This window comes from Actinotalea endophytica (assembly GCF_025717005.1).
Taxonomy (GTDB): Bacteria; Actinomycetota; Actinomycetes; order Actinomycetales; family Cellulomonadaceae; genus Actinotalea.
The window spans coordinates 56,661-113,660 of the sequence record NZ_JAOVZU010000003.1 but is presented as its reverse complement, the minus strand read 5'-3'; the positions used below and the strand labels follow the sequence as shown (position 1 = coordinate 113,660).

Here is a 57,000-nt window from a genome sequence, read left to right as displayed (position 1 = left end):
GTGCGCCGTCGACCATCACCGGGCCGGCGAAGTGGAGGCGGATCCGGCGGGCTGCCTCGATCGCGACGTGTGCGGTCGCGTCGGGCATGAGCACGGCGAACTCGTCGCCGCCGGTGCGCGCCACGACGTCGGTGAGCCGCACGCTCGCAGAGATGCGACGTGCGGCCTCGGCGAGCAGGACGTCGCCGGCGTGGTGCCCGCGCGTGTCGTTCACCTGCTTGAAGCCGTCGAGGTCGAGCACGAGCACCGCGTGCGGGTGGTCCGAGTCGCCGCCCAGCACGCGCGCGGCGCGCTCGGTGAGCTCACGCCGGTTGGGGAGCCCGGTGAGGTCGTCCGTTCGTGCTTGCGCCCGCAGGCGTGGCACCGCGAGCAGCCCGCGGAAGGCGAGCTGTGTCCGGGCGGCGGCACCGAGGGTCGTGGTGGCGGCGAGTGCCGCGGTGAGCGGGCCGATCGGCCCCGTCGTGCTGCTGACCACGACCGTGAGCACGGCCAGCGCGGCGATGCCTCCGGACAGCGCGGCGCTGCGTGCCGCGCGCCGGGACTCACCGCCGTCGGCATGCCGGTCCCGGGGCACAGGCGGTGGGGCGCCGGCAGCGAGGACGACCCACTGGGCGACGGCCATCATGCCGAGTGCCCAGCCGAGCAACAGCCAGGAGGCGATCGGCGTGGAGGCCGTCACCAGGACGTAGGCGATGTCGCTCACCGCGTAGAGCGAGAGCCCTGCCGCGAGCCAACCCCAGCCGCGCAGGGCGCCGGGCGTGATGGTGATCAGGCCGAGCACGGCTGCCAGCAGGGCGAGGTCGGCGAACGGGTAGGCGAGCGTCGCCAGCAGCGCGACGGTCAGGCCGTGCGCGGCCTCGAGCTCGGTCGCCAGTCGAAGCGAGAGGACGGTGGCGATCGCGAGCACCGTGATCGCGGCGTCGAGCACCACGACGAAACCCATCCGGGGGAGGCGCGGTCGCAGGTGCAGCACCAGGCCGACGGCCATCAGGACGTAGAACGCCACGAACGCGGGCTCCCCGGGGGTCGGGAACGGGAGCACACCGCGGCTCACGTAGGTGGCGCCGTTGAGCACCAGCCCGGCTGCGAAGAACGTGAGGCCGGCCGCCACCACCCGCAGGCCGCGTGACCTCGGGGCTCGCCAGGTGCCGAACCACGCGACGGCGGGCGGCAGCCACGCCATCGACAGCCCGAGCGCCGTCACCGCCGGGCTCGGCACGGTCCCCGACGCGACGAGCAGTACCACGTACCCGGCCGCGACCACCCACGCGAGCCCGGCGACGCGGCGCCGACCCACCTCGCTCACGCATGCCCCCTTGCTGCGCCCCTGACCGACCTGGTCACATCTTCGTCGCCCACGGCCCGATCGGACCAGGGGTGCGCCGAACGAGCGTGTGCACCGCTACGGTTGGCCGCGGTGCCGCGAGACGTCTTGTGCGCGACGGCCGCCGATCGGGTCGCGCCGGCCCGTGTCGGGACCGGAACCGGGTCGTGCGCCGGGTCGTCGCGCGGACGGTGCCACGGGCCAGTAGCTCAGCCGGTTAGAGCAGCGGACTCATAATCCGTCGGTCGCGGGTTCGAGCCCCGCCTGGCCCACCGTGATGACCCGACCTGACGTCCTTGGCGGTCGGGCTCCCAGCAGCGACTGCAGCCCGTCGTGCAGCCCGCCGACTGCGCAGCACGCGCCGACGCCCGCCCGCGCAGCGGCGGACGGGCGTCGGGTCGCTCCTGGTCCGGGCTCACACGGCCATGTAGGCGAGCCAGCGGTACTCGTCGGAGGAGACGATGCCGGCGATGATCTGCTCGTCGCGGGCGCCCTGCTGGATCTGGGTGACCCAGAAGGTGCGGCCGGTCGGGTCGATGTGGCGGCCGAGCAGGTCGACGTAGTAGCCGTCGACGACGTCGGTCAGGTGCTCGGTGGAGTACAGGAAGCCGAGTGCGACGCTCTGGCGGGTACGTCCGCCGTTGATCTCGCCGACCCAGTAGGCGACCTCGGAGGATCCGGCGGAGCGGCCGAGCACGGTGCGGTACAGCAGGCGGACCCAGCCGGCGTCGGTGCCGCCGCCGCGGGCGTAGAACTCGTCGGAGGCGATGAACCCGGACTGCATCTGCTCGATGTGCCAGCCGTTGCGCATCTTGTCCAGCCAGAACGCCTGGCCCGAAGCGTCGGCAGACCGGCCGAGGTAGCGCCGGTAGGACGCCTGGATCAGCCGGGACCGGTACTCGTCGGAGTAGGTGATGCCGTTGGCGACCTCACCGTAGGGCGTGCCGGTCTGCAGCTTCGTGGTCCAGGTCGCAAGGCCCGTCGAGTCGGGAGAGCGGTGGAACAGGTCGTGGTAGACCGCCTTGATGTAGGCGTGGATCGCGATCAGCGGCTCCGGGACGTTCGCGATCGCGGGCAGCACGATGACCGAGTCGGCGCAGTCCCCGTAGAGCTCGTCGGCGAGGGCGTCGTACTCGTCCCAGTCCATCGTCAGGTTCCACCGGTACTTCACGCTGACCCACTCGGACACGTACCGGCACGTGGCATCCGCGCTGGGCGGCATCCACTCGGCCGGGTCCTTCTCGCCCTTGGATGCGCTCAGGTCGTCGGTGATGGCCACCAGGCTCGCCGGCCAGGCCAGGTCGTTGGCGAACGCCTCGCGCTGGGCCGCGCTCCACGCCCAGGCCCCGGAGTCCCATGCCTCAGCCGGCGGGACCATGTGGTTGATGTCGACGTCGGAGGCGAGGGTCCAGCTGGCGCCGTCGTAGTAGGAGTACCAGGAGCCGGTCTTCACCGGGCACCCGCCCGATGTCGCCCCCATGGACTCGGCGAGCAGGACCTCGGCGCGTGTGTCGCATCCGTCGCGGTCGGCATCGATCCAGTAGTTGAAGGACGACCGGCTGTACGTCGAGGTGTTCTCGTCATCGATCCACAACGCCTCGAGCATGTCTTGCGCGTAGACGTACACCACGCCCTCGGCGGTGGTGGTCGTGGCCGTCACCGGCTCGGGGGCCGGGTCGGGGGCCGGCTCCGCGGCCTGCGCGGGCATGGCGGTGGCGGCGAGAAGCCCGCCGACCAGGAACGGGATCACCCATCGATGCGGACGCACGGTGTTCCTCTCAGGTAGTGGTGTGCGCTCCGGAGTGTGCCCGAACCAAGGTGTCCGTTGTGCGAGTTCTGTGCAGTGGCTTTGCGTATTCATCCATTCGGGTTCACACCCGCTTGACCGCTGTCCGCGGTACCCGGCTCGGCGGGCCGATGGCGCGACAGATCGCCCTCCCGGGGGTGGCGCCGGCAGCCCTCCCGCCGACGCCGGCCGGAGACGGCCGAGCCGTCACGCGGACGGCAGCAGCCCCTGGATGTCGTCGGCCATCCGCTCGGGGACGGTGGTCGGCGGGTAGCGCTTGACGGTCGAGCCGTCGGGCGAGACGAGGAACTTGGTGAAGTTCCACTTGACCCGCGTGCCCAGCGCCCCGCCCGCACGGTCCTTGACGAACCGGAACACCGGGTGGGTCCCAGGGCCGTTGACCTCGACCTTGGTGGACAGCGGGAACGTCACGCCGTGGTTGACGCGGCAGAACTCGTCGATCTGCTCGTCGTCACCCGGTTCCTGGCCGCCGAACTGGTCGCACGGGAAGCCGAGGACGACGAGTCCCTGCTCGGCGAACCGCTCGTGCAGCTCCTGCAGGCCGTCGTACTGCGGCGTGAAACCGCACCTGCTCGCCGTGTTGACCACGAGCACGGGGCGCCCGGCGTACTGCGCGAGGTCGACCTCCTGGCCGTGGTTGTCGGTGAACGTCAGGTCGAAGAGCGTCGCGGCCTGCGCTGCGGGCTGTGGCATCTGGGTCCTCCCCCTGGGGCGATGGCCCGCCGGCTGCGTGGGCGGCTCACGGGCGCTTTATCACGAGTACACGATAAGATCGTGCACGATGCAAATTCAGACCTATGCTGAGGCCGTGCCCGCCCCCGACGTCCCCGTGCAGCTCCAGCTGGACAACCAGCTGTGCTTCGCGCTGTACCGGGCGAGCCGTGCCGTGATCCGCTCCTACGGGCCGGTTCTCGACGAGCTGGGCATCACCTACGTCCAGTACCTGGCGCTCCTGGTCCTCTGGCAGGACGCGCCCTTGGCGGTGGGTGCCGTCGGCGCCCGCCTGCACCTGGAGACCAGCACGTTGACGCCGCTGCTCAAGCGCATGGAGGAGAGCGGTCTGGTGACCCGAACCCGCGATCCCCAGGACGAGCGACGCGTGCTGATCGACCTGACGCCGCAGGGGTGGGCCATGCAGGACCAGGCCCGAGGCGTTCCGGAGCAGGTGTACTCGTGCTTCGGGCTGGCGCCCGACGAAGCCCGGCGCCTGCACCTGACCCTCACCGAGCTCGCCGACACGCTCGAGGGCGTGACGGGGGCGGAGGATCGGCCGTCAGCTCGCTAGCCGACGTGCGACCGGCAAGCGCGAGCGGGTCGTCAGCCAGCCGAGCGCCATCGCGGCCATGGGCAGCGCCACCGTGGTGATGACGACCGCCGGCCAGGGGACGACCGCGCGCAGGCCCCAGCTCTGGTAGGTGGCGCCCTGCATGGTCACCAGGGCTTCGCCGATCGCGACCCCGGCGATGACGCCCAGCCAGCCGCCCAGCACGGCGATCACCCCGGCCTGCCCCGCGGCGAAGCGGCGACGGACCCGCGGCGCGGCGCCCAGGGCGGCGAGCGTGGCGAGGTCCGGCACCGAGTCGGCGCCGGCGAGCGCGACGGCGATCCCGGTCGCCACGATCCCCGCGATCACGGCTGCGGCCACCAGCGCGATCAGGGTTACGTTCGCGTCGACGCCGACGGGGTGGCCGGGCTCGACGCTCACCGAGAACAGGTCATCGACGGCCGCGTTGGCGGTCGCGATCTCGGCGTCGGTCGGCATCCGGGTGGTCGTCGCCAGCAGGCCGGCGACCTGCGAGGTCAGGTCGAGCCGGTCGGCGGCGGCGGGCGGGAGCACGAGGTCGTACTGCCACCCCGGCAGCGTCACCGCCGTCGCCGGCAGCTCGGCCGTGGCCAGCGTGCTGCCGTCCGACTCCGTCCCGCGGTAGTCGACGACCTCGACGTGTGCGGTGCCGTCCGCGAAGACCTGGGTCGGGGCGGTCACGACCCTTCCCTCGGCCAGGGCTTCGGCCGCCTGCTGGGCGCCGGGAAGTCCGGTCGCGCGGAGCACCGAGCCGTCGTCGACGAGCACCGCGCTCCCGAGGGCGCCCGACCACGGTGCCGCCGCCGACGTCGTCTGGAGGGCGTCGCAGCGGGGGTCGTCGGCGGCGTCCCGCAGCTGCGCGGCACTGGGCGGGCCGTTGTCCCACAAGGTGCACTGCTGCTCGGGAGGGGTCAGGGCCTGGATCAGGATCGTCCACGCGTCGCCGGCGGTCGGCACGGCCACGTGCACCACCTCGACGTCGGTGATGGGCAGGGTCGACCGCAACGCGTCGCCGGCCGCGTCCGCCGCGTCGGCCAGCTCGCCCGCCTCGAGGTTCGCCGTCGCTGCGGGGTCGTCCACCGAGACGAGCACGGTGCCCGCTGCAGCGACCGGCGCGTACGTCGACGCCGTGTAGGCGGCGGTGGACGCGCTGTAGACCGCCCCGGCCAGCGCACCGGCCGTCGCGGCGAGCACGGCAGCGACCGCCGGCGCGGTGCGCGAGCGATGCCGGGCCGCGTCACGCAGCGCGAGTCGGCCGCCCAGGCCCAGGTACGGCGCGAGGCGGGCGGTCAGGCTGACGAGTCCACCCGACGCGGCGACCATGCCCACCGTGAGGACCGCCACCCCCGCGAGGAGCACGCGCGGGCTCGCGATCGAGGCGCCCACCGCGCAGGCCGCTGCACCGGCACCGACCCCCAGCGCACCGACCACCGGCACGCCACGACGCGGAGCGGCCTCCGCGCGGCGGCCGCCGAGGGCAGCGAGCACATCCACCCGAGACGCCCGACGGGACGGCAGCCAGGCGGCGAGCGTCGTCACCGCGAGACCGAAGGCCGCGAAGCCTGCGAGCAGTCGGCCGTCCGCCTGCAGGTTGGGCAACGCGTACGGGTGGCCCGCACGGTGCACCGCCCAGACGATCGTCGCGCCGACCGCGCCTCCGGCGGCGACGCCGACCACGGCGGCGACCGCCCCGGTCAGCACGCCGACCCACAGCACCGAGGCGCGAAGCGTGGACCGCTCCGCTCCGACTGCGGCGAGCATCGCCAGCTGGCGCTGCGAGCGCCGCGCCGCCACGGCGAACGCCGGCCCGATCAGCAGCACGGCCTCGAGCACGATGAGTGCTCCCAGGGCGACCGCCATCATGACGGTCTGCGAGTCGTACGTCGGGGGCAGGTCCGCCGAGTAGAGCGGCATCTGCGAGTGCGGGGGCGGATCGGCGATCACGGCCCGGCTCGTGACGCTCGACCCGAGGTCGTTGATCGCCAGCACGTCGTCCCAGGTGACCGGCCCGGGGCCGGTGACGTACCAGGCCACCGTGGTGCCCGCGCCGTAGGGGTCGGACAAGTCCACGGCGCGCTCGGGTACCGGGACGGTCCCGGGCCCGACGACGACGTCCATGATCAGGAACGTCGGCGGGCGCTCCGCCATGATCCCCGTGACGGTCGCCTCGCCCGGATCGAGCCCGGCCGGTGTGACGGTGACGTGATCGCCGATCGTCACGCCGAGGGTGTCGGCGTCGTGTTGCGACAAGGCGACCTCGCCCGCTCGGGCCGGCAGCGTGCCCGCCGCCAGCGGGACCAGGTCGGCCGGGAGCCCGGCGCCGGGCATCGTGACCTCGACGGTCGACGGCAGGCGGCGGGACCCGGTGGCCAGGGTGGCCCCGGTCTCCACGACCCGCACCAGCGCGTCGTCGCCCGGCAGGATGTCGGCGAGCGACGCCTCGACGTCCGTCAGCGTGGCGTCGGCCGAGTCGCCCGACGCGGCGCCGGTGCGTCCGGCGACGTTCTGCAGGAACGTCCCGCTCGTCGGCGAGGAGATCCTCGCCTGTGCCTCGTCGCCGAGCGTCCAGCGACCCCAGGTGGCGTCCGTCGGGCCGCCCGAGAGGATCACCACCGAGGCGGCGGCGGCGAGGAACACGGGGAGCCCGACCATCGCCGTCACCAGGACGGTGCGGCCCCGGTTGCGTCGCGCGTCGCGCCGCGCGATCCGGGCCGCCACCCGCCAGCGCGAGAGCGCCCCGATCACCGATCGCCCCGGTGCCGACCACCACCGGCCAGCAGCGACTCCGGGCCCGACGCGCCGCCGGTGGTGTCCACCACCATGCCGTCGCGCAGGAAGACCGTCCGGTCCGCCCACGCGGCGAACCGCGGCTCGTGGGTCACCAGGAGACCGCCGGCCCCGCGGTCGACGCGGGCGCGGAGCACGCGCATCACGTCCTCGCCGGCCGCCGAGTCGAGCGCCCCGGTCGGTTCGTCCGCGAGCACCATCCGACGCGGGCCGACCAGCGCCCGGGCGATGGCGATCCGCTGCTGCTGGCCCCCGGACAGCTCGTCCGGGAACCGGTCGGCCAGGTCCTCGATGCCGATCTCGGCCATCGCGACCAGGGCCTCCTCGCGGGCCGGGCGGGTACCGACCCCGTCCAGCTCACGAGGCAGCGAGACGTTCTCCGCCGCGGTGAGCGCCGGGATCAGGTTGAAGTCCTGGAACACGTACCCGACGCTGCGCCGGCGCACCCGGGCGCGGGCGCGCGGGTCCATCGCGGACAGCTCCGCCCCCGCAAGGGTCACCGTGCCCTGGGTGGGGGTGTCGAGGCCGCCGGCGAGGTTCAGCAGGGTCGACTTGCCCGAGCCGGACGGTCCCATCACGGCGACGAGCTCACCGAGGCGGACCTCGAGGTCCACCCCGCGCAGGGCGTGCACCGCGGTGGCGCCCTCGCCGTGCGTCCGGTGCGCCATCTTCATGCTCAGCACCACCGGCCCGACCAGGCCGGGGGAGTCCGGCGCGGCGATCATCGTCGGCGCCCCCCGGGGGGGGGGGCCCCCGACCGCCGCCGGGCGCGGCCGCCCCCCGCCCCCCCCGCCGCCGGGTCGTCCGTGGGCCGGGGGGACGGCCGTGGGTGCAGGGAGGCGCGCGCGACGCGTGCCTCGACGTGGTCGAGCCAGCGCACCTCGGCCTCGGCGTCGAACACCAGATGGTCGAGCACCAGGGACCAGGCCAGGTCGGCACCCAGGTCGTCGGTCTGCGGCTGGGCCGCCTTGAGCCGGGTGAAGTCGTGCAGGGCACGCATCGACTCGGTGCGCTGGGCCTGCACGACGTCGCGCACGTCCACGCCCGGAGCCGTCACCGCGAGCGCGAGCTTGATGGCCAGCTCGTCGCGCGCCGGGGCCCCTCGCTCGACGGGTGTCGACCACCAGACCGTCGCCTGCGCACGCCCGGCGTCGGTGAGCGTGAAGCGCTCGACGTCGGCGCGGTCGTCGGACCGTTCGCCGGGCGCCGGCAGCACCAGGCCGTCGCGCACCAGGCGCTGGACGGTGGTGTAGATCTGCCCGATGTTGACCGGCCAGGTGCCGCCGGTGCGCCGCTCGAACTCGACCTTCAGCTGGTAGCCGTGCATGTCCTGCTCGGCGAGCAGCGCGATGATTCCGTGCCGGATCGACACCCGACGCTCCCAACCTTTACCCGGTAAGTACGCGGCGAGGATACTCAGTAGGTACCCGGCGTCAAGGAGCACTGCGCCGGACGGGTGCCGCTGTCGGCGCGGCCGGTCCGAGATGGCGCCGTCGGCGTGGCACGCTCGAGAGGCCGCCGTCGGCGCGGCCGGCTCGAGCGGGTGCCGACTGGTGGCGCCGAGCCACGGCGCCGGTTCCGGATCGACCCCCGGACATGGCGCGAGGCCGCGCTCGCAGGGGGACGGAGCGGGCCTCGCGAGAACGAACGTACTGCGCCGTGCGGGGCTGCGGGGCCCGCCGCGCCGATTTCACCCGCTCGTGCCCGCCGCGACTCGCGTGGGTGGCACGGGACATGATGAGACGAGCGATCGAGGGGGAGACCTCCATGAGCCAGGACGGACCCGAGCGCACGCCGGTGACCTACGACCACTGTGCCCACGTCGGCGGGCCCTTCTACCACGGCACCCGGTTCGCGCTGGGGACCGGCGCCGAGCTCGTCGCCGGCCGCGGGTCGAACTTCCAGCAGGGCAGGGTGTCGAACAACATCTACTTCACCGCGCTGGTGGAGACGGCCGCGTGGGGCGCCGAGCTGGCCACGGCGCTCGCCGGCAGTGACGGGCGCGGCCACATCTACGTCGTCGAGCCGACCGGTCCGTTCGAGGACGACCCGAACGTCACCGACAAGCGGTTCCCGGGCAACCCCACGCAGTCCTACCGGACCCGTCACCCGCTGCGCGTCGTCGGCGAGGTGGCGCACTGGGAGGGGCACGCGCCCGAGGTGCTGAAGGGCATGCTCGACCATCTGGCGCAGCTGCGCGAGCAGGGCCTCGACGTCATCGAGGACTGATGGAACGCGTTTGCAAAACATTGCCGAAACACCATGTTGACCATGGAGACGCATCCGCGGGTCGAACGGCAAGAATGGCCTGATCCAGCGGCGTATTCGGGACCAACGGCCCGCGTCAGCGGCATTCCTTCGCCCGCACCCTCGCTTCATGCCGAGCTATCGAGTATCCGAAGCAGCAGGGCTCCTGTGTGTCAGTGACGACACCATCCGTCGCTGGATCGACGCCGGTCGCCTCGTTGCGGGGCGGTCCGATCGCGGCGGTCCGATCACGGTCGACGGGCGCGACCTGGCACGTCTGGCGCAGGAGCTGGCCGCGTCTCCTCCCGAGGACTACCGGGCCGCGTCCTCGGCCCGGAACTCGTTCACCGGGCTCGTCACGAGCGTGCTGCGCGACGGGGTGATGGCCCAGGTCGAGATCCAGGCGGGTCCGCACCGAGTGGTGTCGCTGATGAGCCGCGAGGCCGCCGACGAGCTGGGCCTCGAGCAGGGGGTGCTGGCCGTCGCACGGGTCAAGGCCACCGGAGTGATCGTGGACGCTCCCGGGAACCGGCGTTGAGGCGACCGGCAGCAGCGGCTCGTGGCTCGATGGCCGTGGGGGTGGCCCTCGGGGCCCTCGTGCTGGGCATCACGGCGTGCTCCGGCCCGGACGGGCACGAGCGGTCCGAGGACGGCGGCGAGCTCACCGTGCTGGCCGCGGCGTCGCTCACCGACGTGTTCGCCGAGATCGGCGACGCCTTCGAGGCGGCCAACCCGGGCGTCACGGTGTCGTTCAGCTTCGCCGGCTCCGCGGTGCTCGCCCAGCAGGTGATCGCCGGGGCGCCGGCCGACGTGCTCGCGACCGCGAGCACCGCGACCATGGACACCGCCGCGGCGATGACCGGGCCGCCCGAGGTCTTCACCACCAACACGCTCGAGATCGCGGTGCCGGCGGGCAACCCGGGCGGCGTCACCGGGCTCGCCGACCTCGCCGACCCCGGGCTGACCGTCGCGCTGTGCGCCGAGGAGGTGCCGTGCGGGGCGGCCGCCGCCGCGGTCCTCGCCGGCGCGGGTGTGACCGCGGCGCCGGACACCTACGAGCAGGACGTCCGGGCCGTGCTGACGAAGGTGATCCTGGGCGAGGTCGACGCGGGCCTCGTGTACCGCACCGACGTCGCGAGTGCCGGTGACGACGTCGAGGGCATCGACGTGGCCGGGGCCGACGTGGTCCGCAACGACTACTGGATCTCCGTCGTGACGGGCACCGACGAGCCCGACCTCGCTCGTGCCTTCGTCGAGTACGTGCTGGCCGAACCCGGCCAGGCGGTGCTGGCGGCGGCCGGGTTCGGCTCGCCGGAGAGCGCCGGTGTCGATGGTTGAGACCGGCGTCGCCAGGAGCCCGGGGCCGCGGCCGGTCGGGACCGCGCGTCGGCCACGCGAGCGCACCTCGGTCGGGCTCGCCCTGCTCGCCGGGACCGGACTCGTGTTCGTCGTCGCCCCCTTCGTCGCCCTGCTGCTCGGCGCGCCGTGGGGCCGCCTGCTGGGCCTCGCCGTCTCGGGACCGGCGCTCGAGGCGCTGTGGCTCTCGCTGCGTACGGCCACCGCGGCCACCGCGCTGTGCCTGGTGCTCGGCGTCCCCCTGGCGTGGGCGCTCGCCCGCACGACCCTGCCGTGCCGGGGCGTGGTGCGCTCGGTCGTGACCGTGCCGATGGTGCTCCCGCCCGTGGTCGGTGGTGTCGCACTGCTCGCGCTGCTCGGGCGGCGGGGTCTGGTCGGCCGGCACCTCGACGCCTGGCTCGGCGTGAGCATCCCGTTCACGACGGGCGCGGTGGTGATCGCCGAGGCCTTCGTCGCGATGCCGTTCCTGGTCCTGTCGGTGGACGGTGCGCTGCGCAGCGCCGACGTCAGCCTCGAGCGGGCCGCGGCGACGCTCGGTGCGTCGCGGTGGTACGTGTTCCGCCGGGTGACCCTGCCGCTGGTCGGGCCGGGTGTCGTCGCCGGCGCGGTGCTGTGCTTCGCTCGCGCGATGGGCGAGTTCGGCGCCACCGTGACGTTCGCGGGCAGCCTCCCCGGCGTGACCCGCACCATGCCGCTCGCGATCTACCTCGCCATGGAGAGCGACCCGGAGCTCGCCGTCGCGCTGTCGCTGGTCCTGATCGTCACCTCCGTGGCCGTCCTGGTCGCGCTCCGGTCGCGCTGGCTCAGGCCGTCGGGAGGGCCCTCATGAGTCTCGATGCGCACGTCGTCGTCCGGCGCGCCGACTTCGTCCTGGACCTCGCGCTGGCGGTCGAACCGGGCGAGACGGTCGCGCTGGTCGGGTCCAACGGCGCCGGCAAGACCACGTTCCTGCACGCCGTTGCGGGGCTCGTCCGGCTCGACGACGGTCACGTGCGCCTGGGCGGCCGCGTCCTGAGCGACGTGCGGGCCGGCACGCACGTCCCGCCGGAACGACGCCGCTGCGGCCTGGTCTTCCAGCAGCACCTCGTCTTCCCGCACCTGTCGGCCCTCGAGAACGTCGCGTTCGGCCTGCGGGCCGCGGGCGTGCGCCGGCGCGAGGCGCGACGCCGAGCGGCAGGGTGGCTCGATCGACTCGGTGTGGCCGACTGCGGCCGGCGCTGCGGTGCGCAGCTGTCCGGCGGGCAGGCGCAGCGGGTCGCGCTCGCCAGGTCGCTGGCGTGCGCCCCCGACGTGGTGCTGCTCGACGAGCCGTTCGCGGCTCTCGACCTCGCGAGCCGACCGGCCGTCCGCGACCTGCTGCGCTCGGAGGTGCTGGACGGCACGCGCCCGACGGTGCTCGTGACGCACGACCCGCAGGACGCACGCGAGCTGGCGGACCGGGTCGTGTCGCTGAGCTTCGGTTCGCCGTGCCGCGGGACGTCCGCCGCAGGTGCGGACGCCGCGCCGTAGGAACGTTCCGCAAATGCGAGAAAACGTCTGGAACGGAGCCTAATAGCACCGGCAAAGAATCATCGAGGGACCTACGTCCCGAATTGCGGTCGGCGCGATTCACACGGAAGTTACATCAATTCATTTCGACGGCAACAACGGGCGACGAACCTGGCATTCAGACGGCGAGGCAGCCTCAGCGGCAAGGACCTGGAACCCAGGCCCGGACGCCCGCCGTTCCGCGGCGAGCCACCGCCGATCGCTACCCGGCCGTCCCCGACACCGGCACCCAGGGGAGAGGTCATCGACATGCGCAAGATCGCGATCTACGGCAAGGGCGGCATCGGCAAGTCCACCACCACGCAGAACACCGTCGCCGGCCTGAGCGAGATGGGGCGCAAGGTCATGGTCGTCGGCTGCGACCCCAAGGCCGACTCGACCCGGCTGCTGCTCGGCGGCCTGGCCCAGCGCAGCGTCCTGGACACCCTGCGCATCGAGGGTGAGGACGTCGAGCTCGACGACGTCCGAGCGGACGGCTTCGCCGAGTCCAAGTGCGTCGAGTCCGGCGGCCCCGAGCCCGGCGTGGGCTGCGCGGGCCGCGGCATCATCACCTCGATCAACCTGCTCGAGCAGCTCGGCGCCTACGACGACTCCGAGCAGCTCGACTACGTCTTCTACGACGTCCTCGGCGACGTCGTCTGCGGCGGCTTCGCGATGCCGATCCGGGAGGGCAAGGCCGAGGAGATCTACATCGTGGCCTCCGGCGAGATGATGGCCATGTACGCGGCCAACAACATCTGCAAGGGCGTGCAGAAGTTCGCCAACACCGGCAAGGTGCGGGTCGGCGGGATCATCTGCAACAGCCGCAACGTCGACAACGAGTACGAGCTCATCGACCACTTCGCGCGCGAGCTCGGCACCCAGATGATCCACTTCGTGCCGCGGGACAACGACGTCCAGCGCGCCGAGATCAACAAGAAGACCGTCATCGAGTGGAACCCCGCCTGCAACCAGGCCGAGGAGTACCGCCGGCTCGCGATGGCGATCGAGGCGAACGAGAGCTTCGTCATCCCCAAGCCGATGGAGACCGATCGCCTCGAGGAGCTCCTGCTCGAGCACGGTCTGCTCGCGGCCTGACCGGCACGGCCTCGACGGGAGCGATCCATGAACCCTGATCCCATGACCGAGCTGGACCAGATCTCGGCGGCGCAGCTCGCGGTGGCGAACCGCGAGCTGGGCCCGGAGCTGGCCGTCCCGCTGCCGCGGGACACCCCGGACGGAGCCGCGCTCGCCACCGCGCTCGTCGAGTCGTACCCGCCGAAGGTGGGACGCAAGCGGTCCAAGCACATCCGGGTCAACGACCCGTCCACGATCCCGACGATCGAGGCCAACTCGCGCACCGTGCCGGGCATCATCACCCAGCGAGGGTGCTGCTACGCGGGCTGCAAGGGCGTGGTCCTCGGTCCGGTGACCGACATCGTGCACATCGTGCACGGACCGGTCGGCTGCTCGTACTACTCGTGGATGACGCGGCGCAACCAGGCCATCGTCCCCGAGGGCGAGGCGAACTACCTGCCCTACACGTTCACCACCGACATGACCGAGAACGAGATCATCTTCGGCGGTGAGAAGAAGCTGCTCGCCGCGATCCGCGAGGCCTACGAGCTGCTCCACCCCAAGGCGATCGCCGTCTTCGCGACCTGCCCGGTCGGCCTGATCGGCGACGACGTGCACGCCGTCGCGGCCCAGGCCCGCGAGGAGCTCGGCATCAACGTGTTCGGGTTCTCCTGCGAGGGCTACAAGGGCGTCAGCCAGAGCGCCGGCCACCACATCGCCAACAACGGGCTGTTCAAGCACGTGGTCGGCACCGAGCAGCTGCCCGACGAGCTCAAGGTCAACCCGATCCGGGTCAACCTGCTCGGCGAGTACAACATCGGCGGCGACGCGTTCGAGCTCGAGCGGGTCTTCGCACGGTGCGGCATCGAGCTGGTCTCGACGTTCAGCGGCAACGCCCAGTACTCCGACCTGGCGCGCTCGGCGGACGCCAACCTCAACCTCGTGATGTGCCACCGCTCGATCAACTACATGGCCGAGATGATGGAGACCAAGTACGGCATCCCGTGGCTCAAGGTGAACTTCATCGGCGCCGAGGCGACCGCCAAGTCGCTGCGGAAGATCGCGCGGTACTTCGACGACGCCGTGCTGATCGACCGGGTCGAGCAGGTGATCGCCGAGGAGCTGGCCGCCCTCGAGCCGGTCCGGGCCGAGGTGCTCAGCCGGGTCGGCGGCAAGCCGGTCATGCTCTACGTGGGCGGGTCCCGAGCCCACCACTACCAGTCGCTGTTCGCCGACATCGGCATGCCGGTGGTCGCGGCGGGGTACGAGTTCGCGCACCGCGACGACTACGAGGGCAGCGTCGTCATGCCGACGATCACCGTCGACGCCGACTCGAAGAACATCGAGGAGCTCACCGTCGCGGCCGACCCGGACGCCTACGAGCAGCGCAAGAGCCCGGACGAGATCGCCGAGCTCGCGGAGCGCGGCGTCCGGCTCGGCGAGTACGACGGGATGATGGCGCAGATGGCCAAGGGCGCCATGGTGGTCGACGACATCAGCCACGCCGAGCTCGAGCGCCTCATCGCCGAGTACCAGCCGGCCGTCGTCTGCTCCGGGATCAAGGACAAGTACGTCATCGAGAAGATGGGCGTGCCCTGCAAGCAGCTGCACAACTACGACTCCGGCGGCCCCTACGCGGGCTTCAAGGGCGCGATCAACTTCTACACCGAGATCGATCGCATGGTGAACGCGCAGGTGTGGCGGCTGGTCACACCGCCCTGGGCCACAGCGCCCGCACCGGTCGGCTGAGCGCCGCCACACCCCACCCGACACCCCACCCCAGCGAGACCGGTCGCGCCGACGCGCGTCGGTGCCGCGCGCCCAGAGACCCGAGGACGGCCATGCTCGACCACACCCCGACGCCCGTGATGGAGCGCACCGCGCTCCGCATCAACCCGGCCAAGACCTGCCAGCCGATCGGCGCGCTCTACGCCGCGCTCGGCATCCACCGCTGCCTGCCGTACAGCCACGGCAGCCAGGGCTGCTGCTCGTACCACCGCAGCCACCTCACGCGGCACTTCCGCGAGCCGGTGATGGCGGCCACCAGCTCGTTCACCGAGGGCGCCTCGGTGTTCGGCGGCCAGCCGAACCTGCTCCAGGGCCTGGCCACGGTGTTCACCACCTACGACCCGGACATCGTGGCGGTGCACACCACGTGCCTGTCGGAGACCATCGGCGACGACATCCCGCAGATCGTCGGGGAAGCCCGCCGCCAGGAGATCATCCCCGCGAGCAAGCACGTGATCCACGCGAACACCCCCAGCTACTCCGGCTCGCACGTCGTGGGCTTCGCGAACATGGCCGCCGCGATGGCCAAGGCCTTCGCCACGCCGATCGAGTCCAAGAAGCGCGGCGGCGACCGCGCGCAGATCAACATCGTGCCGGGCTTCGTGGACCCGTCCGACATGCGCGAGCTGCGGCGCCTGGCCGAGGCCACGGGTCTTCGGCCGGTGCTCTTCCCGGACACCTCGGGCGTCATGGACGCTCCGCAGACCGGGCACCACCAGTTCTACCCGGACGGCGGCACCACCATCGAGCAGCTGCAGAACCTCGGGCGGGCCGAGGCCACCCTCGGGCTCGGCTACTGGGCGTCGCGACCCGCAGCGGTCGCGGTCGAGGACAAGTCCGGCGTACCCCGCGAGCTCCTGGACCTGCCGATCGGGATCTCCGCGACGGACCGCTTCCTGCAGGTCCTGGCCCGCCGCGGCGGTGCGATCGGCGCGGACCTCGAGGCCGAGCGCGGTCGCCTGGTCGACCTCATCGTGGACGTCCAGCAGCACCTGCACGGCGTCAAGGTCGCGATCTTCGGTGACCCCGACCACGTGCTCGCGCTCACCGAGTTCTGCCGCGACCTCGGCATGCACCCGGTCCACGTGCTGACCGGCACGCCGGGCAAGCGGTTCGTCGCCGAGGCGACCCGCATCCTCGGCGACAAGGCACCGCACTCGAACATCGGCGGCGAGAAGGACCTGTTCCTGCTGCACCAGTGGATCAAGAACGAGCCGGTGGACCTCCTGCTCGGCAACAGCTACGGCAAGCACATCGCCCGCGCCGAGGACATCCCGTTCGTCCGGGTCGGCTGGCCGATCCTGGACCGCGCTGGGCACAGCCTGCTGCCGACCCTGGGCTACGCGGGAGCCATCCGGCTGGTCAGCCGGATGACCGACGCGCTGCTCGACCGGCGCGACCGCGACGCCCCGGACCACGAGTTCGAGCTGGTGATGTGACGTGACCGAGGTCCTCGCCGCCCGAGCCCGCCAGGTCGCCCGGGCCGGCACGGGCGGCGTCGACCTGGACTGCGACCGGCAGTCCACGTCCGGTTCGGTGAGCCAGCGCGCGTGCACGTTCTGCGGGTCCCGTGTGGTGCTCTACCCGATCGCGGACGCGATCCACCTGGTGCACGGTCCGATCGGGTGCGCGGTCTACACCTGGGACATCCGCGGGGCGCTGTCCAGCGGCCCCGAGCTCCACCGGCTCAGCTTCTCGACCGACCTGCGCGAACGGCACGTGGTCTTCGGCGGCGAGCGCCAGCTCGAGGAGAGCCTCGACGAGCTGATCGCGCGCCACTCGCCCCGAGCCGCCTTCGTGTACGCGACCTGCATCGTCGGCGTCATCGGCGACGACGTCGACGCGGTGTGCCGGGCCGTGTCCGAGCGCACCGGGATCCCGGTCATCCCGGTGCGCTCGGAAGGTTTCCAGGGGTCGAAGCGCAAGGGCTACGACGCCGCGTGCGAGGCCCTGATGAGCCTGGTCGGCACGGGCGACACCGCGGGCATCCCGCGGCACAGCGTGAACCTGCTGGGCGACTTCAACCTCGCGGGGGAGATCTGGATCATCCAGGAGTACCTGCGCCGGATGGGCGTCACGGTCGTGGCGAACCTGACCGGCGACGGCCGGGTGGACGACATCCGTCGCGCGCACGGCGCAGGACTGAACCTGGTGCAGTGCTCGGGGAGCACCACGAGGCTCGCGCAGCAGCTCCGGCAGGCCTACGGCACGCCGTTCCAGAAGGTGTCGTACTTCGGCCTGGACGACATGGCCGCCGCGCTCTACGGCATCGCCGAGCACTTCAAGGACCCCGAGATGCTCGACCGGACCCGAGCGCTGGTCGCCGAGGAGATCGCGACGGTGCTCCCGGTGATCGACGAGTGCCGCGCCGACCTCGAGGGCAAGCGCGCGGCCATCTACGTCGGCGGTGCCTTCAAGGCGATCTCACTGGTCAAGGCGCTGCGTCTGCTCGGTGTGCGCACGGCGCTGGTGGGCAGCCAGACCGGCACCGCCGAGGACTACCGCTACCTCGCCGAGCTGTGCGACCCCGGCACGGTGATCGTGGACGACTCCAACCCGGCCGAGCTCTCCCAGTTCATGGCGACCGAGGACGTCGACCTGTTCATCGGCGGGGTCAAGGAGCGTCCGATGGCCTACAAGATGGGTGTCGCGTTCTGCGACCACAACCACGAGCGCAAGGTCCCGCTCGAGGGCTTCGTCGGGATGGCGAACTTCGCTCGCGAGGTACGTGCCTCGGTGTGCAGCCCGGTCTGGCAGTTCACCCCGAGGCGTGCCCGGGCCGGCCGGTCCGGAACGACCGCGCACACCGGGCGCGCCGCGGCCGGCGCCGCGATCGAGGTGATGTGCTGATGGCCCTCGCCGACACCGCCCGGGTCGCCGCGCCCACCCCGGTCCGTTCGGTCTCCACGACCAACGCGTGCCGGATGTGCATGCCGCTCGGGGCGAGCCTCGCGCTCGCCGGGTTCGAAGGCACCGTCCCGTTCCTGCACGGGTCCCAGGGCTGCGCGACCTACATCCGGCGCTACCTGATCAGCCACTTCAGGGAGCCGATGGACATCGCCTCGTCGAGCATCGCGGAGTCCTCGACGGTGTTCGGCGGGGAGTCCGCCCTCGTCGACGGGATCGCGAACGTCGCGCGGGTGTACCGGCCCGCGATGATCGGGGTCGCCACCACGTGCCTGACCGAGACGATCGGTGAGGACGTCGGCGGTGCGCTGGCCCGGATCGACGGCTGCCGCCCCGAACCTGCCGACCCGGCGGCGGACGGATCGGTGTCACCGACCGGCGCCGCACCGGCTCTCGTGCACGTCTCGACGCCGGCCTACGCGGGCACCCACGTCGACGGCTACCAGGCCGCGGTCGCGGCCACCGTCGGGGCACTCGCCGAGCCGGGCGCACCCACCGAGCAGGTCGTGGTCCTGCCGGGCCTCGTCTCGCCCGCCGACCTGCGGCACCTTCGCGAGGTCGTCGACGGCTTCGGCCTGTCCCACCTGCTCGTCCCGGACATCAGCGACCGCCTCGACGCGGGGGTGGCCGAGGAGTACCAGCGGCTCCCACCGGGCGGCACGCCGCTCGCCGAGGCCGCTGCCGCGTGCCGGGCCCGCGCCGCGGTGACCCTGGGCGGTCTGGTGTCACCCGGCACCGCGCTGGCCGGTGAGCTGCTGGAGGACCGGTTCGGCGTCGCGCACCACCGGCTCGCCCTGCCGATCGGCATCCGGCTCACCGACGCCTTGGTCGAGACCCTTGAGGGGCTCGGAGGCACCGCCCCGCACTGGTTGGACGCCGAGCGGGGCCGGCTGGTGGACGCCTACGTCGACGGGCACAAGTACCTCGCGGAGCGGACCGCCGTGCTGTTCGGCGACGAGGACCTGGTGCTCGGCCTCGCGGTGTGGCTCGCCGAGATCGGGGTCACCCCTGCGGCGTGCGTGACCGGTGGGCGCTCCGGCCGGCTGGCCGCCGAGCTCGTACGCCTCGCCCCGGAGCTCGACGGCAGGGTCACCGTGGTCGACGACGGCGACTTCGCCGAGGTCGAGGAGCTCGTCCGCGCGCTCTCACCGGACCTGCTCGTCGGCCACTCGAGGGGCTACCCGCTGTCCCGCGCACTCGACGTGCCCCTGGTGCGGGTGGGGCTGCCGATCCACGACCGGGTCGGCGCGGCCCGGACCCGGCACCTCGGGTACCGAGGCACGCAGGAGCTCTTCGACCGGGTGACCAACGCCCTGATCGAACGCCGTCAGGACGAGTCCGCAGTCGGCTACGCCTACATGTGAGGAGACCTCATGACCACCACGCAGACGTACGCCGCGTCGGCCGACGACGCCACCGTCGCGTCGCCGACCGGCGGGTCGGCGCTCGGGGCCCTGCCGGGTGCCGAGCGGACCCCGGACCGGGTGCCGATGACGGACCACCCGTGCTTCGACGAGGCGGCCCGGGCCCGGACCGCGCGCGTCCACCTCCCCGTCGCGCCGCGCTGCAACGTCGCGTGCAACTACTGCAACCGCAAGTTCGACTGCGTCTCGGAGAGCCGTCCGGGCGTGTCGTCCACGGTGCTGTCGCCCGAGCAGGCCGCCGACTACGTCGACCAGGTCCGCCGCGAGGTGCCGAACCTCGCCGTCGTCGGCATCGCCGGACCCGGTGACCCGTTCGCGAACGCGGACAAGACGCTGCGGACCCTGCGCCTGGTCAAGGAACGTCACCCGGACCTGCTGCTGTGCGTGTCCAGCAACGGTCTCGGTGTGCCGGCGCACATGGACGAGATCGCCGAGCTCGGGATCAGCCACGTGACGATCACGATGAGCACCGTGGACCCCGAGGTCGCCGCCCAGGTGTACCGGTGGGTGCGGGACGGGCGCGGCGAGGTCTACCGTGGCGTCCCGGCCGGCGACCTGCTGATCTCGCGCCAGATCGAGGCCATCAGTGGGCTCAAGGAGCGCGGCGTCACGGTCAAGGTCAACACGGTCCTCGTGCCCGGCGTGACGCTCGCGGGCGTCGCCGACGTCGCGCGCGTCGCCGCCGAGCTCGGCGCGGACACGATGAACGCGATGCCCCTGTACCCGGTGGACGGGACGCCGTTCGGGGAGCTCGGTGCCCCGTCCACCGCGGAGGTGGCCGGCGCCCGGCTCGCCGCCGCGCCCTTCCTGCCGCAGATGACGCACTGCCAGCGCTGCCGGGCCGATGCGGTCGGGATGCTCGACGACGACTACGACGGGGACGCCGTCTCGCGGCTGTTCGCCGCGCGGCGGCCGGCCACGGCGCGGCCCTACGTCGCGGTCTGCACGCAGGAGGGGTACCTGGTCAACCAGCACCTCGGGGGAGCGGAGCAGGTGCGCATCTACGAGAACGCCGACATCGACGGGCGGATCACGCCGCGACTCGTGGAGTGCCGCGACACGCCGCCGCCGGGGGGCGGCGGCGCGCGCTGGGCGAGGCTCGCGGGCCTGCTGTCCGACTGCCGGGCGCTGATCTGCCACCAGCTCGGCGAGTCGCCGCGCATGGTGCTCCAGGGCGCGGGCGTCAGCGTGTACGAGTCCGACGGGCTGATCAGCGACGTCGTCACCGACGTCTACGCAGGGCGCACACCACGGCGGGCGCTCGCGCCACGGGACTGCGCGACCTCGTGCTCAGGCTCCGGGACCGGCTGCTAGGCGTCCCGCACGCGACGGACCACATCCACCGGAGGAGACATGACCACGACAACCACCCGCACCGATCCGGTGGGCGCCGCCCGGGAACCCGTCGGCGACACCTGGGCGTGCATCGACGGCAACGAGGCCGCGGCGTCGGTCGCGCACCGGCTGAGCGACATCTGCGCGCTCTACCCGATCACCCCCGCGTCCCCGATGGGCGAGGCTGCGGACGCCTGGAGCGCTCGCGGGCGGACGAACATCTGGGGCCAGGTGCCCAGGGTCGTGCAGATGCAGTCCGAGGCCGGCGCCGTCGGTGCGTTGCACGGGGCCGTGCAGAGCGGTGCGCTGGCCACCAGCTTCACGAGCTCGCAAGGGCTGCTCCTGATGCTCCCGAACATGTTCAAGATCGCCGGTGAGCTCACGCCGGCGGTGCTCCACGTGGCCGCGCGTGCGGTCGCGACCCACGCCCTGAGCATCTTCGGTGACCACTCCGACGTGATGGCCGCCCGCTCCACCGGGTGGGGGATGCTGTCGTCGAGCACGGTGCAGGAGGCGCACGACATCGCCGCGATCACGCACGCCGCGTCGTTGACCGCCGGGCTGCCGTTCCTGCACTTCTTCGACGGGTTCCGCACGTCGCACGAGATCAACCGGGTCGCGATTCTGTCCGACGACCAGCTGCGCGCCATGGTCGACGACGACGCCGTGCTGGCCCACCGGCGCCGGGCCATGACGCCCACGCGCCCGGTGCTGCGGGGCACCGCCCAGAACCCGGACGTGTTCTTCCAGGGCCGCGAGGCCGCCAACCCGGTCTACGACGCGGCGCCCGGGCACGTCACGGCAGCGATGGCGAGGTTCGCCGACCTCACGGGGCGGCGGTACGACCTCGTCGAGTACCACGGCGACCCGCAGGCCGACCGGGTCGTGGTGGTGATGGGCTCCGCGGCCCGCACGGTGCGCGCCACGGTCGACGCGCTCAACGCCGCCGGGGAGCGTGTCGGCATGCTGTACGTCCGCCTGTACCGGCCGTTCCCCGCGATGGAGCTCGCGGCCGCCCTGCCCCGGACCGTCACGAGCGTCGCCGTGCTCGACCGGGTCAAGGAGCCCGGTGCGACCGCGGAACCGCTGCACCTCGACGTCGTCACCGCGCTGAGCGAGCACTCGCCGCGGCCCCCGCGCGTGATCGGCGGACGCTACGGGCTCGGCTCGAAGGAGTTCGCCCCGCGACACGCCGCCGCAGTGTTCGCCGAGCTCGCGTTCCTCGCGGCCGGCCGCCCGGTCAAGCGGCGCTTCACGGTCGGCATCACCGACGACGTGACCCACCTGAGCCTCGACGTCGACCCCGAGTTCCGCCTGCCGACCCGGTCCAAGCAGGCGGTCTTCTTCGGCCTCGGATCCGACGGGACCGTGGGCGCGAACAAGGCGTCGGTCACGCTGATCGGCGAGAACGCCGGCCAGTGGGCCCAGGGCTACTTCGTCTACGACTCGAAGAAGTCGGGGTCGACCACGGTCTCCCACCTGAGGTTCGGCGCCGAGCCGATCGACGCGCCGTACCTCGTGGAGCAGGCGGACTTCGTCGGGGTGCACCAGCTCGCGCTGCTGAGCCGGCTCCCGGTGCTGGACGTCGCGCGCCCGGGCGCGACGGTGCTGCTGGCCTCGCCGCACCGCGGAGACGTCGCCTGGTCGAAGCTGCCCGCCGCGGCGCGCAGCACGGTCATCGACAAGGACCTCACGGTCTACACGGTCAACGCCGCGAAGGTCGCCCGCCGGGCCGGGCTGGGCGGCCGGATCAACACGGTGATGCAGGCGTGCTTCTTCGCACTGAGCGACGTGCTGCCGACCGACGAGGCGATCGAGCTGATCAAGGCCAGCGCGCGCACGACCTACGCGTCGAGGGGCGCGGACATCGTCGCGGCCAACCTGGCTGCCATCGACGCGGCCGTCGCGGCGATGACGAAGGTCGTGGTGCCGGACGGCGCCGCGGCCGAGGCTCCAGGCGCGGACGACGGTGAGCCGGGCGCGCCCGGAGCCGACGGTGGTGGGCCCGCGGAGCACGCGACCATCCGTCGCCTCATCGCGGGGGAGGGTGAGCTGTTGCCGGTGAGCGCCCTGCCGCCGGACGGGACGTTCCCGACCGGGACCGCGGCGCTCGAGAAGCGTGGCCTCGCGACGCAGCTGCCGGTGTGGGACCCGATGATGTGCATCGACTGCGGCAAGTGCACCCTGGCCTGCCCGCACGCCGCCATCCGGATGAAGAGCTACGACGCCTCGCACCTGGCGGGGGCCCCCGACGGGTTCCTGTCCAAGGACGCCTCGGGTCGGGACACCGACGCGCAGCTGACCCTCCAGGTCGCACCCGACGACTGCACGGGGTGCGCCCTGTGCCAGGCGGTCTGCCCGTCGGCCGCGCTCACGATGATGCCCGCCGCCGCGTCGCGGGAGGCCGAACGAGCCCGCTACGACCACTTCCGCGCGATCCCGGAGACGGATCGGACCACGGTGCGCACGAACACGGTGCGCGGCTCGCAGCTCCTGCAGCCGCTGTTCGAGTTCTCCGGCGCCTGCAGCGGCTGCGGGGAGACCCCCTACCTGAAGCTGGTCAGCCAGCTGCTCGGCGACCGGATGGTCGTCGCGAACGCGACCGGCTGCAGCTCGATCTACGGGGGCAACCTGCCGACGACCCCGTGGACCACCGACGCCTCGGGGCGTGGGCCGGCCTGGAACAACTCGCTGTTCGAGGACAACGCGGAGTTCGGCATGGGCCTGGCGTGGGGCTCCGACCAGCGGGCTGCGCTCGCCCGGGACCTGCTGCGCCGCACGGCGTCCGAGCTCGCGCTGGACGGCGACCTGGTCGCGGGCCTGCTGGGCGAGGTCCCGGTCACCGACGAGCAGGCCGTGGCCGACCAGCGGGACCGCGTCGCGCGCCTGCTCGAGGCCGTGGACCGGCGCGACCCCGACGGCACCCACGAGGAGCTGCGATCGCTGCGGGAGGTCGCCGACGCGCTCGTGCCGACGTCCGTGTGGGTCGTCGGGGGCGACGGCTGGGCCTACGACATCGGCTTCGGCGGCCTGGACCACCTGCTGGCCTCGGGGGAGAACGTCAACGTCCTGGTGCTCGACTCGGAGGTCTACTCGAACACCGGCGGCCAGGCCTCCAAGGCGACGCCGCTCGGCGCCGCAGCGAAGTTCGCCGCCTCGGGCAAGGAGACCCGCAAGAAGGACCTGGGCCGGCTGGCGCAGGTCTACCAGGACGTGTACGTCGCGCAGATCGCGATCAACGCGAACGAGGCGCAGGCGGTGCGCGCGCTGCACGAGGCGGCGGCCTACGACGGCCCGTCCCTGGTGATCGCCTACGCGCCCTGCCGGGAGCAGGGCGCGGACCTGACCCAGGCGGTCGCCCAGCAACGGGCTGCGGTCGCCACCGGGCACTGGCTCCTCTACCGCTACCACCCCGAGCCGGCCCCGGGGGCGGCGCCGAGGTTCAAGCTGGACTCCAAGGCGCCCTCGGCGCCGCTGGCGACCTTCTACGGGACCGAGACGCGCTACCGCAGGCTCGCGCTCTCGGACCCGGAACGTGCGGCGGAGCTGCTCGACCGCGCTCAGGCAGCCGTCGACGAGCGCTGGCTCCGATACAGCCGGCTCGCCGAGGCATGACCGTGGGTCTGGTCGACTCGACCCTGCGCGAGGGCTCCCAGGCTCCGGTGCGCTACCTCTCGAGGGTCGAGCGCCTGGACCTGGTGGCCGACCTGGGCGCGATCGGCGTCGAGGAGCTCGAGCTGGGCCACGCCGTCGCCGAGGTCGCGTACGACCCCGCGCCGCTGGCCGAGCTGCTGGCCGCGGCGGTGGACCTGGCCCCACGCGCGAGGCGTGCGGTCTGGTGCCGTGCCCGCCCGGACGACATCGAGGCGGCCGCGGCCCTGCGCCCGGACGTGCTCTCCTTCGCCCTTCCGGTGTCCGACCTGCACCTGACGACCCGGTTGCGGGTCGACCGGGCGTGGGCCCTGGAGCAGCTGGCGTGTCTCGTCCCGCTGGCGCACTCGGCCGTCGGCTACGTGTCCGTCGGGCTCGAGGACGCGACGCGTGCCGACCCTGCGTTCGTCGACGACGTCGTCGTGGCCGCTGCGCGGGCCGGGGCGGACCGGGTCCGGCTCGCCGACACGGTGGGGGTGGCGGAGCCCGGCGAGATCGCGCGCCTCGTCGCGCGGGTGCGGGCGCTGTTCCCGGGGGAGGTCGGCGTCCACGTGCACGACGACTTCGGCATGGCGACCGCGGGTGCGGTCGCCGCGCTCCGGGCGGGCGCGCACTGGGCGGACGTCAGCCTGACCGGGCTGGGCGAGCGGGCCGGGATCTCGCGCACCGAGGAGGTCGCCGCGTGGCTCGCCGTGCGGTGCGGCGGCAGCTACGACCTGCCGGCCGCGCGAACGGCGGCGGCGCGGCTCTCCGCCCGGGTCGGCCGCCCGGTGCCCGGCCACGCCCCGGTAATCGGGGACGACATCTTCGCCTGCGAGTCCGGGCTGCACCTCGCCGGGCTCGTGGCCGACCCCGCGACCTACGAGCCGTACCCGCCGGACCTGGTCGGCGCTCGCCGCTCCTGGCGGCTGGGGCAGGGCAGCGGCCGGGCCGCGGTGGCCGCTCTGGCCCCCGAGATCGGCGGCGATCTCGTCGCGGCGACGGCGCTCGTACGTCGCGCCGCCGAGGCCCGGGGACGGGCCTTCGACCCGGCGCAGGCGCCCATGTCCGGGACGTCGGTCCGTGGCTGAGGCGCGCCGCCGACTCGAGCATGTTCGCAGGTCAGCGGCCTATACGGGTGGGGGTTTACGGCGATCCGGGGTACGCCGCAAGTGGTAGGACCAATGCCCTCCAAAGATCAATCCCGCGGGCGGCACGATCTCGCCCATGCCTTCCGCCGAAGAGACCATGGCCGCTCCTTCGTCCCTGCTGACCCTCACCGTCAACGGTCGCGAGATCGAGGTCGACGACGGCCAGACGATCCTGCACGCGCTCAAGGCGAAGGGGATCGACGTCCCCTCGCTGTGCCACGACCCGAGGCTCGAACGCTCCAACGGGAACTGCGGCCTGTGCGTGGTCGAGGTCGGTGACACCGACCCCCGCGACGTCAAGGCCTGCCTGACCCCGGTCCACGAGGGGATGGTCATCCGGACCCACACCGACCGCCTCGAGGAGTACCGCAAGGTCCGCCTCCAGCAGCTGCTGTGCGACCACAACGCCGACTGCGTCGCACCCTGCGTGCAGACCTGTCCCGCGAACATCGACATCCAGACCTACCTGCGCCACGTGGCGGTCGGGAACTTCGAGGCCGCGATCCGGGTGATCAAGGACCGCAACCCGTTCCCCTCGGCCTGCGGCCGGGTGTGCCCGCACCCCTGCGAGTCGGCCTGCCGCCGCAACCTGGTGGACGAGCCGGTCGCCATCAACCACGTCAAGCGCTTCGCGACCGACTGGGACATGGCCCGCGAGACGCCCTGGCTCCCGCGCGTCGCCACGCCGACGGGCAAGCGGATCGCCGTCATCGGTGCCGGCCCCTCCGGGCTCTCGGCCGCGTACTACAGCGCGATCAACGGCCACGAGGTCACCGTCTTCGAGAAGCAGCCGAACGCCGGCGGCATGATGCGCTACGGCATCCCGGAGTACCGGCTGCCGAAGACCACGCTCGACGCCGAGATCGGCCTGATCGAGGCGCTCGGGGTCCGGATCGTGACCGGCAAGGAGCTCGGCACCCACCTCAACCTGACCGACCTGCGCCGCGACTTCGACGCGGTCTACCTGGCGATCGGCTCGTGGCGCGCCTCGCCGATGCGGGTCGACGGCGACAACGCCGAGGGCGTCTGGCTGGGCATCAACTACCTCGAGCAGGTCACCAAGGGCGAGCACATCCGGCTCGGCCGCACGGTCGTCATCGGCGGTGGCAACACCGCGATCGACTGCACCCGTACCGCGCTGCGCAACGGCGCCGACAGCGTCACCCTGCTCTACCGCCGTACCCGCGAGGAGATGCCCGCGGAGCACTACGAGATCGACGAGGCGCTCGACGAGGGCGTCGAGATGCAGTACCTCGTCGCGCCGAGCCGGATCACCACCGGCCCCGGCGGCGTGAAGCAGCTGCACTGCCTGCGCATGGAGCTCGGCGAGCCGGACCGGTCCGGGCGTCGTCGTCCGGTGCCGATCGAGGGCAGCGAGTTCGTCGTCGAGGCCGACACGATCATCGGGGCCATCGGCCAGGCCACCGACACGGGATTCCTGTACAACGACCTGCCGGTGCGCCTCAACAAGTGGGGCGACATCGACGTCGACGGCCGCAGCCAGCTCACCTCGGAGTCCAAGGTCTTCGCCGGCGGCGACTGCGCGACCGGCCCGGCGACCGTGATCCAGGCGGTGGCGGCCGGCCGGCGCGCCGCCGAGGCGATCGACGACTTCGTGTCCCTCGGCTACGTGCGGCCCGGGCACGAGGACTACTCGTGCAGCCGCGGGACCCTGGAGGACCTCGACCGGGACGAGTTCGAGCTCGTCCCCAAGCTGGCCCGTGCGTCGATGCCCGAGCTCGCCGTCGCCGAGCGCACCTCGAGCTTCGTCGAGGTCGCCACCGGCTTCACCGAGGAGCAGGCGCGGGCCGAGGCCGAGCGGTGCCTGCAGTGCGGCTGCGCGAAGCAGAACGACTGCTCGCTGCGCTCCGAGGCGTCCGAGCACGACGTGGTCTTCGCCGCCCCGCTGCACGTCCGGCCCGCCACGCGGATCGAGCGCGACCACCCGTTCATCGTGCGGGACAACTCCAAGTGCATCTCCTGCGGGCGGTGCGTCGCGGCGTGCGCCGAGGTCGAGGGGCCGGGCGTGCTCGCGTACCAGTTCTCCGGCGGTCTGCTGCGGGTCGGCACGCACAACGGTGAGCCCCTGGAGCTGACCGACTGCGTCTCGTGCGGGCAGTGCGTGCGCGCCTGCCCGTGCGGCGCGCTGGACTACGTCCGCGAGCGGTGCGGCGTGTTCGACGCGATCAACGACCCCACCAAGACCGTCGTCGGGTTCGTCGCACCCGCGGTCCGCACCGTCATCGCCGCCGAGTACGGGATCGCGCCGCAGGACGTGACGCCGTTCGTCGCGGGCATGATGCGCGCGGTCGGGTTCGACAAGGTCTTCGACGTCACGTTCGCCGCGGACCTGACGATCCTGGAGGAGGCCACCGAGTTCCTCGGCCGGGTCGGCAACGACGGCGTGATGCCGATGTTCACCTCGTGCTGCCCCGGGTGGGTCACCTTCGTCGAGAAGCGCTACCCCGACCTGATCCCGCACCTGTCGAGCTGCAAGAGCCCCCAGCAGATGATGGGTGCCACGGTGCGGAACCACTTCGCCACCCGGGCCGGGATCGCACCCGAGGACCTCTACGTGGTCTCGCTCATGCCGTGCATCGCCAAGAAGGGCGAGGCGGCCCGGCCCGAGTTCACCTCGGACGGCTTCCGCGACGTCGACGCCGTGCTGACCACCACCGAGTTCCTCGAGATGGTCCAGATGCTCCGGCTCGACCCGGCGGACATCACGCCCGGCGAGTTCGACGCGCCCTACGCGAAGACCTCGGGCGCCGGGGTGATCTTCGGCAGCTCGGGCGGCGTCGCAGAGGCCGCGATGCGGATGGCGGCCGAGAAGCTCGCCGGCGAGCCGCTCACCGGCTCGGTCGACTTCACCGAGCTGCGCGGCGCCACGAGCGTCAAGACCGCGAGCTACACCGCGGGCGGGGTGGACGTGCGGGTCGGCGTCATCTCCGGCCTGGCGAACGCCGAGCCGCTGATCCGGCGGGTCATCGCCGGCGAGGACGTCGGCCTGGACATGATCGAGATCATGGCCTGCCCGGGCGGCTGCATCAACGGTGCCGGTCACCCGGTCGCTGCGGCCGAGAAGGTCGCCCAGGCGCGCGAGCGCGTGCTGTACGACATCGACCGCTCCGCCGAGCTGCGCAAGTCGCAGGACAACCCCGACGTCCTCGACCTCTACGCCGACTTCTACGGCGAGCCCAACTCGCACCTCGCGCACGACCTGCTGCACACCACCTACGCGCCGTTCCGTTCCTGACCGGCGCCACGCTCGCGGCCCCGCCCGTCGGCGGGGCCGCACGATCCCTCACCGGAGGACACCGATGAGACTGTCGCGCGCCCTGTGCGCCGCTCTGCCCGTGCTGCTCGCGGGCGCCCTGAGCGGGTGCGCCGCCGCATCGGCGGACACGCCCGCCGACCCGAGCACGACGACCTCGACGACCGCCGAGCCGTCCTCCGCCGAGCAGGTCGCCGAGAAGGTCACCGTCCGGGTCGCCTCGCTCAAGGGCCCGACCACGATGGGGCTGGTCGGCCTGATGGACGAGGCCGACGCCGGCACCGCCGCCGAGGACTACCAGGTGACGATGTACGGATCCGCGGACGAGATCGTCCCGCTGGTCGTGCAGGGTGAGGTCGACGCGGCGGTCATCCCCGCGAACCTGGCCGCGGTGCTGTACCAGAAGACGATGTCCGACGGCCCGGCGATCCAGGTCGCAGCGGTGACCGCGCTCGGGGTGCTCTCGGTCGTGGAGACCGGCGACACGATCGGCTCGATGGCCGACCTGGCCGGTCGCACGATCATCGCGACCGGCAAGGGCACCACGCCCGAGTTCGTCGTGCGCCACCTGCTCGCCGCCAACGGGGTCGACCCCGACACCGACGTGACCTTCGACTGGAAGTCGGAGGCGACCGAGGCCGCTGCGGCTCTCGCCGCCTCGGACGACGCCGTCGCGGTGCTGCCGCAGCCGTTCGTGTCGGTGGTGCAGAGCCAGAACCCCGACGTGCGGGTCGCCCTCGACCTCACCGACGAGTGGACCGCGGTCGACCCCGACTCCGAGCTCACGACCGCGGTGCTCGTCGTCTCCACGGCGTTCTCGGCCGAGCACCCCGAGGCCGTGGCGAACCTGATGGCGGACGTCGCCGCGTCGACCGCGTTCACCAACGACGAGCCCGAGGCCGCCGCCGAGCTGATCGCCGCCGCCGGGATCGTCCCGGCCGCGCCGATCGCGGTGAAGGCGATCCCCGGCAGCCACATCACGTTCATCGCGGGGGAGGAGATGGTGGCGGCGGTCGGCGGGTACCTCGGGGTGCTCCACCAGGCCGACCCGACCTCGGTCGGCGGGGCGTTGCCGGGCGATGACTTCTTCTACACCCCCTGACGCTCCGGAGGACCAGGGCCACTGGCGTCTGACGCGTCGGCTGGTGGCCCTGGCCTGGTGGCTGGCCGTCTGGCAGGTCGCTGCCATGGCGATCGGCCACGGCGTGCTGCTCGTCGGCCCGGTCGAGGTGGCACGCCGGCTCGCCGAGCTGGTGCCGACTGCGGAGTTCTGGGCGACGGTCGGCCGCACGACCGGTCGGATCACCCTGGGGTTCGCGGCCGCAGCGGTGCTCGGCGTCCTGACCGCGGCGGCCTCGGCCCGCTCGCGCTGGCTCGAGGCCGTGATCGGGCCGGCCGTCGTCGCGATCCGCAGCACACCGGTCGTGAGCTTCATCATCCTGGTGCTGATCTGGGTGGACTCGGCCCGCCTGGCCACGATCATCTCGTTCCTGATGGCGCTGCCGATCGTGCACGCGACCGTCTACCAGGGCATCCGGCAACGGCCCCGGGAGCTGCTCGAGATGGCGGCCGTCTTCCGGGTGCCGCGGTGGCGGCGGATGCTCGCGGTGGACGTCCCGGCCGTGCTGCCGTACTTCGTCGCCGCGTGCCGCACCGGTGTGGGCCTCGCCTGGAAGAGCGGGATCGCGGCCGAGGTGATCGGTCTGCCGAGCGGCACGATCGGCGAGCGGCTCTACCAGGCCAAGATCTTCCTGGCGACGGCCGACGTCCTGGCCTGGACCGTGGTCGTCGTGCTCGTCGCCTACCTGGTGGAGCAGGCGATCGTGCGCCTGCTCGAGATGCTGGAGCACCGGCTCTCGGCAGGCGCGTCCGGTCCGCTGCCGGTCGGGGGGCGTACCGCATGATCGAGCTGCGGTACGTGCGCAAGGTGTACGGCACGCTCACGGTGCTGGACGGGCTGACGGCAGCCTTCCCCGAAGGCTCGGTGACCGCACTGCTCGGTGCGAACGGCTCCGGCAAGACGACCGTCGGGCGGCTGCTCCTCGGGCTCGAGAGGCCCACGGCCGGCGAGGTCAGCGGTGTCGACGGTCGGCCGCGTGCGGCGGTGTTCCAGCAGAACCGGCTGTGCGAGCAGCTCAGCGCCGTGGACAACGTCCGGCTGGCCGCGCACGGCTCGGTCGACCGCGGGGAGGTCGTCGACGCGCTGCGTGGTGTCGGCCTCGCGGGCGAGTCGCTGGCCCAGCCGGTCCGGCAGCTGTCCGGGGGGCAGCGGCGCCGGGTCGCCGTCGTGCGGGGACTCGTCGCGCCCGCAGAGCTCGTGGTGCTCGACGAACCGTTCACCGGCCTCGACACCGAGGCGCGCCGTCGCACGATGGGCTGGGTCCGGGACCGCCTGGCCGGTCGGACCGCCGTGCTCATCACGCACCACGACGACGAGGTCGCGTGGTTCGACGCCGGGGTGCTCCGGCTCCCGGGCCCAGGGGCCTGATCCACGCGGACCCCGCGCGGGCTCAGGCCCGGTCGGCCACTCGTCCGAGGGCGAGCAGGTGCGGGCTGGAGGGAATCATCCGAGGGTCGTCCTCGAGCATCCGGGCAGCGTTCAGGGCGCTGTCGAGGTGACGGTCCAGCTCGTCCGTGTTCACCGTCAGCAGGTGCGGCGCTCCGGGGCCTTCGACGCCGACGACCCGGACGTCGCGAAGCCCCGCTGCCGACAGCTCGCCGCGCAGCTCCTCCGGCTGGTGGAAGTAGGCCGTCGTGAAGCCGGATCCTGGCGGGTTCACCCCGGTCCGGATCGCGGCCCGCAGGCTGTCGACCTCTGACCCGGTCACGGCGCCGAGGGCCACCAGCTCCAGCAGCCCGGCGTACCGGCTGATCCCTGCGGCTGCCACCAGACCCCCGGGCCTGGTGACCCGGACCGCCTCGGCGAGCGCGGCGGCGCGGTCGGCCGGGTCCACCAGGTGGTAGAGCGGGCCGAGCAGCAGCGTCGCGTCCGCGGTGTCGTCGTCCCACGGCAGGTCGCCCGCGTGGCCGTGCGACGCGTCGAGGCCGGCCGCGACGGCAGCGTGCACGTGAGCGGGCACGGGGTCGAGCAGCTCGACCTGGAAGCCGGCCGCGACGAGCCACTCGGCGTGGACGCCGGTGCCGCCGCCGATGTCGAGCACGCGGGCCGGTGGCGTGGGCAGGTGACGCAGGAGGATCTCCTGGGTCCGCAGCAGCTCGATCCGGCCGTGCGGGCGCTCGCGGAGTCGCCGGTCCTCGTCGTAGGAGCCGTAGAAGTCGAGGATCGCCTGGTCGATCATGGCCGAATCCTGCCAGTGGGGCAGCGAGGATCGCGCACGTGTCCAGAGCCCACGCGGGACCTCACGGGTCCTGGGCGGCGCCGACGCGGGCCAGAATGGTGATCATGATGAGCCCGACCGCGCCTCCCGCCGGAGCGCGCCGCCTGATCGACTCCCTCGACGAGGTCGGCATCAACGCCGGCTTCGTCCGCGCGGTACTGGACGGCACGGTGGCCGGCGAGGTCTGGACCTCCTCGGCGGTGGGCGTCGGGGCCGCGTACGCGCGCCACGGGTACGGGATGTCGCTGATCTGGGGGGACCGGCTCGCGGACGCGTTCGACGAGGTCGTCGCGCACCTCGCGGAGCGAGCCGGTGCCCCCGGTCGCGAGTGGCTGCAGGTCGACCCGCGGTGGGCCGGGCTGCCGTGGGCGGAGACGCTGCGGCGGGCCGCGCCGGGGTTCGAGGTGACCGTGGACCGTCGGGTGAACTTCGCGTTCGACGCCGAGCGGTACGCCGAGCGGCGGGCCGCGTTCGTACCGGCCGCCGGCTGGACCCTGCACCCGGCCGAGGCCGCCGAGTTCGACTTCCCGGGCAGCGTGGTGCCGGCCGCCTTCTGGCGGGACGCCGAGCAGCTCCTCGCCAACGGCGGGGGCTGGCGCGCCGAACGCGACGGCTCGGTCGGGGCGCTCGCCTTCTCGTCCTTCCCGATCTACGACGGGGTCGAGATCGGCATCGAGACGGTGCCCTGGGCGCGCCGCCAGGGGCTGGGCGCGGCCGTCGCCGCGGCGATGATCGACGACGTCCTCGACCGGGGGTCGGTGCCGCTGTGGGCCTGCCGGCGGGGCAACGAGAGCTCGTACCGGCTCGCGATGCGGCTCGGCTTCGTGCCTGCCCTGGAGCTGCCGTACCTGAGCTTCTGAGGCCGCTCGTCGGCTCGGCCGTCCACCACTACATATGGGTGGAATGTCCAGGTCGGACACAAGATGTGGCTCGATCCCGTCAAGGACGACACGCCGGGCGTTCCTGCGTGTCGCCCCGTTCGAGGAGTCGGCAACCGGGACGTCGGTCCTAGGGGATCGGCGGAACGAGGAAGATCGTCTTCCCGCATCTTGTGGCCGGAAGCGAGTCCGGCTACCACATCTTGGGTCGATCGAGACCCAGAAGGGGGCTGGTATGACGGCGACCGGAGTCATCAAGCGCAGTGGGGCGGCCGTGCCGTTCCGGCCGGAGCTCATCGCCTCGGCGATCGCCCGTGCCGGGCTCGCCACAGGTGCGACCGACACCGACCACGCCGAGGCCTATGCCGCCCCGGTCGCCGCGCAGGTGCTCGAGCGTCTCGCCGCGGAGGGCGTGCCGTACCCGCACGTCGAGCACGTCCAGGACCTCGTGGAGCAGGCGCTGATCGACGCGGGGCACACCGGCACGGCGCGCGCCTACATCGCCTACCGCGAGCAGCACGCCCGCCTGCGCGACGATGCGCGCACCGTGGTCGAGGTCGAGGCCTCGATCAACGAGTACCTGGACCGCAGCGACTGGCGGGTCAACGCCAACGCGAACCAGGGTTACTCGCTGGGCGGCCTGATCCTCAACACCGCCGGCAAGGTCACCGCCAACTACTGGCTCTCGCACGTCTACCCGCCCGAGGTCGGACACGCCCACCGCGACGGCGCGATCCACATCCACGACCTCGACATGCTCGCCGGCTACTGCGCGGGGTGGTCGCTGCGCACGCTGCTCACCGAGGGCCTCAACGGGGTGCCCGGCAAGGTCGAGGCCGCGCCGCCGAAGCACTTCTCCTCGGCGATCGGGCAGATCGTCAACTTCCTCGGCACCATGCAGAACGAGTGGGCCGGCGCCCAGGCGTTCAGCTCGTTCGACACGTACATGGCCCCGTTCGTGCGCCTGGACGGTCTGGGCTACGACGCGGTGCGCCAGGGTGTCCAGGAGCTCGTCTACAACCTCAACGTGCCGTCGCGCTGGGGCACCCAGACGCCGTTCACGAACCTCACGTTCGACTGGACCTGCCCCGAGGACCTGCGCGACCAGGCACCGATCGTCGGCGGCGTCGAGCAGCCGTTCACCTACGGCGAGCTGCAGGCCGAGATGGACCTGATCAACCGGGCGTACATCGACGTCATGACCACCGGCGACGAGTCCGGCCGGGTCTTCACCTTCCCGATCCCGACGTACAACATCACGACCGACTTCCCGTGGGAGTCCGAGAACGCCGAGCGGCTGTTCGAGATGACCGCGAAGTACGGCCTGCCGTACTTCCAGAACTTCATCAACTCCGACCTGCAGCCGAACCAGATCCGCTCGATGTGCTGCCGGCTCCAGCTCGACCTGCGCGAGCTGCTCAAGCGCGGCAACGGCCTGTTCGGGTCGGCGGAGCAGACCGGCTCGGTGGGCGTGGTGACGATCAACTGCGCGCGGCTCGGCCACACGCATCGCGGCGACGAGGACGGCCTGTACGCCGAGCTCGACCGGCTCCTGGTGCTCGCGAAGGACTCGCTCGAGATCAAGCGGAAGGTCGTCGGCCGGCTGATCGACGAGGGCCTGTACCCCTACACCAAGCGCTACCTCGGGCGGGGGCTGCACAACCACTTCTCGACGATCGGGGTCAACGGCATCAACGAGCTGATCCGCAACCTCACCGCCGACGAGCACGACATCACCACACCGGTCGGCCACGCCATGGCGGTGCGGCTGCTCGACCACGTGCGGGCCCGGATGGTCGAGTTCCAGGAGGCCACCGGCCACCTGTACAACCTCGAGGCGACCCCCGCCGAGGGGACGACGTACCGGTTCGCCAAGGAGGATCGGCGGCGCTATCCCGGCATCCTGCAGGCCGGGACCGACGAGAACCCGTACTACACGAACTCCTCGCAGCTGCCCGTCGGGTTCACCGACGACCCGTTCGAGGCGCTCGACCGTCAGGACGACCTGCAGACCCGGTACACCGGCGGCACGGTGCTGCACCTCTACATGTCGGAGCGGGTCTCGACCGCGGCGGCGTGCCGCAGCCTGGTGCGCCGGGCCCTCGAGCAGCACCGCCTGCCGTACATCACGGTGACCCCGACGTTCTCGATCTGCTCCGCCCACGGCTACCTCGCCGGTGAGCAGCCGGCCTGCCCGTCCTGCGGGTCGACCACCGAGGTCTGGACCCGCGTGATGGGCTATCACCGGCCGGTGTCGTCGTTCAACGTCGGCAAGCAGGGCGAGCACGCCGAGCGGACGCCCTTCGTCGAGGCCGCCGCGGCGGACCGGGAGCCCGTCGGTGCTGAGCGCTGAGACCGAGGCCCACCGACCCGATGCCGCCGGGCTCGGGACGCACCGGGGGGTCGGCGACGCCGACGACCTGGCGATCGCCGGCCTGACGCCGCTGTCCACCTGCGACTGGCCGGACCGCCTGGTGGCTACGGTCTTCCTGCAGGGCTGCCCGCTCGCCTGCACCTACTGCCACAACCACGCGCTGATCGACTCACGTGCTCCGGGCCAGGTGCCCTGGTGGGCGGTGACCGACCTGCTGTCCCGACGGGTCGGGAAGCTCGACGGTGTCGTGTTCTCCGGCGGTGAGCCGACGCGTCAGCGCGGCCTCGTCGACGCGATGCGGCAGGTGCGGGCGCGGGGCTTCGGGGTCGGTCTGCACACCGCCGGGACGTACCCGGGCCGGCTGGCGCAGGTGCTGCCGCGGGTCGACTGGGTCGGACTGGACATCAAGGCGGTACCACGGCTCTACCGCGAGCAGACCGGTGCAGCCGTGGCCGGGCGTGCGTTCGCCTCGCTGCGCCTCGCGCTCGACTCGGGGGTCGGCCTCCAGGTCCGCACCACGGTGGATCCCACCGTCCAGCGCCCCGAGGACGTCGCCGAGCTGACCGCGCTGCTCGTCGCCGCGGGCGTGCGTGAGCACGTGGTCCAGCAGGTCCGGACCGCTGGGGTGCGCCCCGAGTACGCGCGGGTGCTGCGGGAGCGTCGCGGCGGAGCGTGACGTGGTTCAGGTCGGCGCGGTGACCGCCTCGGGTGCGCGCACCACGAGGTCGAGCGTGCCGAGCCGGGGGAGGTGTGCGCGCAGCTGATCGGTCGCGTGACGCTCGAGCTCGCGCAGCTGCGCGACGGTGGTGCCACCTGCGACGGTGACCGACGCCGTGACGTGCAGGAGGTGCCCCGCCCAGCGCAGCCGGACCTCGGTGACGGAGTCGATCGCGTCGACGTGGGCGAGGGCGTGCTCGGCGGCGTCCACGAGGTCCGGTTCGACCCCGTCGAGCAGCCGGCGCCCGACGTCGCGGGCGGTGGACCACAGCAGCACGGCGATCGCGCCCGCGATGAGCAGCCCGATGATCGGGTCGGCGAGCGGGAAGCCGAGCCAGACGCCGACGACGCCGAGCACGACGGCCAGCGAGGTGAAGCCGTCGGTGCGGGCGTGCACGCCGTCCGCGACCAGGGCGGCGGAACCGATCCGACGGCCGGTGCGGATCCGGTAGACCGCGACCGCCTCGTTCCCGGCGAAGCCGATGACGCCCGCGGCGAGCACCCAGCCGAGGTTCTCCAGCGGCTGGGGATGCAGCAGGCGGTCGATGGCCTGGGCGGCGGCGAGAACCGCGGAGAGCGCGATCATCGCGACGATGAACAGGCCGGCGAGGTCCTCCGTGCGGTGCAGCCCCCAGGTGTAGCGCCGGGTCGCCGCGCGCCGGCCCAGCGCGAAGGCGATCCACAGCGGCACCGCGGTCAGGGCGTCGGAGAAGTTGTGGATCGTGTCGGCGAGGAGCGCGACCGAACCGGAGGCGGCGACGACGAGGAGCTGTGCCGTCGCGGTGGCACCGAGCGCGACGAGGCTGATCTTGACCGCTCGGATGCCGGCCGCGCTGGCCTGCAGCGCGTCGTCGATCGAGTCGGCGGCGTCGTGCGAGTGCGGCACGAAGGCCTCGTGCAGCCAGCCGCGCAGGCCGCCCGGGTGGTCGTGCCCGTGGTCGTGCCCGTGCGGGTGGTCGTGCCCGTGGTCGTGATCGTGCGGGTGACCGTGCTCGCTCGGGTGGTCGTGGTCGTGGTCGTGGTCGTGCGCGTGCCCGGTCATCGCGTCGCCTCGTGGTGGGAGGGGCGGGCGTCGACCGCGTGCTCGGCCTGCTGCAGCGCGTTGTCGACGAGGCTCTTGGCGTGCTCGTCCGCCAGTCGGTAGTACACCCGGTTGCCGTCGTGGCGAGTGGCGACCATGCGGGCCATCCGAAGCTTGGCGAGGTGCTGGGACACCGCGGCCTGCGCCTTGCCGACCGTCTCGGCGAGCTCACCGACGGCGAGCTCGCCGTCGCCGAGGGCCAGGATGATCCGCACCCGGGTCGCATCGGCGAGCATCGCGAACACCTCGACCGCGAGCGCGATCGCGTCGTTGTCGGCGCCGGCCGGGTCTCCGTGCGTATGTGCGTGCATGCGCAGATATTAGCGCGACCGGGGCGTGGGTCCTACGCGGTACCGACCCAGATCGACCGCGTGGCGGACAGCCCGAGCCGCTGGGTCGCGCCGTCCACGTCGAGCAGGACGAGCCCGGCGTAGGCCTGGTGCTCGACCACCGAGAACGTCGCATCCAACTGCAGGCCGAGCTCGACGAGGTGGCGGAGCAGGTCGGGGTCGTCGTCGGCGACCCGGACGACCCGCAGCGGCACGCCGATGGGCGCCTGGTCGAGCCGGGTCGCGGCGGGACGCTCGACGGTGCCGTCCGGTGCCGGGATCGGGTCGCCGTGCGGGTCGCGAGCGGGGTGGCCGAGCGCGGCGTCCACCCGCTCGACGAACCGGTCGCTCACGGCGTGCTCGATCACCTCGGCGTCCTGATGGACCTCGTCCCACGAGTAGCCGAGCGCCTGGACGAGGAAGGCCTCCACGAGGCGATGTCGACGGACCACGTCGACCGCTCGCCGCCGGCCTTCGTCGGTGAGCGCGACCGTGCCGTAGGAGGGGTGCGTGAGCAACCCCTGGGCGGCCAGGCGGCGGATCGTCTCGGACGCGGTGGACCGAGCGGCGCCGAGTGCGGCTGCCAGTTCGGACGGCGTGACGGGATCGTCCGACCACTCCTGCGCGCGCCACACGGCCTTGAGGTAGTCCTCGCCGGTGGGGGTCGGCCTGTCCTGGTCGGTCACGTCCCGACGGTAGCAAGCCCACCTCGGCGCGCAAGGGACCACGAATTCGTATGTCCGAACTCCGAGAGAATGGTCGCACGAATTGTTGTCGGCGGACCCGGTGTCGTTTTGTCGACCGCACGTACAGGGCCATGACCTGCGTCAACGATGAGCCGCGAGCCCTTCGTCGGGTCGATCGACGCATTCTGTGCGAGGTTCTCCGCGGTATTCTTGACGCATGATGAATGCGCTCCGCCGTTACCACGAGCTGATCGTGCTCGCCCTGTCCGCCGTGCTGCTCGCCGGCGGCGGCCTCGCATGGTGGAGCGACGCGACCGATGCCGCCGACGCGCTGTGGGCCGCCGGCACCGTGCTGGGCCTGGTGTTCGCGCTGGCGTCGATGGCCGAGGCGTTGCGCGAGCGCCGCCCGACCGTGGACGTCATCGCCGTCCTCGCCCTGGCCGGCGCGCTGTGGGTGGGCGAGCCGTTGGCCGGCGCCATCATCACGGCGATGCTCGCCACCGGCCAGGTGCTGGACGAGCGGGCCGCGGCGCGGGCCAGGCGAGAGCTGAGCCTGCTCACCGCGCGGGCCCCGCGCAAGGCGCGCCACCGCACGCCGGACGGGCTGGTCGAGGTCCCGGTCGACGAGGTCGGGATCGGTGAGCACCTCGTCGTCGCGTCCGGCGAGGTCGTGCCGGTCGACGGCCGCCTGATCGTCCCGGGAGCCTTCGACGAGTCGGCGCTGACCGGCGAGCCGGTCCCGGTCGAGCGCCCCGCCGGGGACGACGTGCGGTCGGGCGTCGTGAACGCCGGACCACCGGTCGAGCTGGTCACGACCACCACCGCCGAGACGTCGACCTACGCCGCACTCGTCCGGTTGGTGGCCGAGGCGCAGGCCACGTCGGCGCCGTTCGTCCGGATCGCCGACCGGTGGGCGGTCGCGTTCGTGCCCCTGACCCTCCTGCTGGCCGGCGCCGCGTGGTGGGCGGCAGGGGACCCGGTCCGGGCCGTGGCCGTGCTGGTGGTCGCGACGCCGTGCCCGCTGCTGCTCGCGGCGCCGATCGCGATCGTCTCCGGGCTGTCCCGTGCGGCCCGGCTCGGCGTCGTGGTCAAGGGCGGCGCGGCCCTCGAGCGGCTGGCGGGCGGTCGGGTCGTCGTGTTCGACAAGACCGGGACGCTCACCCGCGGGCGCCCCGCACTGACCGACGTGGTGGCCCGCGGTGCGGCCGACCCGGACGAGGCGTTGCGGCTCGCTGCGAGCGTCGACCAGGTCTCGGCCCATGTCCTCGCCGGACCGATCGTGGAGGCCGCCCTCGCCCGCGGGCTCGACCTCGAGATGCCCGACTCCGTCGAGGAGGTGCCGGGCCAGGGCGTTGCCGGCGTGGTCGCGGGCGTGGCAGTGCGGGTCGGACGGCCGGACTGGATCACCGGGCCGCACAGCGACCCGTGGACCCGCCAGGTTCGGCGGCGGGCCGATCTCGACGGGTCGATGAGTGCGCTGGTCGAGGTCGACGGCCGGCCCGCGGCGGCGCTCCTGCTGCACGACCCGATCCGGCCGGACGCCCCGCGCATGGTGCGCGCCCTGCGGACCGCGGGCATCGAGCGGGTCGTCCTGGCCACCGGCGACCGGGCGGACGTGGCCGACGTGGTCGGCCGGATCGTCGGTGTGGACACGGTGCTCGCCGACTGCGACCCGGCCGACAAGCTCGCCGCGTTGGGCCGCGAGGCCAGGCGCGGTTCCACCGTCATGGTCGGCGACGGCATCAACGACGCACCCGCCCTCGCCGCCGCCGACGTCGGTGTCGCGCTGGCCGCACGGGGCGCCACCGCGTCCTCCGAGGCCGCGGACGTCGTGCTCACGATCGACCGGGTCGACGCGCTGGCCGACGCGATGCTGGTCGCTCGCCGATCGCGGCGGATCGCGCTCGAAGCCGTCGCCCTGGGCATGGGCCTGTCGCTGATCGCGATGTGCGCCGCGGCGGTCGGCTGGCTGTCACCCGCGGTCGGTGCGGCGCTCCAGGAGGTCATCGACCTGCTCGCGATCGCCGTGGCCCTTCGAGCGGTGCTGCCCACGCGGTTGCACACCGTCGAGCTCGCTGAGGACGACCGCCGCACTCTGGCCGCGCTGCGCCACGACCACGACGGCTTGGCCCCGCTCGTGGAACGGGTCGCCGGGGTCGCCGACGGCCTGTCCACCCGCGAGCCCGACCTCACCGACGCGCGTGCCCTGCTCGAGGACCTCGAGACGGACCTGCTCCCGCACGAGCGCGCCGACGAGGAGCTCCTGGTCCCGTTGGTGGCCCGTGCGCTGGGCAGCCACGAGGCCGTCGCCGCGCTCAGCCGGACGCACGCCGAGATCGAGCACCAGGTGACCCGGCTGCGCCGCCTGCTCGACTCGGTGGCGGCCGACGCGGCGGACGCGGTGACCGTCGAGGACGTGATCGAGCTGCGCCGGATGCTCTACGGGCTGTACGCGGTGCTCAAGCTGCACAACGCGCAGGAGGACGAGGGCGCGTTCAGCCTGGTCCCGGCGCACGGGAGGTGAGGTCGTCCCCACCCGGGCCGACGAGCAGCACACGGCCGCACCCGTCCAGCACCGCTCCGGCCGAGGTGATGCCCCGGTACACGGCGCAGTCCGGCAGCGGGACGGTCCACAGGATGTCGCCGTACTCGGGGTCGCGTGCCACGAGGTCGGTGCGGGTGCCCGACTCGACCAGCCCGATGAGGGCGCCGTCCGAGAACGCACCCGAGCCGGCGGTCTCCCAGCGCAGCATCCCGGACGCCACGTCGTACGCCGCCAGCGATCCGCTACCCACGAGGATCATCCCGCCGACGATCAGGTGGGCCGGAGCCGGGTAGTGCCAGCGGCCGTCGACGAGCACCGTGTCGCCGTCGGAGATCACGGCGAGCCCGGGCACGGATCGGTCGTTGAGCCCGAGCAGGGCCTTGGGCAGGGTCGCCCGAGCGGGGCTCGCCGCGGACGCGTCGGGGATCTCCCGCCCGGTCAGCAGGTCGACCGTCACGGAGTGGGTGCCGCCCACCCGGACCCAGGTGTCGGAGTGCTCCACCGAGAACGGGTAGCTCGCGGGCGCGACCACCGGGTCCGAGCTGCGGTAGGTCCACGACACCCCGCGTCGACCCGGTGGCGTCCACCGTTGGACGACCAGGGTCTCGCCGTCCTTCGCCACCGTCACGACGTCGCCGTCCTGCACCCACCACGCCTGCGGAACTCCGTCGGGCGTGAACGTCACCTCCGAGCCCGTGCCGGAGATCGCGCGCACGACCCGTTCGCCGTCCGGTCCGGGGAGGCACACGACGCCTCGACCGCTGGGGGAGCAGAGGGTCCCGACCGCGGCCGGGCCGAAGGCGGCGCGCCCGTCCGCCGCGAGGCCCACGACGCCGGTGCCGTCCGGCGTGCTGGCGAGGACCGTGTCGCCGACGTCGAGCACCGTGCCCGGGACCTCCCAGAGCACCTGCCACGGCTCGGCGAGCGACGGCGCGATCGTGGCTCCGGCGAGCCGGGTCGGCGCGCTCGTCTCGGTCGGCGCCGGCGGGTCGGGCGCGGGTGTGTGCCCCGAGCCCTGCAGGACGACGGCCACGACCGCGAGGATCCCGACCGCAGCGGCCAGCGGGACGCGGCTGCGTCGCGGCGCGCGCCCGGGCAGGGTCTCGTCGAGCTCGACCTCGACGAGGTCGCGGTCCATCTGGTGAGGCTACGTGGCGGACCCACCGGCGGCCATCAGGGCGATGACGAACATGGCCGACCCGACGCCGAAGCCGGCCACCGCGGCGCGGAACAGCCGGCGCTCGGTGTCGTGGTCACCGGCCTGGCCGCGCCGGAACGCCGCCACGAACAGACCGGCGCCGCCGATGGTGCCGACGGCGCCGAGCACGACGAAGATCATCGCGCCTTGCGCACCGCTTCGGAGATCGTGGCCTGCAGGTCGGGAGCCTTCTCCTGGAGGTAGGCGCTCGCGCGCTGCGTGGCGTCCGAGATGGCCTCCTGCACCTTCGGGTCCTCCCAGACGCGCCTGGCCTGGTCCGAGATCCGTTCGAACTGCTCGCGCCCGGCTCTGGTGCCCAGCACGTACCCGACGACGCCACCCAGGACGAATGCTGCCTTTGCTCGCATCAGCCACCTCCGGCGACCAGGGTACGGGGATGCCGGGCGCGACCCGTGTCCGACGCCCCGGGCGGGGACGAGGCATGGGAGGATCGGCCCCATGGCGATGAGAGAGATCCGCGTGGTCGGTGACCCCGTGCTGCGCACACCCTGCGAGCCGATCGGCGACATCGACGACCGCGTGCGCGGCCTGGTCGACGACCTGCTGGAGACGGTCGACGCCGACGGGCGAGCGGGTCTGGCCGCCAACCAGATCGGGGTGAGCCTCCGCGCCTTCTCCTGGAACATCGACGACGAGATCGGCTACGTGCTGAACCCGGTGCTCGTCGAGGTCTCCGAGGACGAGTACCAGGACGGTGACGAGGGCTGCTTGTCGGTCCCCGGCCTCTGGTACCCGACGAAGCGGGCCTGGTACGCGCGGGTCGAGGGTGTCGACCTCGACGGCAAGAAGGTGGTCGTCGAGGGCACGGAGCTGATGGCGCGGGCCCTGCAGCACGAGTGCGACCACCTCGACGGCCTGCTGTACCTCGACCGCCTCGAGCGGTCGGTCCGGAAGAAGGCCATGCGGGCGATGCGCGAGCAGCTCGGCTGACCTGAGCGCGCCTGCTGGCGCGCGGCCGGTGTCGTCGGTGATACTGGCCGCGGTACACCGCACAACCTTCGGGGACGAGGGCGTAGGGGAAGACGACCCCCGACCCAGGAGGACGAGATGACGCGCGGTGTTCTTTTCGTGCACTCAGCACCCCGCGCCCTGTGCCCCCACATCGAGTGGGCGGCCGGCGGGGTGATCGGCGTACGCGTGTCCTTCGACTGGACCCCGCAGCCCGCCGATCCCGGCACCTACCGGGCCGAGCTCAGCTGGCAGGGCGACGCGGGAACCGGGGCGAGGTTGACCTCGGCGCTGCGCGGCTGGGCGCACCTGCGCTACGAGGTCACCGAGGAGCCGTCGCACGGCAACGACGGTGCGCGCTGGTCGCACACCCCCGAGCTCGGGATCTTCCACGCACCGGTCGACGTGCACGGGAACACGCTCGTCCCGGAGGACCGGATCCGCGCGGCGCTCGACCGCGAGGATCCGGCCGAGCTGCGCCGCGAGCTCGACCTGGCCCTCGGTCAGGCGTGGGACGACGAGCTCGAACCGTTCCGCTACGCGGGCGCGGGCGCGCCGGTGCGGTGGCTGCACCGCGTCGGCTGACCGGCCCGGGACGGGGCCCACGCGTCAGCGCGTCACCTTGCCCACCAGGGCGCCGAGCGGACGCAGGATCGTGGGCCGGACCGCCAGCCAGGCCAGCACCGCGAGGGCCAGCACCCCGAGCGCGACGAGCGGACCGACGACCGAGCCGTCGTCGCGCAGCCCGAACATGTGGTTGAGGTTGCGCACCACGCCGGTGCCGGCCACGAGGCTCACGTGGAGCACGACGAAGCCGACGAACGCGACCATCACCGGGAAGTGGATCGCCCGGGCGCGATCGAGCGTGAGCACCGGGACGTTCGGCCACGGCCACAGCACGGAGGTCCGCAAGCCGGTGACGGCGGCGAGCGGGGCGAGCACGAGCACCACCGTCGCGTAGCCGAGCATCTGCAGCGCGTTGTAGGCCACCCAACCGTGCTCCTGCGGCCAGTGCAGCGCCAGGTACTGCAGTGCCACCGACAGCGCGTTGGGCACCACCTCCCACGTGGTCGGGACCAGTCGCACCCATCGGCCCGAGGTGGCGAGCAGCAGGACGTACGCCGCGCCGACGGCCAGCCACGCCATGTCGACCGAGACGTGGAACCACTGCTCGAGCGTCACGGTCGTGGGCCTGCCCGAGCCCGCTCGGCGCCGGCGCGTCCAGTGGCCCGCGGGCCGCCGGCTCGTCCGGATCGCAAGGCCGGACCGCACCGCGAGCGTGATGAGCAGCAGGTTCGCCGCGTGCAGCACCGCCACCCAGCCCGGCGTGCCGACCTGCTCGGCACCCGGCGCGACGCCCGGGTAGCGCGCGACGAAGTCCTGGATCGCGTCCAGGCGCCACAGCAGCCGGCCGGCGACCACGAGGAGTCCCAACCCTGCCGCGCCGGCGAGCGCCAGCCGGGCAGGGCGCGGGATCGCCACCGGTGAGCGATCGAGGGTCTGGGCCACGGCAAGCTCCTTCCGCGTGTCCGTCAACGGATCTTCGACGCGCCGACGTACGGGAACTTCGACAGCACGGGCGCGCCCTCGTCGTACCTGGACAGCCGGAAGGTCTCGGTCGGGACGTCCGGGACGGAGCTGGGGCGGCCGAGGACGATGTCCGCCATGAGGCGCCCGACCGCCGGTGCGATCTTGAACCCGTGGCCGGAGAAGCCCGCCGCGACGAAGAGCCCGTCGATGCCGGTCGCCGAGATGATCGGGTTCCAGTCGGGCGTGACGTCGATCATCCCGGTCGACGTGGTCTTCACGCTCGGGTCGGCGATGCCCGGGAAGCGGTGCAGGGCCTTCTCGGCGCACCGCTCGATCGCCGCGTCCTCGGCGTGGGTCGGGTATCGGTCCGGGTCCGGGATCGGGCGTTCGAAGCCGCCGCTGTCGCCGAACAACAGCTCGTGGCCGCGCTGGTGGACGTACTGCTTGCTCACCATGTCGGAGAACACCGGCCGCGCGCCCAGGTCCACCCCCGGGTCGATGAGCACCTCCTGGACCAGGTACGGCGTGATCGGGAGCTCGATGCCGAGCGGGCTGAGCAGCGGCACCGACCAGGCGCTCGCCGCGACCACCACCGCGTCGGTGGCGATGCCCGTCCCGTCCGCGAGCCGGACCCCGGTCACCGCGTCGCCACGGACCTCGATGGACGCCACGGCCGTGCCCTGGGTCACGGTGGTGCCCAGGCTCCGGGCCGAGCCGGCAAACGCGTGGGCCGTCGCGTAGCCGTCGGCGTAGCCGCCCTGCGGCTCGAACGCGAACGACGCGAAGTCGTCCAGCTCGGCGACCGGCCAGAGCGCCGCGGCCACGTCGTGGCCGACCTCGCCCGTGTCGATCCCCAGCGCCTGCTGCGCGGCCAGGCTCGCCCGGAACGCCGCGAGGTTGTCCTCGCCGATGCCCACCAGGTAGCCGACCTGCTCGAAACCCACCGGTGAGCCGAGCCGCTCCTCGGCCTCGGAGAACACGGTGAGGCTCTCCCGGGCCAGGGCCGCGATCTCGGGCACGCCGTAGTGGCACCGCACGATGCCCGCGGAACGTCCGGTACCCCCCGATGCGATCGCGTCGCGATCGACGACCACGACGTTCGTCACGCCGCTGGTCGCCAGGGCGTGGGCGGTCGACAAGCCTTCGACGCCCGCGCCGACGATCACCACATCACGAGTCATCACCACTCCTCTCCACTGCTCCTGTCCACGTCCACCCAGCGGCCCTCAGGCCAGCGCCGGCGTGTCCCAGAGCAGCAGCTCGGTGCCGATGCCCTTCTCGACGGCGTTGGCGTAGACGCGGCTCGCCCAGGCGACGTCCTCGATCGGCATGCCACCCACGCCGAGGATGCGCACCTGGTCGGGCGCGGGCGTGCGGGCCGATCGCCCGAGCACGAGGTCGGCGAGGTCGGTGACCGTGGCCGGGTCGAGCTTGCCCTCGGTGACGAGGTCCCACATCTGGCACCCGGCGAGCCCGATCAGCTCCCAGGTCGGGTACGGGTACTCCTCGGCCCACGTCGAGTACAGCCCGCTGTTGTCGACGACGTTGTAGGCGCGCTTCAGCAGGAAGTCCTCGTCGAACTTCGAGAACCCGACCACCGAGACGTACGCACCGGGCTTGAGCCACTCCTCCTTCAGGTACGGGTAGTTCTGCGACCCGGCAGGCGAGGACGTGCCGACGTTGATGACGTCGGCTCCCGTGATGCACTCCTCGACGCTGTCCACGACGTACACCTCGAGCTGCGGGAACGTCTCCTTGGCCCAGCGCTGGAACGTGTCGAGCGACTCCTGGCCCCGGCCCAGCACCTTGACCGTCGACAGCTTCGGGCAGGTGGCCACGAACGCCTCGAGGCCGGTCCTGCCCATCACGCCCGGGCCGATGATCCCGGCGACGGTCGAGTCCGGGCTGGCGAGGTAGCGCGCCCCGACTCCGGGCACGGCGCCGGTGCGGTAGGCGGACAGCAGGTTCGCCGACATGACCATGAGCGGTGCGCCGGTGTCCTTGTCGTTGAGCGTGAACATCAGGATCGAGCGCGGCTGGCCCTTCTGGCGGTTCGCGACGTTCGACCCGTACCACTTCATCCCCGCGAGGTCGAAGGGGCCGCCGAGGTAGGCCGGCATGGCCATGAACCGTCGGTCCGGGCCGTCGACCGGCATGTTCGGGAACGGTGAGGTCTCCGGGAACGTGACCATGGCGCCGTGGGAGTTGCCGTCGGCGCCGGCCATCCGGTAGTCGCCGACCCCCAGGCAGGCGAACATCTCCTCCATCGCGTCGATGCAGGCCGGCATGTCGGTGACCCCGGCCTGCACGGCCTCGGGCTCGCTCAGGTAGCGGAACGTGATGGTGCTGGACATCGGGTGCTCCTCAGTGGTGATGGGTCAGGCAGGGATGGCGCGCGCGTGCGAGCGCACGGTGGTGACGGTCTCGGCGAGCACGGTCTGCAGGTCGCCGACGATGCCGAGGTCGCAGCTGCGGAAGATGGGCGCGTCGGGGTCGGTGTTGATGGCCACCACGTGCTTCGCCGCACTCATGCCGGCGAGGTGCTGGACGGCGCCGGAGATCCCGGCGGCGATGTAGAGGTCGGGTGCGACCGTGGCTCCGGTCTGGCCGACCTGCTGCTCCGGGCCGGCCCACCCCAGGTCGACCGCCACCCGGGACGAGCCCACCGCGCCACCGAGCAACGTCGCCAGCTGTTCCAGCAGGGAGAAGTCGCCGTCGGTCCCACGGCCCCCGGCGACGACGATCGACGCCTGGGCGAGGCTCGGGCCGTCGCCCGCGTCCTTCGCGGTGGTCCCGATCACGACGGGTTCGCGCGGATCGGGAACCAGGTCGACGTCGAGGCGACGCACCTCGGGTGCCCGCGGGGCGCCGGTGGCGGGATCTGCGCCGACCGTGGACATGGTGACCACGGAGGCGTACGGCAGCTCGGCGGTCAGCCGCCAGGTGCCGCTGAAGGCGCCCGCGGTGACCTCGAGCTGCCCCTCGGTCGACGTGATGGTCTCGGCGCTGACGCTGATCGCGCGACCCAGGCGGAGCGCCAGCCGGGCGGCGATCTCGGTGCCCTGTCGGGTGGCCGGCGCCACGACCAGGTCCTCCGGGCCGACGCAGGACGCGAGCGCGTCCACGCGCAGGCCGGTGGGGGACTCCGGGGCCATCGGTGCCCAGAGCAGACGCTCCGCGCCGGCGGCGCCCAGGGAGGCCACTCGGTCCCGGTCGGGCTCCGAGCCGAGCAGGCAGGTCACCTGGTCGAGACCGGCGACCATGCGGACGAGCGTCTCGTCGGCCTCGGGTGTGGTGTCGAGGAGGTCGAGCGGGCAGAGGATCATGACACCCCCATCGGGAAGCGATCGGTGAGGACCTGCACGAGTGCGTGGGCGCCCGAGCCGTCGACGTCGGTGACGATCCGGGCCGGGGCCCGGGGCGGTGCGACGGTTGCGGCCACCGTTCGCAGGCCCCGCGCGGACGTCCGAACCGGGAGCTCGGCGAGCGACACCTCGCGGACCGGGCGGCGCTTGGCCGCGAGGATCGCCTTGAACGAGGGGTAGCTCGGCTCGCCGCTCAGGTCGGTCACCGAGACCACGGCCGGCAACGGGGCGACCAGGGTGCGACGGGCGTCAGGGTCGTCGCGCTCGATGGTGACGTGCCCGGCCTCGCGGACGACCGCGACGGCGTGCCCCGCGCACCCCCAGCCGAGCAGGTCGGCGACCATCGGGGGCACGGTTCCCGTGCTGCCGTCGGTGGAGGACATCCCGCAGAGCACGAGGTCCACGTCGCCCAGGGACCTGACCGCCGCCGCGAGCACAGCCGCGGTCGTGACGGCGTCCGCGCCGGCGAGCGACGGGTCGGTGATGACGAGACCCTCGTCGGCGCCCATCTGGAGCGCCCGGGTGACGGCCGCTCTGGCACCCCGCGGGCCCATCGTGACCGCGACCACCCGTTCGCCGGGGTGGCGCAGCTGCACCGCCCGGTCCACGGCGTACTCGTCCAGGCTGCAGAGCATCCCGGCCGCGGCCTCGCGGTCGACCCGGAGGTCGGCCGCGAGGACCGCAGGGTCCGCGGGGTCCGGCACGTGCTTGACGCAGACCGCGATCGTCATCAGACCGAGATCGCGTCGATGATGCCGGCGTAGGTGCTCGGGCGGGACTGCCGCAGCAGCAGGCCCTGCACCACACCGATCGCCAGGGCGATGGGCACCAGCGAGAGGATGATGATCGACAGTCCCCAGCCGTCCCCGCCGACGAGCATCGGGAAGTAGGCGACGATCGTCGCGCACACGCCGATCAGCCCGATGGTCGCCAGGATCGGCGCGATCGTCGACTTCCAGACGTTGCGTTCCTCGTTGGGGAACCGGCGGAAGTACATCACCACCGCGACCGAGGTCAGCGCCATGAGCACGACGATGGCGATGGTGGCCAGACCCGAGGCCCAGGTGAAGCCCTGCATCACCGGGTCGAGCCCGATCACGGCGAACGTGACGATGAGCAGCGCCGCGACCGCGGTCTGCGCGATGGACGACACGTGCGGCGAGGCGTGCTTGGTGTGCACCAGGCTCAACGGCGTGGGCAGGACCTGAACCTTGCCCATCACGTGCTGGTAGCGGGTCAGGACGTTGTGGAACGACAGCACGCAGGCGAACAGCGACGTGAGCAGCAGCGTCTCGATCGCGATGCCGCCGACCGGGCCGAGGTAGTTCGCGGCAGTGTCGTGGATCATGCTGCCGGCGTTGTCCAGCGCGTAGGCCTGGACCTGCGACGGCCCCCAGGCCATCACGAGCGCCCAGCCGGCGAAGGTGTAGAAGACCCCGATGATGATCACGGCGAGGTACGTCGCCCTCGGGATGGTCTTCTGCGGGTTCTTGGCCTCGTCACGGAAGATCGCGGTGGACTCGAACCCGATGAAGCCCGCGAAGGCCAGCATCAGGCCGACGCCGGGCGAGCCGGAGACGATGTTCGACACGGCGAACGGCTCGAGCGACAGACCCTCGGCTCCGCCGCGGAGCATCACCGCGAACGACAGCACGAGCGTGATCCCGATCTCGGCGACGAGGAGCACACCGAGGACCTTCGAGCTCAGCTCGATGTTCCGGTAGCCGAGGTAGCCGACCAGTGCGATCGTCGCGAGGCTGTAGGCCCACCACGGGATGTCGGGCGCCCCGAGCAGCGTCGTGAGGTACAGGTTGAGGCTGAAGCCGATGTAGAAGTACACGGCGAGCTGGACGGCGGTGTAGGTGAGGAGCGCCAGCCAGGCCGCGCCGAGGCCGAGCGCCCGGTTCATGCCGTAGCCGACGTAGGTGAAGAACGCGCCGGGCCGGGGGACCGATCGGGCCATCGCGGCGAGCCCGACCGAGAACAGGAGCAGCACGACGCCGGAGATGGCGTACAGGCTCGGGAAGCCCACGCCGTTGCCCAGCGCGATGCCGAGCGGTGCCGCGCCGCCGATGACCGTGAGGGGGGCCGCGGCCGCGACGACCATGAACACGATGGAGCCGACGCCGAGGTTCCCGCTCAGCGTGCGACCGATGTCGTCCGAGGACGAGGACGGTGCCACACCACCAGAGGTGGCCGTTCCTTGTGTGGTAGTCATGCCGGAAATTCTCCGGTCGGAGAATTTCCGGGGAAGTCCTCGGACGTTTCAACTCGATTGAGGTTCGGCCCGTACGGATGACGCTGGAGTTAACTACCCATCGGTTCGTCACCCGTGAGCACGGCGGGCTCGGGCGCGCCGAGGTTCTCGAGGAACCGGTCGAGCACCGCCCGCTGACGGCGCGCGGAGGTCTGCTGGGGCATCAGCCAGCACATCGACTGGAGACCCATCATCATCCACAGCAGCTCGTCGACGATCGCGCTGTTCGGCTCGGCAACCGTGACCTCGCCGGCCTCGCGGGCCTGCGCGAGATAGCGCGCGAGATCGTCGGAGAACGAGGACACCGTGTCTCGGAACACCTTGGCCATCGTCGGCTCGCCGATCGCCGCCTCCCAGAACGCGATCACGACCCGCGCCTCGACCCTGCGCTCGTCGTCCAGCGGCATGATCTCCAGGCAGAGCCGTCGGATGGCGTCCAGGCCGGTGCGTGTGCCCACGCTGAGGGCCGCGCGGTCCACGGTCCGGTCGAAGGCCCGACGGTAGGCCGCTTCCATCAGCGCGGCCTTCGAGCTGAAGTACGGCTTCACCGCGCCGTTGGCGAAGCCGGCGTCGGCGGCGACCCGCCGCAGGGTGACGGCGTCCAGGCCCTCCGCGACGATGAGCTTCCAGGTGACGTCGATCAGGAGCTCGCGGCGCTCGGGCCGGGCCACGATCTTGGGCAACGATGCCTCCGGGGTCGTGCTGTGGCGCGGCCCGCTGGTGCGGCCGTGCCGATTCGGTCAGTCCTCGAGGTGCCGGTCGTCCTCGGTGTCGGCCTCGCGGGCGCTGTCGTCGCGATCGAGGGACTCCTCGCGTTCCCGGAGCTGCGCCTCCCAGTCCTTGAGCATCTGCTCGTGGCGGCGCTCCTCCGCGATCTTGGCGAGGAACTCCGGGTCGTCCTCCGGGCCGCGAGGCGGCACGTCACGCGGCCGCTCGTGCTCGGGGAACCCGGCCGTGGTGGTGGCCGCCCAGGGAACCGACCGCCTGGCCTGCTCCGCGGTGGGTCGGCCGGCCATCAGATAGGCGATCGGACCGACGAACGGCACGAGGATGACGAGGACCCACATACCCCACGGCAGCGTCCGGACGTACCGGCGCGCCTGGACGCAGTCCGCCAGGGCGTAGATCGCCAACCCCAGGCCGACCAGGACCATCACGTTGCGCAGCACGAGCCACCTTCCCTCACGGTTCAGGCTACCCGTCGCCGCCGAGAGTGCCTCGCCGGGGTCACGCCGTGGTGACCACCAGCGCGACGTTGTGCCCGCCGAACCCGAACGAGTTGTTGATGGCCGCGAGCGGCCCGCCCGGCAGCGCGCGCGACTGCCCGCGCACGAGGTCCAGGACGAGCTCGGGGTCGGGGTCCGTGACGTTGATCGTCGGCGGCGCCTGGCGCTCGCGCAGGGCGAGGATCGTGAAGATCGTCTCGAGCGCGCCCGCGCCGCCGAGCAGGTGCCCGGTCATCGACTTGGTCGCGGAGAGCGCGACGTGGTCCGCGTCGGAGCCGAGCACCTCGCGCACGCTGCGGGCCTCGATCAGGTCGCCCACCACGGTCGAGGTCGCGTGCGCGTTGACGTGGTGCACGTCGACGGCCGCCACGTCGGCGTCGCGCAACGCCATCCGCATGGCCGCGATCTGCCCGCGGCCGCTCGGCTCCGGCGAGGTCATGTGGTAGCCGTCGGCGGACAGGCCGACGCCCGCGATCCTGGCGTGGACCGTGGCGCCCCGCGCCGCCGCGTGCTCGGCGCTCTCGAGCACCACGATGCCCGAGCCCTCGCCGAGCACGAACCCGTCGCGGCCCGTGTCGTACGGACGCGACGCACCCTCGGGGTCGTCGTTCCGGGTCGACAACGTCCGCGACGCGGCGAACGCGGCGATCGGCATCGGGTGGATCGCCGCCTCGGTGCCGCCCGCGACGACCACGTCGGCCCGGCCGGAGCGGATCATCTCCACGCCGTAGCCGATCGCCTCGGCACCCGACGCGCAGGCCGAGACCAGGGCGTGGGCGCCCGCACGGGCGCCGACCTCGAGCTCGACGTACGCGGCGGGGGAGTTCGGCATCAGCATCGGGACGGTCATCGGGAGCACTCGACGTGCGCCCTTGGCCTGAAGGGTGTCCCAGGCGTCGAGGGTCGTCCAGATCCCGCCGATGCCGGAGCTCACCACGACGCCGAGCCGCTCGGGCTCGACCTCGGGTGCGCCGGCGTGCGTCCAGGCCTCGCGCGTCGCGATGATCGCGTACTGCGCCGAGGGGTCCATCCGCTTGGTCTCGGGGCGGGGCAGGACGTCCTCGGCCGGCACGGCGAGCCGGGCGGCGAACCGCACCGGGATCTCGTACGTGTCGGCCCAGTCGTTGTCGAGCGTATGGGCGCCGGAGACGCCTGCGAGCGCACTGCTCCAGGTCGAGGCGACATCTCCACCCAACGGGGTGGTCGCGCCGAGTCCGGTGACGACGACATCGGTCACAGCTACCTCCAGGGATGGGTGGACGGGGATGGTGGACGGCGATCGTGGACGGCCGGCGTGCACCGGCCGTCCACGCGGGTCAGGACTGCGCGCCGTTGATGAACGAGACCGCGTCGCCCACGGTGGCGAGGTTCTTGACCTCGTCGTCGGGGATGCGGACCGAGAACTTCTCCTCGGCGAGCGTGACGATCGTCATCATCGACAGCGAGTCGATGTCGAGGTCGTCGGTGAAGGACTTCTCGGGCGAGACGGAGTCCGTCGGCAGGCCGGTCTCCTCGCTCACGATCTCGGCAAGGCCGGCCAGGATCTCCTGCTCGCTGTACGCCATGGTGCGCTCCTTGTGCTGGAAGGTCGGTGACCGGACGGCCACCGGGAAACTAGGGGAGGACGACGACCTGCGCCGCGTAGACGAGGCCCGCGCCGAAGCCGATCTGCAGCGCGACGTCCCCGCTCTTGGCCAGGCCCTCGCGCAGCAGCCGTTCGGTGGCGAGCGGGATGGAGGCCGCGCTGGTGTTGCCGGTCTCGGCGATGTCGCGGCCGACCACGACCCGCTCGGGCAGCTTGAGCTGCTTGATCAGCTGGTCGATGATCCGCATGTTCGCCTGGTGCGGCACGAACACGTCGATGTCGTCGGGCGTGAGCCCCGCGGCCTCGATCGCCTGCTGCGCGATCGGCGCCATCTGCCACACGGCCCACTTGAACACGCTCGCGCCCTCCTGGCGGAGCGTCGGCATGACCCCCGACGAGACCGCCTCCGGCAGCGACGCGGTCTGGGTGATGAGCGACGCGCGGCCACCGTCCGAGCCCCAGATGGTGGGGCCGATGCCGGGGGAGTCGGACGCGCCGACGATCGCGGCGCCGGCGCCGTCGCCGAGCAGGAAGCTGATCGACCGGTCGGTCGGGTCGATGAAGTCGCTCATCTTCTCGGCGCCGATCACCAGCACGTTGCGGGCCAGGCCCGCCCGCACCATCGCGTCGGCCTGGCCGATGCCGTAGCTGTAGCCCGCGCACGCCGCCGAGATGTCGTAGGCGGCGGCCGGCGTCGCTCCGATCCGGTCGGCCACGATCGCGGCCGCAGCCGGGGTCTGGTGGAAGTAGGTCACCGTGGACAGCAGCACGACGTCGATGTCGCTGCCCTCCAGGCCCGCTGCCTCGAGCGCCTTGCGTGCGGCGCGCTCGGACAGGTCCACCACGTCGACGTCCGAGCCGGCCCGACGGCGCGTGACGATGCCCGTGCGCTGGCGGATCCACTCGTCCGAGGAGTCGATGGGACCGGCGACGTCGTCGTTGGTGACGACGTTGTCCCCGCGGACGCCCGCGATGGCGAGGATCCGGGAGTACTGCGGGCCGCTGGCCTGACGAAGACTCACGAGCGCTCCTGAGAGAGGATCTGGTACGCCGCGTCGAGGTCGTCCGGCGTCTTGACGGCGATGGTCGTGACGCCGGGCAGGGTACGCCGGGCCAGACCGGTGAGCACCCCCGCCGGCGCGAGCTCGACGAGGGCGGTGACGCCGCGCTCGCGCAGCCCGTCCTGGACGAGGTCCCAGCGCACGGGTGCGACCACCTGGCCGACCAGCCGCTCGAGGATCGCTTCCCCGTCGGCGGGCATCGGCTCGCCGTCGAGGTCGGACAGCCACGGCAGGCTCGGGGCGGCGGCCGTCACGGCGTGGGTCGCCGACCGGAACTCGTCGACCGCGGGAGCCATGAAGCGGGTGTGGAACGCACCGGCGACCTGCAACGGGATGACCCGCGCCTTGGCGGGCGGCGCCTCGGAGAGCCGGCGCAACGAGTCGAGGTCCCCGGCGGCGACCACCTGGCCGCCACCGTTGACGTTCGCGGGTGCCGCACCGGCGGACTCGATCGCCGCGAGCACCTCCTCGGGGTCGCCGCCGACGACGGCGCTCATCCCGGTCTCCTCCAGGGCCGCCGCGCCGGCCATCGCCCTGGCCCGGGCCGCGACCAGCCGGACCGCGTCGACCGGGGTCAGCACGCCCGCGACGGCCGCGGCCGTCAGCTCGCCGACCGAGTGCCCGGCGGTGGCGCCGACCAGCGGCGCCGCGTCGCGGCCGTCCAGGAGCGCCGTGAGCGCCACGAGCCCGCTGGCGACGATGAGCGGCTGCGCGACGGCGGTGTCCCGGATGGTGTCCGCGTCGGACCGGGTGCCGTGCTCGACGAGGTCGAGGCCGGCCGCCTCGGAGAGCTCCCCGACGAGGTCGGCGACGCCTGGCAGCTCGAGCCACGGGGCGAGCATCCCCGGGGACTGCGAGCCCTGTCCGGGGCACACGATGGCAAGCACCCGACAACTCTGCCCATAACGCTCCGGATCTCCGGCCAACGACGGCCACAAGAAACCCCGCGAGGCTTGTGCGGAACCTACAACGTCCGTGCCGCTTCGAGCCGTCCGACGGCGAGCGCGATCGCGAGCACGAAGCTCTCCCGTGCGTCGAGCGGGTCCCAGCCGGTCACCTCGGTGACCTTGCGGAGCCGGTACCGGACCGTGTTCGGGTGCACGTACAGCACACGTGCCGCGGCCTCGAGCGAGCGGCCGTGCTCGACGTGCGCGGCGAGGGTCTCCAGGAGCGAGCCCCCGGCGGCGGCGAGCGGCTCGTAGGCCTGCTCGACGAGCCGGCGCCGGGCGGCGGCGTCGCCGATCAGGACGCGTTCCGGCAGCAGGTCGTCGGCGTGCACCGGCCGTGGGGCCGAGGGCCAGGCCGCCACGGCCGAGAGGCCCGCGAGCGCCGCCGCCGCGGATCGGCCCGCGTCGGTGATGCTGCCGACCGAGGGCCCGAGGACCACCGGCCCGGGACCGAAGCGGTCGACGATCCCGGCGGCCGCCTCACGCAGATCGCCCTCGCCACCGAGCACGACCACGAGCCGGTCGCCCTGGATGCCGACGAGCGCGTCCCCGGCAGCGCGCCGCGCGGTGCGTCGCAGCTCGCCGACCTGGGCCTCGTCCAGGAGCCCCGAGGTCCCGGCCATCACGAGCACCGAGCCGGTGCCGGTCCACCCGAGCGCCGCGACCCGGGACCGCAACGCGTCATCGGCGTCGCCGCGCACCAGGGCGTCGACCACGAGCGCCTCGAGGCGTGCGTCCCAGGCGCCGCGGACCTCGGCGGCACGGGCGTAGACCTCGGCCGCCGAGAACGCGACCTCGCGGGAGTAGCGCAGGACGGCTTCGCGCAGGTCGCGTTCCGAGCCCGGCGCGGCGAGCCGGTCGCTGTGGTCCTCGACCACCTCGACGATCACCCGGACCAGCTGGAGCGTCTGCTGCAACGAGATCGAGCGGGTCAGCTCGGGCGGGGCCGCGGCGAAGATCTCGCCGGCGCCGTGCGGTGGAGTGGCCGGGTCGGAGAACCACGACGTGAAGCTCGAGATCCCGGCCTGCACCACGAGCCCGACCCACGAGCGGTCCTCGGCGGGCAGGGCGCGGTACCAGGGGAGGCTCTCGTCCAGCTTGCGCATCGCGGCCGCGGACAGCAGCCCGGTGCCGTCGTGCAGCCGACGCAGCGTGTGCGTGTCCCGCTGCGCCGTCGTAGCCATGCGCGCAGCATAGGCCGGGATCGCCTACCTACGGGAGCGGGGGGGGGGGGGGGGGCGCCGCAGCGGGCGGTCTCCCCCCCCCGCCGGGGCGGGTGGGGGGCGCCCCCCCCCCCCCGCCCCCCCCCGACCGGCACGGTGCGGCCGCCGGGCGCGCCGCAACGTCCCGGCAACCTGGCCGCCGCGTGGTGCGCACCCACGGCGGCTATGGTCGAGGCATGGCACTGCTCGAACGGCTGCGTCGCCTCGTCCTGGGCCCGCCCCCTGCCACCACCGTCGGAACCCGCCGTCCCACGACGGCCGCGCCGAAGCCGGGAGTGGCACAGGAGGACCGGCTGCGCGCCCGGCTCGTGGCGGACCCGAACGATGCGCGCTCGTTCGGCGCGCTGGCGGAGATCGTGCGGCGGCACGCCGCCGAGGCGACGACCGAGGACCCGCTGACCGCCCCGGCCGAGCCGGAGGAGCGCCAGCGTGCGGCCGACCTCGCGGTCTGGTCACTCGCCGAGGAGCTGGCCGGCAACCCGAAGGCCTGGTACCCGCTGATCGAGCTCGCCCGGCTCTCCGTCGATGACGACCGTGAAGGCGCACTGCGCCGGCTCGCGACCGCGGCCGAGCGCGACCCGTCGGGCAAGGCGCTGACCGAGGGGCTGCAGGTGCTCCGCGAGTCGGGCCTGCCGGTCGAGGCGCTCGGGCTCGGCGTCGGCCACTGGCGGGTGCGCGAGCAGGATCCCGCCGTCGGGCGCCAGCTCGTGCTCGCTGCGCTCGAGGCCGAACGGCCGGCCGAGGCGCGGCACCA

51 protein-coding genes and 1 tRNA gene (2 of these 52 running past the window's edge) are annotated in these 57,000 nt (G+C 72.8%); 26 read left to right on the top strand and 26 right to left on the bottom strand.

Annotated features, from left to right (window positions below; all coding sequences use genetic code 11):
• On the bottom strand, positions 1 to 1,306 hold the 5' portion of the coding sequence (locus tag OEB99_RS06060) for a GGDEF domain-containing protein (RefSeq protein ID WP_263509022.1). The gene continues 158 nt to the left of window position 1, outside the view; 1,306 of the gene's 1,464 nt are visible here — the first part of the coding sequence; the start codon lies at positions 1,304 to 1,306; its stop codon lies beyond the left edge, outside the window.
• 216 nt (positions 1,307 to 1,522) lie between these two features.
• Between OEB99_RS06060 and OEB99_RS06055 the strand changes: the two genes are divergently transcribed.
• Positions 1,523 to 1,596 (top strand) — tRNA-Ile (locus OEB99_RS06055).
• A 143-nt stretch (positions 1,597 to 1,739) separates the two neighbouring features.
• Here the strand turns inward: OEB99_RS06055 and OEB99_RS06050 are convergent.
• Entirely contained in the window at positions 1,740 to 3,092 is a 1,353-nt protein-coding gene (locus OEB99_RS06050) for a DUF4214 domain-containing protein (protein WP_263509020.1), read from the bottom strand.
• Between the two features lie 225 nt (positions 3,093 to 3,317).
• Entirely contained in the window at positions 3,318 to 3,824 is a 507-nt protein-coding gene (locus tag OEB99_RS06045) for a glutathione peroxidase (protein WP_263509019.1), read from the bottom strand.
• Between the two features lie 115 nt (positions 3,825 to 3,939).
• On the opposite strand from OEB99_RS06045, the gene OEB99_RS06040 reads away from it, so the two are divergent.
• On the top strand, positions 3,940 to 4,416 hold the full coding sequence (locus OEB99_RS06040; protein ID WP_263509018.1) for a MarR family winged helix-turn-helix transcriptional regulator: 477 nt from the start codon (positions 3,940 to 3,942) through the stop codon (positions 4,414 to 4,416).
• On the opposite strand, the gene OEB99_RS06035 is transcribed toward OEB99_RS06040, so the two are convergent.
• From OEB99_RS06035 to OEB99_RS06025, 3 genes are read right to left on the bottom strand one after another with little or no spacing between them, the layout of a single operon-like run.
• Positions 4,405 to 7,179: an FtsX-like permease family protein gene (locus tag OEB99_RS06035; RefSeq protein ID WP_263509016.1), complete on the bottom strand. Its 2,775-nt coding sequence runs from the start codon at positions 7,177 to 7,179 to the stop codon at positions 4,405 to 4,407. The genes OEB99_RS06040 and OEB99_RS06035 overlap by 12 nt on opposite strands.
• On the bottom strand, positions 7,176 to 7,946 hold the full coding sequence (locus OEB99_RS06030; protein ID WP_411910664.1) for an ABC transporter ATP-binding protein: 771 nt from the start codon (positions 7,944 to 7,946) through the stop codon (positions 7,176 to 7,178). Before OEB99_RS06030 ends, OEB99_RS06035 begins: the two co-directional genes overlap by 4 nt.
• Positions 7,943 to 8,593, bottom strand: coding sequence for a PadR family transcriptional regulator (locus tag OEB99_RS06025; RefSeq protein ID WP_263509014.1), 651 nt, complete (start codon positions 8,591 to 8,593; stop codon positions 7,943 to 7,945). Before OEB99_RS06025 ends, OEB99_RS06030 begins: the two co-directional genes overlap by 4 nt.
• Before the next feature lie 395 nt (positions 8,594 to 8,988).
• Here OEB99_RS06025 and arr point away from each other — a divergent pair, with 395 nt between their 5' ends.
• The 17 genes from arr (at position 8,989) to OEB99_RS05940 (ending at position 31,425) form a co-directional block, all read left to right on the top strand.
• On the top strand, positions 8,989 to 9,450 hold the full coding sequence (gene arr / locus OEB99_RS06020; protein ID WP_263509012.1) for an NAD(+)--rifampin ADP-ribosyltransferase: 462 nt from the start codon (positions 8,989 to 8,991) through the stop codon (positions 9,448 to 9,450).
• A 148-nt stretch (positions 9,451 to 9,598) separates the two neighbouring features.
• Positions 9,599 to 10,006 (top strand): TOBE domain-containing protein, encoded by a 408-nt coding sequence (locus tag OEB99_RS06015; protein WP_263509010.1) that lies wholly within the window; start codon positions 9,599 to 9,601, stop codon positions 10,004 to 10,006.
• A 29-nt stretch (positions 10,007 to 10,035) separates the two neighbouring features.
• Entirely contained in the window at positions 10,036 to 10,806 is a 771-nt protein-coding gene (gene modA, locus OEB99_RS06010; protein ID WP_263509008.1) for a molybdate ABC transporter substrate-binding protein, read from the top strand.
• Positions 10,799 to 11,653, top strand: coding sequence for a molybdate ABC transporter permease subunit (gene modB, locus OEB99_RS06005; RefSeq protein ID WP_411910672.1), 855 nt, complete (start codon positions 10,799 to 10,801; stop codon positions 11,651 to 11,653). The genes modA and modB overlap by 8 nt, the downstream gene beginning before the upstream one ends.
• Positions 11,650 to 12,333: a sulfate/molybdate ABC transporter ATP-binding protein gene (locus OEB99_RS06000; protein ID WP_263509006.1), complete on the top strand. Its 684-nt coding sequence runs from the start codon at positions 11,650 to 11,652 to the stop codon at positions 12,331 to 12,333. The genes modB and OEB99_RS06000 overlap by 4 nt, the downstream gene beginning before the upstream one ends.
• A 288-nt stretch (positions 12,334 to 12,621) precedes the next feature.
• Positions 12,622 to 13,449 carry a nitrogenase iron protein gene (gene nifH, locus OEB99_RS05995; RefSeq protein ID WP_263509005.1) on the top strand — a complete coding sequence of 276 codons (828 nt, stop codon included), beginning with the start codon at positions 12,622 to 12,624 and terminating at the stop codon, positions 13,447 to 13,449.
• A gap of 42 nt (positions 13,450 to 13,491) precedes the next feature.
• Positions 13,492 to 15,177: a nitrogenase component I subunit alpha gene (locus OEB99_RS05990; protein WP_263509004.1), complete on the top strand. Its 1,686-nt coding sequence runs from the start codon at positions 13,492 to 13,494 to the stop codon at positions 15,175 to 15,177.
• Positions 15,178 to 15,269: 92 nt separating this feature from the next.
• Entirely contained in the window at positions 15,270 to 16,655 is a 1,386-nt protein-coding gene (nifK, locus tag OEB99_RS05985; RefSeq protein ID WP_263509003.1) for a nitrogenase molybdenum-iron protein subunit beta, read from the top strand.
• Position 16,656: 1 nt separating this feature from the next.
• Positions 16,657 to 18,066, top strand: a complete 1,410-nt coding sequence (gene nifE / locus OEB99_RS05980) for a nitrogenase iron-molybdenum cofactor biosynthesis protein NifE (protein ID WP_263509001.1) — start codon at positions 16,657 to 16,659, stop codon at positions 18,064 to 18,066.
• Positions 18,066 to 19,487 carry a nitrogenase component 1 gene (locus tag OEB99_RS05975; RefSeq protein WP_263509000.1) on the top strand — a complete coding sequence of 474 codons (1,422 nt, stop codon included), beginning with the start codon at positions 18,066 to 18,068 and terminating at the stop codon, positions 19,485 to 19,487. Before nifE ends, OEB99_RS05975 begins: the two co-directional genes overlap by 1 nt.
• Positions 19,488 to 19,496: 9 nt before the next feature.
• On the top strand, positions 19,497 to 20,861 hold the full coding sequence (locus OEB99_RS05970) for a radical SAM protein (protein ID WP_263508998.1): 1,365 nt from the start codon (positions 19,497 to 19,499) through the stop codon (positions 20,859 to 20,861).
• Between the two features lie 39 nt (positions 20,862 to 20,900).
• Entirely contained in the window at positions 20,901 to 24,497 is a 3,597-nt protein-coding gene (nifJ, locus tag OEB99_RS05965) for a pyruvate:ferredoxin (flavodoxin) oxidoreductase (protein ID WP_263508997.1), read from the top strand.
• Positions 24,494 to 25,603 carry a LeuA family protein gene (locus OEB99_RS05960; RefSeq protein WP_263508996.1) on the top strand — a complete coding sequence of 370 codons (1,110 nt, stop codon included), beginning with the start codon at positions 24,494 to 24,496 and terminating at the stop codon, positions 25,601 to 25,603. Before nifJ ends, OEB99_RS05960 begins: the two co-directional genes overlap by 4 nt.
• Before the next feature lie 136 nt (positions 25,604 to 25,739).
• Positions 25,740 to 28,919, top strand: a complete 3,180-nt coding sequence (locus tag OEB99_RS05955) for an NAD(P)-binding protein (protein ID WP_263508994.1) — start codon at positions 25,740 to 25,742, stop codon at positions 28,917 to 28,919.
• A gap of 64 nt (positions 28,920 to 28,983) precedes the next feature.
• Positions 28,984 to 30,039 (top strand): ABC transporter substrate-binding protein, encoded by a 1,056-nt coding sequence (locus tag OEB99_RS05950; RefSeq protein ID WP_263508992.1) that lies wholly within the window; start codon positions 28,984 to 28,986, stop codon positions 30,037 to 30,039.
• 43 nt (positions 30,040 to 30,082) lie between these two features.
• The gene (locus OEB99_RS05945) at positions 30,083 to 30,841 is read left to right on the top strand and encodes an ABC transporter permease (RefSeq protein WP_263508990.1); all 759 of its coding nucleotides are present in this window, start codon (positions 30,083 to 30,085) and stop codon (positions 30,839 to 30,841) included.
• Positions 30,838 to 31,425 carry an ABC transporter ATP-binding protein gene (locus tag OEB99_RS05940; RefSeq protein WP_263508989.1) on the top strand — a complete coding sequence of 196 codons (588 nt, stop codon included), beginning with the start codon at positions 30,838 to 30,840 and terminating at the stop codon, positions 31,423 to 31,425. The genes OEB99_RS05945 and OEB99_RS05940 overlap by 4 nt, the downstream gene beginning before the upstream one ends.
• 22 nt (positions 31,426 to 31,447) lie before the next feature.
• On the opposite strand, the gene OEB99_RS05935 is transcribed toward OEB99_RS05940, so the two are convergent.
• The gene (locus tag OEB99_RS05935; RefSeq protein WP_263508987.1) at positions 31,448 to 32,236 is read right to left on the bottom strand and encodes a class I SAM-dependent methyltransferase; all 789 of its coding nucleotides are present in this window, start codon (positions 32,234 to 32,236) and stop codon (positions 31,448 to 31,450) included.
• A gap of 104 nt (positions 32,237 to 32,340) precedes the next feature.
• Here OEB99_RS05935 and OEB99_RS05930 point away from each other — a divergent pair, with 104 nt between their 5' ends.
• The 3 genes from OEB99_RS05930 (at position 32,341) to OEB99_RS05920 (ending at position 36,203) form a co-directional block, all read left to right on the top strand.
• Entirely contained in the window at positions 32,341 to 33,135 is a 795-nt protein-coding gene (locus OEB99_RS05930; RefSeq protein WP_263508985.1) for a GNAT family N-acetyltransferase, read from the top strand.
• A gap of 253 nt (positions 33,136 to 33,388) precedes the next feature.
• Entirely contained in the window at positions 33,389 to 35,506 is a 2,118-nt protein-coding gene (locus OEB99_RS05925) for a ribonucleoside triphosphate reductase (protein ID WP_263508984.1), read from the top strand.
• Positions 35,493 to 36,203, top strand: coding sequence for an anaerobic ribonucleoside-triphosphate reductase activating protein (locus OEB99_RS05920; RefSeq protein ID WP_318011391.1), 711 nt, complete (start codon positions 35,493 to 35,495; stop codon positions 36,201 to 36,203). The genes OEB99_RS05925 and OEB99_RS05920 overlap by 14 nt, the downstream gene beginning before the upstream one ends.
• 6 nt (positions 36,204 to 36,209) lie before the next feature.
• On the opposite strand, the gene OEB99_RS05915 is transcribed toward OEB99_RS05920, so the two are convergent.
• The 3 genes from OEB99_RS05915 to OEB99_RS05905 are packed head-to-tail and all read right to left on the bottom strand — an operon-like array spanning position 36,210 to position 38,340.
• Positions 36,210 to 37,286 carry a cation diffusion facilitator family transporter gene (locus OEB99_RS05915; RefSeq protein ID WP_263508983.1) on the bottom strand — a complete coding sequence of 359 codons (1,077 nt, stop codon included), beginning with the start codon at positions 37,284 to 37,286 and terminating at the stop codon, positions 36,210 to 36,212.
• Positions 37,283 to 37,636, bottom strand: a complete 354-nt coding sequence (locus tag OEB99_RS05910; RefSeq protein WP_263508982.1) for an ArsR/SmtB family transcription factor — start codon at positions 37,634 to 37,636, stop codon at positions 37,283 to 37,285. The genes OEB99_RS05915 and OEB99_RS05910 overlap by 4 nt, the downstream gene beginning before the upstream one ends.
• A gap of 32 nt (positions 37,637 to 37,668) precedes the next feature.
• The gene (locus OEB99_RS05905) at positions 37,669 to 38,340 is read right to left on the bottom strand and encodes a metal-dependent transcriptional regulator (RefSeq protein ID WP_263508981.1); all 672 of its coding nucleotides are present in this window, start codon (positions 38,338 to 38,340) and stop codon (positions 37,669 to 37,671) included.
• Positions 38,341 to 38,557: 217 nt separating this feature from the next.
• Here OEB99_RS05905 and OEB99_RS05900 point away from each other — a divergent pair, with 217 nt between their 5' ends.
• A complete protein-coding gene (locus OEB99_RS05900) occupies positions 38,558 to 40,864 on the top strand; it encodes a heavy metal translocating P-type ATPase (protein ID WP_263508980.1) in 2,307 nt (768 codons plus the stop codon).
• Here OEB99_RS05900 and OEB99_RS05895 read toward each other — a convergent pair.
• Genes OEB99_RS05895 through OEB99_RS05885 form a run of 3 tightly spaced genes read right to left on the bottom strand, consistent with a single transcriptional unit; the run spans position 40,836 to position 42,451 of the window.
• Entirely contained in the window at positions 40,836 to 42,023 is a 1,188-nt protein-coding gene (locus OEB99_RS05895; RefSeq protein WP_263508979.1) for a hypothetical protein, read from the bottom strand. The two genes, OEB99_RS05900 and OEB99_RS05895, sit on opposite strands and share 29 nt — an antisense overlap.
• Before the next feature lie 9 nt (positions 42,024 to 42,032).
• Positions 42,033 to 42,224, bottom strand: coding sequence for a hypothetical protein (locus OEB99_RS05890; protein WP_263508978.1), 192 nt, complete (start codon positions 42,222 to 42,224; stop codon positions 42,033 to 42,035).
• Positions 42,221 to 42,451, bottom strand: coding sequence for a YtxH domain-containing protein (locus tag OEB99_RS05885; RefSeq protein ID WP_263508976.1), 231 nt, complete (start codon positions 42,449 to 42,451; stop codon positions 42,221 to 42,223). Before OEB99_RS05885 ends, OEB99_RS05890 begins: the two co-directional genes overlap by 4 nt.
• Before the next feature lie 91 nt (positions 42,452 to 42,542).
• Between OEB99_RS05885 and def the strand changes: the two genes are divergently transcribed.
• Together def and OEB99_RS05875 are read left to right on the top strand one after the other, a co-directional pair.
• Positions 42,543 to 43,034: a peptide deformylase gene (def, locus tag OEB99_RS05880; protein ID WP_263508975.1), complete on the top strand. Its 492-nt coding sequence runs from the start codon at positions 42,543 to 42,545 to the stop codon at positions 43,032 to 43,034.
• A 117-nt stretch (positions 43,035 to 43,151) separates the two neighbouring features.
• Positions 43,152 to 43,637: a DUF3145 domain-containing protein gene (locus tag OEB99_RS05875; RefSeq protein WP_263508974.1), complete on the top strand. Its 486-nt coding sequence runs from the start codon at positions 43,152 to 43,154 to the stop codon at positions 43,635 to 43,637.
• 24 nt (positions 43,638 to 43,661) lie between these two features.
• Here OEB99_RS05875 and OEB99_RS05870 read toward each other — a convergent pair whose 3' ends face one another.
• From OEB99_RS05870 to OEB99_RS05810, 13 genes are all read right to left on the bottom strand, one after another.
• Positions 43,662 to 44,561, bottom strand: a complete 900-nt coding sequence (locus OEB99_RS05870) for a cytochrome b/b6 domain-containing protein (RefSeq protein WP_263508973.1) — start codon at positions 44,559 to 44,561, stop codon at positions 43,662 to 43,664.
• Positions 44,562 to 44,584: 23 nt separating this feature from the next.
• Positions 44,585 to 45,763 (bottom strand): NAD(P)/FAD-dependent oxidoreductase, encoded by a 1,179-nt coding sequence (locus OEB99_RS05865; RefSeq protein WP_263508971.1) that lies wholly within the window; start codon positions 45,761 to 45,763, stop codon positions 44,585 to 44,587.
• A 45-nt stretch (positions 45,764 to 45,808) separates the two neighbouring features.
• Positions 45,809 to 46,936, bottom strand: coding sequence for a tyramine oxidase subunit B (locus tag OEB99_RS05860; RefSeq protein ID WP_263508970.1), 1,128 nt, complete (start codon positions 46,934 to 46,936; stop codon positions 45,809 to 45,811).
• Positions 46,937 to 46,960: 24 nt separating this feature from the next.
• Positions 46,961 to 47,908 (bottom strand): electron transfer flavoprotein subunit alpha/FixB family protein, encoded by a 948-nt coding sequence (locus OEB99_RS05855; RefSeq protein WP_263508968.1) that lies wholly within the window; start codon positions 47,906 to 47,908, stop codon positions 46,961 to 46,963.
• Entirely contained in the window at positions 47,905 to 48,678 is a 774-nt protein-coding gene (locus tag OEB99_RS05850; protein ID WP_263508966.1) for an electron transfer flavoprotein subunit beta/FixA family protein, read from the bottom strand. Before OEB99_RS05850 ends, OEB99_RS05855 begins: the two co-directional genes overlap by 4 nt.
• Positions 48,678 to 50,165, bottom strand: a complete 1,488-nt coding sequence (locus tag OEB99_RS05845; RefSeq protein ID WP_263508964.1) for an APC family permease — start codon at positions 50,163 to 50,165, stop codon at positions 48,678 to 48,680. The genes OEB99_RS05850 and OEB99_RS05845 overlap by 1 nt, the downstream gene beginning before the upstream one ends.
• An 89-nt stretch (positions 50,166 to 50,254) precedes the next feature.
• Complete coding sequence (locus OEB99_RS05840) at positions 50,255 to 50,887, bottom strand: TetR/AcrR family transcriptional regulator (RefSeq protein WP_263508962.1); 633 nt, start codon at positions 50,885 to 50,887, stop codon at positions 50,255 to 50,257.
• A gap of 57 nt (positions 50,888 to 50,944) precedes the next feature.
• Positions 50,945 to 51,373 (bottom strand): PLD nuclease N-terminal domain-containing protein, encoded by a 429-nt coding sequence (locus tag OEB99_RS05835; RefSeq protein ID WP_263508960.1) that lies wholly within the window; start codon positions 51,371 to 51,373, stop codon positions 50,945 to 50,947.
• Between the two features lie 58 nt (positions 51,374 to 51,431).
• Positions 51,432 to 52,667 (bottom strand): beta-ketoacyl-[acyl-carrier-protein] synthase family protein, encoded by a 1,236-nt coding sequence (locus OEB99_RS05830; RefSeq protein ID WP_263508958.1) that lies wholly within the window; start codon positions 52,665 to 52,667, stop codon positions 51,432 to 51,434.
• Between the two features lie 79 nt (positions 52,668 to 52,746).
• Positions 52,747 to 52,995: an acyl carrier protein gene (locus OEB99_RS05825; protein ID WP_263508957.1), complete on the bottom strand. Its 249-nt coding sequence runs from the start codon at positions 52,993 to 52,995 to the stop codon at positions 52,747 to 52,749.
• A 49-nt stretch (positions 52,996 to 53,044) separates the two neighbouring features.
• On the bottom strand, positions 53,045 to 54,037 hold the full coding sequence (locus OEB99_RS05820) for a beta-ketoacyl-ACP synthase III (RefSeq protein ID WP_263508955.1): 993 nt from the start codon (positions 54,035 to 54,037) through the stop codon (positions 53,045 to 53,047).
• Entirely contained in the window at positions 54,034 to 54,963 is a 930-nt protein-coding gene (locus OEB99_RS05815; protein WP_263508953.1) for an ACP S-malonyltransferase, read from the bottom strand. Before OEB99_RS05815 ends, OEB99_RS05820 begins: the two co-directional genes overlap by 4 nt.
• A 77-nt stretch (positions 54,964 to 55,040) precedes the next feature.
• Complete coding sequence (locus OEB99_RS05810) at positions 55,041 to 56,207, bottom strand: PucR family transcriptional regulator (protein ID WP_263508951.1); 1,167 nt, start codon at positions 56,205 to 56,207, stop codon at positions 55,041 to 55,043.
• Between the two features lie 215 nt (positions 56,208 to 56,422).
• On the opposite strand from OEB99_RS05810, the gene OEB99_RS05805 reads away from it, so the two are divergent.
• Positions 56,423 to 57,000 carry the 5' portion of a hypothetical protein gene (locus tag OEB99_RS05805; RefSeq protein WP_263508949.1) on the top strand. Its footprint extends 100 nt past the window's final position, so the window shows 578 of its 678 coding nt (coding positions 1-578); its start codon is at positions 56,423 to 56,425; the stop codon falls past the right edge of the window.

Excerpts from the sequence above, each read along its gene's own strand:
- OEB99_RS05875 (WP_263508974.1), top strand. The coding sequence starts at position 43,152 with ATGACGCGCGGTGTTCTTTTCGTGCACTCAGCACCCCGCGCCCTGTGC.
- nifK (WP_263509003.1), top strand. The coding sequence starts at position 15,270 with ATGCTCGACCACACCCCGACGCCCGTGATGGAGCGCACCGCGCTCCGC.
- OEB99_RS06045 (WP_263509019.1), bottom strand. The coding sequence starts at position 3,824 with ATGCCACAGCCCGCAGCGCAGGCCGCGACGCTCTTCGACCTGACGTTC.
- OEB99_RS05860 (WP_263508970.1), bottom strand. The coding sequence starts at position 46,936 with ATGTCCAGCACCATCACGTTCCGCTACCTGAGCGAGCCCGAGGCCGTG.
- OEB99_RS05910 (WP_263508982.1), bottom strand. The coding sequence starts at position 37,636 with ATGCACGCACATACGCACGGAGACCCGGCCGGCGCCGACAACGACGCG.
- OEB99_RS05950 (WP_263508992.1), top strand. The coding sequence starts at position 28,984 with ATGAGACTGTCGCGCGCCCTGTGCGCCGCTCTGCCCGTGCTGCTCGCG.
- OEB99_RS05850 (WP_263508966.1), bottom strand. The coding sequence starts at position 48,678 with ATGACGATCGCGGTCTGCGTCAAGCACGTGCCGGACCCCGCGGACCCT.
- OEB99_RS06000 (WP_263509006.1), top strand. The coding sequence starts at position 11,650 with ATGAGTCTCGATGCGCACGTCGTCGTCCGGCGCGCCGACTTCGTCCTG.
- OEB99_RS05930 (WP_263508985.1), top strand. The coding sequence starts at position 32,341 with ATGATGAGCCCGACCGCGCCTCCCGCCGGAGCGCGCCGCCTGATCGAC.
- modB (WP_411910672.1), top strand. The coding sequence starts at position 10,799 with ATGGTTGAGACCGGCGTCGCCAGGAGCCCGGGGCCGCGGCCGGTCGGG.
- OEB99_RS05975 (WP_263509000.1), top strand. The coding sequence starts at position 18,066 with ATGGCCCTCGCCGACACCGCCCGGGTCGCCGCGCCCACCCCGGTCCGT.
- OEB99_RS05915 (WP_263508983.1), bottom strand. The coding sequence starts at position 37,286 with ATGACCGGGCACGCGCACGACCACGACCACGACCACGACCACCCGAGC.
- OEB99_RS06030 (WP_411910664.1), bottom strand. The coding sequence starts at position 7,946 with ATGATCGCCGCGCCGGACTCCCCCGGCCTGGTCGGGCCGGTGGTGCTG.
- OEB99_RS05955 (WP_263508994.1), top strand. The coding sequence starts at position 25,740 with ATGCCTTCCGCCGAAGAGACCATGGCCGCTCCTTCGTCCCTGCTGACC.
- OEB99_RS05900 (WP_263508980.1), top strand. The coding sequence starts at position 38,558 with ATGATGAATGCGCTCCGCCGTTACCACGAGCTGATCGTGCTCGCCCTG.
- OEB99_RS05890 (WP_263508978.1), bottom strand. The coding sequence starts at position 42,224 with ATGATCTTCGTCGTGCTCGGCGCCGTCGGCACCATCGGCGGCGCCGGT.
- OEB99_RS05810 (WP_263508951.1), bottom strand. The coding sequence starts at position 56,207 with ATGGCTACGACGGCGCAGCGGGACACGCACACGCTGCGTCGGCTGCAC.
- OEB99_RS05925 (WP_263508984.1), top strand. The coding sequence starts at position 33,389 with ATGACGGCGACCGGAGTCATCAAGCGCAGTGGGGCGGCCGTGCCGTTC.
- OEB99_RS05855 (WP_263508968.1), bottom strand. The coding sequence starts at position 47,908 with ATGATCCTCTGCCCGCTCGACCTCCTCGACACCACACCCGAGGCCGAC.
- OEB99_RS05990 (WP_263509004.1), top strand. The coding sequence starts at position 13,492 with ATGACCGAGCTGGACCAGATCTCGGCGGCGCAGCTCGCGGTGGCGAAC.
- arr (WP_263509012.1), top strand. The coding sequence starts at position 8,989 with ATGAGCCAGGACGGACCCGAGCGCACGCCGGTGACCTACGACCACTGT.
- OEB99_RS05940 (WP_263508989.1), top strand. The coding sequence starts at position 30,838 with ATGATCGAGCTGCGGTACGTGCGCAAGGTGTACGGCACGCTCACGGTG.
- OEB99_RS06015 (WP_263509010.1), top strand. The coding sequence starts at position 9,599 with ATGCCGAGCTATCGAGTATCCGAAGCAGCAGGGCTCCTGTGTGTCAGT.
- modA (WP_263509008.1), top strand. The coding sequence starts at position 10,036 with ATGGCCGTGGGGGTGGCCCTCGGGGCCCTCGTGCTGGGCATCACGGCG.
- OEB99_RS05895 (WP_263508979.1), bottom strand. The coding sequence starts at position 42,023 with ATGGACCGCGACCTCGTCGAGGTCGAGCTCGACGAGACCCTGCCCGGG.
- OEB99_RS05960 (WP_263508996.1), top strand. The coding sequence starts at position 24,494 with ATGACCGTGGGTCTGGTCGACTCGACCCTGCGCGAGGGCTCCCAGGCT.
- OEB99_RS05885 (WP_263508976.1), bottom strand. The coding sequence starts at position 42,451 with ATGCGAGCAAAGGCAGCATTCGTCCTGGGTGGCGTCGTCGGGTACGTG.
- OEB99_RS05970 (WP_263508998.1), top strand. The coding sequence starts at position 19,497 with ATGACCACCACGCAGACGTACGCCGCGTCGGCCGACGACGCCACCGTC.
- OEB99_RS05825 (WP_263508957.1), bottom strand. The coding sequence starts at position 52,995 with ATGGCGTACAGCGAGCAGGAGATCCTGGCCGGCCTTGCCGAGATCGTG.
- def (WP_263508975.1), top strand. The coding sequence starts at position 42,543 with ATGGCGATGAGAGAGATCCGCGTGGTCGGTGACCCCGTGCTGCGCACA.
- OEB99_RS05935 (WP_263508987.1), bottom strand. The coding sequence starts at position 32,236 with ATGATCGACCAGGCGATCCTCGACTTCTACGGCTCCTACGACGAGGAC.
- nifH (WP_263509005.1), top strand. The coding sequence starts at position 12,622 with ATGCGCAAGATCGCGATCTACGGCAAGGGCGGCATCGGCAAGTCCACC.
- nifJ (WP_263508997.1), top strand. The coding sequence starts at position 20,901 with ATGACCACGACAACCACCCGCACCGATCCGGTGGGCGCCGCCCGGGAA.
- OEB99_RS05865 (WP_263508971.1), bottom strand. The coding sequence starts at position 45,763 with ATGACTCGTGATGTGGTGATCGTCGGCGCGGGCGTCGAAGGCTTGTCG.
- OEB99_RS05845 (WP_263508964.1), bottom strand. The coding sequence starts at position 50,165 with ATGACTACCACACAAGGAACGGCCACCTCTGGTGGTGTGGCACCGTCC.